The organism is Mycetocola tolaasinivorans (assembly GCF_003667565.1).
GTDB classification, from domain to species: Bacteria; Actinomycetota; Actinomycetes; order Actinomycetales; family Microbacteriaceae; genus Mycetocola; species Mycetocola tolaasinivorans.
Genome location: NZ_RCUX01000013.1, coordinates 1 through 56,521 on the forward strand (window position 1 = coordinate 1; position 56,521 = coordinate 56,521).

Consider the following 56,521-nt stretch of genomic DNA (forward strand, 5'->3'; position numbering starts at 1 on the left):
CATGCGGCTCGTGAGCGTTTCAATCATGGTGGCGTCAGCCTCACCCAGATGCCGGGCATCATTACCGTGCCGATGGCGAGCTTCGGCGATTAGCTTCCGCACGTCCGTCCGGTCATCCCACCCAGACACGACAGCACACGAACCCTCATGCCCCGCCAGGCCAGAACACGACCCACGACCACAAAACACGATGTCACTCACCAGGTGCCTCCTTCCAGTTGGTGCCGAGCGGCCACATCAGGGCCGTGCCCGTGCCGTCGGTGAAGTTGATCTCGGCGACCAGCATGTCTTTCGTGGTGTGCAGCATTCCCGACTTGACCACGCGCCCGTCAGGGGCGACCGCGCCCGCCTTGAGCGCGGACGGCGGCAGAATCGCGATAACCGTCTGCGCGCTACTCACTGGGAACCTCCTCGACTGCGTCGCTCTGCACCTTGGCGAACCATGCGTCATAGATCGCGAAGAACTCCTCGACGTCCAACTCCTCGCCCATGCTCGCAGCAACCGCAACCGCTCCGACCTGAGCAAGCGAACGCATGTCGCCCGCATCCAAATTGCCTCTCGGCGAGCGGGGTTTCTTGAACCGCTCGAGATACGTGGTGGTCCGCCATGGGACCGCCCAAAGGTGCGGCGCATCCTCGCTGCCGCTGCTGATCGTTTCGACCATCTCGGCATTGAGCGCGTTTGCATACTCGACGGCTTCGCGCATCGTGTCGAACTCCGCGATATCGTCGGGGCCCTCGGTATTCACGATGAACGGCTTCCAGTTCGTGCTCATGGTGTTGTGTCTCCTTCTCCAACTGCGGCGAGCGCGGTGGCGTTTGGTGTGGTGAGTGTGTGGGTGAGGCCGCGTATGGCGGCGAGGACGGTGGTGGGGGTGATGCCGGCGCGGGTGGTGGTGGCGAGCAGATCTTCTACTGCGACGGTGATGAGTTCGGTTTCGAACTCGGACGGTCCTGCGGTCGCCGGCGGTTCTTCGCGGGTGAGGATGCTGTGAAGTGTGCGAGCGAGCTCCACATACGTGGCACGCTCCCGATCCTTCGCATCCGCCCACCGCGACCCGTCCACCTCGTACAGATGCTGAGCAGCAGCCACCAGACGGTCATACAGCGTCCCGGGCACTATCGGTCACCCCCTCAGAGGCAGACAGGCGGCGCGGCCGAGACACCGGGCTACACGACGGGCACGGCATCGCCGACACCCCATACGGCGTCCGGCACCGTGCACACCCCCGAGGGGCCGGCTTATCCCGAGGCTGCGTCTCCGGAGCCCACGGCCCCGACGTAACACCCATGTTCGGACCCAGCACGCCGGCCATCAGAACGGAGCCCCATCAGCACCAGCCAGATACGACCCATCCTGCGCGCCGCCATTGAACGACGGTGCAGCACTCGCCCACGGCTCATCCGACACCGCACCCTGCGGAGAGCGAGCCCCGCCGCCGGAGGACTGTGCACGGCTGACCTGAGCCGTCGCATACCGCAGCGACGGACCAATCTCGTCAACCTCAAGTTCAATCGAGGTGCGCTTCTCACCGTCCTTCGTCTCAAAGGACCGCTGCTTGAGCCGACCAGTCGCAATCACCCGCGACCCCTTGGCCAGCGACGCCGCCACATGCTCAGCGAACTCGCGCCAGACAGACGCCCGCAGAAACAGGCCCTCGCCGTCCTTCCACTCATTCGACTGCCGGTCAAAATTCCGAGGCGTCGACGCGATAGTGAAGTTCGCCACGGCGTCGCCCTTCTGGGTGTACCGCAACTCCGGATCCGAAGTGAGATTCCCCACCACCGTGATAACCGTCTCCCCAGCCACTACTCGCCCACCCCCGACCACGACACCGAAACCTGAGCCGACGCCACAATCTCGGCGAGCGCCGCCAAATCCTCCACCGACACCGCATACCCCTCACGCATGAGCTGCTCCACAACCGCGGACGTTTCGATCTTCACAACCTTGCGCACAGCCGCGTGCGCAGCCTTCACAGTGATAGCCATTACAGGCCCCTCTCAGCCGCCACACGGGCAGCATCAATCTGATTTTGAGTAAAAAGAAAGCCGACCGGGACAGCCCGGACGGCACGAGTTTTAGCGTCGAGAATACGTTTCTCTTCGCCCTTGAAATTCACAGACCTCTCAGCCACCACAGCCACCGGATCCCGAGACTGCAGAAACAGCTCAAGCTCCCGATCCGCGGCCGTGGCCTCCCACGGCCCCACATACGGCCACGGGCAAACAGTCGGGCCGATCACGACGCCCTCGCCAAACGCGGCCCCTCAGGATGACGGCCACACTGGCACGCACCAAGCACGCGACGATGACACTCCGCACTGCCACACTCGCCCCTGACCCCGGCCACCGGGCTACACGTGAGCGCCCGATGATCCAGCAGCACAGCCACGGCAGGCGTCCCCTCGTGCATCATCGGCAGAGTCAGAGCAGGCACGACACCCACCGGCGCCCACACCGTTACCCGGATATCCTCGAGCGGCTTTTCGTCCCTCATGAGCAGATACGTAAACCGCTCATCCATGACTCACCCCCTCGTCCTCGAACCGAGGTGCGGAAGCGTTCTTGAGCTGCTTCTGGGTCCACACCTTGTGTCTCTGACGTGCAGTGCCGCAAGGTCCGCAAGGTTGGAAAGTCCCGAGCGTTTCTTCGTGATCCGGACAGAACATGGAAGGTCCCAGAGATTCGCGAGCGGCTCCGGAATGGTCCTCCTCTCCGGCCCACGCCTGCCCGCTCTCCTGCTCCCACTCTCGCTCCCACTCTCTCCCTCTCTCTTCCTCCACTACCGCGAGCGGCTCGCGAATCGCTCCGGAGCCATTCGCGAGGGAATCCTGAGCAGGAGGATCGGGGATCTTTGACGCGCTCGGCCGGTCCACCCTGGCCATTTCCGTCAGCGCAAGATACGTCCGCTTCCCGACCGCGTACAGCGTCAGGTAACCGATCTCGGCCAGCAGCAGAAGATGCTCGTCCACCAGGTCCTCGGTCATGTCGCGATCCAGCGCCCACAGATCCGCCTTCAAGAGAGCTGCCGTCGCCGAGGCGCGGCCGTGATCGTCCACGTACAGGTGCAGGCCGATTGCCGTCAACCTCACCTTCGGGTCCAGCGTCGCGAGATCCTCGTCCCGGAACAGGTCCGGTTTGATGTACCTCTGTCGATTCATGGCCATTTCGTGCAATCCCTCTAAAAATCAGGTCGAGCGCACGGCGCACCTGAGCAGCCGTCACGCGGAAACATTCGGTAAACCCCCGACCATGCGGGAGCACGCCGAGGCTGTCCTCGGCCGTCAGAAAAGCGCGCTCGAACTCGGCGCGCAGCTCGGCCAACGCGGCGCGCTCGTCGCCACCAGCGCGGCCACGCATCAGCACCAGCACCTCGCCACCAGTGCGCTGCAGCATCCGAAGCCGCGACATCTTCCACGCCCGGCCCACCTTGAGCACCCTGCGGCGCGGCCAGTACACCGCGTACAGCATCGCGTGAGTCGGAATCGTCGTCATCGCGGAAATCTCCTTCTAATCGTCGGGCGGCCGCAGCCGCGGTGATCTCGCGGTAATTGCCGAGATCGTCGTAAAGCACCCAGATCAGGTGCATGCCCACCTTCCGGCGGGCGGGCCACTCGGCCGGGTCTTGCCAGCGCGATACCGCATACCCATCGGCGAGCGCGTCGGCCGGGTTATTGGTCTTCCAGCCGTGGCAGCCGGTCGTGCCGGTGCCGCACAGCCCCTGCAGATTGCTGGGGCGTGTGTTCCCGGACTGTCGGTTTTGTCGGTGGTCCATGGTTACGCCGTAGATGCCGCACCGAACACAGCGGGGGTCACGGGCTGCGGCGAGCGCGTACGCGTTGGATTGCTGGGCTTTGGTGGGTTTGGGTGTTTTGGGGCCAATCACAGGCGGTCGAGCGCAGTGGCGATTTCGGCCGCGTAGAACCGTTTGAGGTCGTCGGAGATCTGCCGATCTTCCAGGGCCGTGGTCCAAACCTCGGTGAACAGTGGCCACCAGCAGTCATCGAGCGAGAGGCAGATCAAGCCGAGGGGGCCGGAGCCCATGAGCTCCACCTCACCCAGCATGATGACCGGCTGCACACGCCACCGATCCACCAAGTCAGCGACCGCAGCGAGATGAGCGCGCAGCACATCCTCATCCCACACCTTCCCGTCAGCCGCCTGCATGTAGATGTGCAGGCGAATCCGGTACGGGTCAACGTTGATATCGGAAAACTGCGGGAACCTCTCAGTGAGGATCGCCGCCGCCAGCAGCCGGTCAGGGATGCTCAGCGTCACACGCTGCGTCATGATCAGAAAACCTTTCGGTCAAGTGCAGACGCCACGACACCGCGAGGCCCGCAAAAACAAGAAGAATCGACAGGCCACCAACAGCCTGCTGAACGAAAAACGCGAGAAACGCCGCCACATACAGCGCGACAATCCACACCCTCACCGGGAAAGCCCCATCAGCAACAACAGCGCGAGAAGCACCACGTACCCCACCGCACCAGCAGCCAACGCGATATACGTGCCGCGCTCGCTCTTAGGTAACAGCGGCTCATGCGAATGCGGGACCTCCCGGGCGCGACGCGGCCGCGGGCTCATGCCGCAACCTCGCTCGCCTCAGGCCACAGTGCTTGCATCAACAGCGCCTCCGCATACGGATGCGAAGCCTCGCCCACCCGGATGTACACCTTCCGGGCCGAGCCGTTCTTTCGCCCTTCGATAGCGAGCGTGTCATTCCGGCGCCGGGCAAGCTTTTGCGCCGCGATCATCCGCCGCGCCGCAACCTGCGACACCTGAGCGCGCACACCCCGGGCCGCAGCATCCAGATCACCCTCTACCGGCGGATACTCACCACGGACCAACTCCGTCTCGAGCACCACCCGGCCACGCGAAGCCTCCGAGGGGGTAACAGCCAGCTGCAGCGTCCCCGGTGCCAGGTCAACGCCTGGCGTGTACGCGGCCACGATATCCGAGCGCCCCACGATGTGCTTGTGGACGGTGCGACGGAAGTAGTTGGCGTTCTGCAGCACCCACAGCACGGCCTCGCGCGGCACCACAAACCCCGCCGACGCCGCGGACACAGTCTCTGGGGTCAGGACCGTGACCGGCACACGCAGCCGATGGACCGCGAAAGGGTCGGCCGCGACCATCACAAGGTCATCGCCCTGCAACCGCCACAGCGCACCCCGCATCACCGGAGCCGCCTCGCTACTCTCAATCGCCGCCACCATCGCAGCCGCCGCCCACCGGGCAGCACCAGCCTCAATCGTGAAACGGACGATGCTATCCTTCTTGTGATTCATGAACCTGTCCTTTCAGGCGCGGGCACCTCGCTGTAACGAGGTGCCCGCTTTTACATTGAGAATTACCGCAGCAGCAGGTTGGGCTGCAGGAGCGCTTCGGCATACACATCACCGACGCCGTTGGAACGAAACGACAGCAGCACCACACCAGGCTTGGACGTAGCTTCGGATTTAGTGGACCGCAGGCGCGGCTCATCCGTGGGACTCTGCGCGAGCTTCCCCACGTCAGTCATGAACTTCGTTTTCAGCACGAACTCGCTGGGATAAAACTCGGCCTTGCGCGCATCCTCAATCAGACGCAAAACAGGCGGGAAGTTCCCCCGCACTGCCGCTTCGCTGCGCGAGAGCGAACCGCCAGGCTCCGGCGACATCACGGTGAAGCCAATGGTTCCCGCATCAGTGGGCGAGTCCGGCGAAGGCGACGTGAACGAAACCACAACGGGAGCCGTCGCGGATGGTGCCGGTGAGACGGGAGCACGATTCCGATACAAACGCTCAAAGGTCGTGGCGTTTTTCTGCAGCCAGATCATGAGCTCCCGGCTTGCGAGGAAAGAGACAGGCTCACCTACATAATCCACAGGGACCACTGCGGTATGCACGCGATACCGATCGGTCGCTACCAGGCGAAGCTCACCCGGCTCGAGCATCCACTGAACGGTGCAGATCACCGGAGTAATATCGTCGCTAGACGCCGCCGCGACGACACCGGCGACCATCTGCTTTATCCGAGGAGCGGACACGGTGATACTGATAGGCTTTTTCTTAGTCAAAGGAATACCTTTCTGGTTGAACGCCCCGTTGCAGCGGGGCGTTTTCTTTTACGCATACGCGCAGTGACAGCCGGGGACTCGAAACCCCGGGGCAGGGCAAAACCCCGCCGAACCAACTTCCTGCCCAACAGCTAGTGCGACGCCCGAAGCATCGCGAGGTTAGAAGACACCGCGCAAAAGTCCGGCGACGCACCCACAGCCTCGGGATACGACGGGATCTCGCGCGGATACCCCGGCGGCCCAACAAGCCCCGCCTTGAACACATCCGCGAACGCCGCGTTATATCGCGCCGCCACATTCCGATACGTCGCCGCATACGCCAACGCCGGAGACTCGACCAACGTCGGCGACCCGGCACCAGACGCTGCCGACTGCGCCAAGCACGCGTTGTCAGCAGTGACCGACAGCGACTGCCAATTCTCGATAATCACCGCGTACTGCTTCGACACGTTGTCCGGCCCCACGGTGTCCAGAGCCTTCTGCCCCCACCGGCCGCCGAACGCTAGAAGCGCCAACACCACCAGCACCGCAATGACCAGGCCCAGCAGCCACCAAACAGATCGACGGCTCACGCTACTTACCTGCGAGCTCGTCAAGGACCCGCTGCGCGCCCGCCTGATCGCCAGCCTTCAACAGCTCCTCGGCCCGCGCCGTAGCGGCACCGGCCGGGGCAACCTGCGCGACGCTCAGCGTCTGCCGCTGGAACTCCGTGAGCGCCGTTGTGCAGAACGTCGGAAGGTCCGTGAAATCGACGTACTGGCCCCCCGGCGTGAAACCATAACGGTACGGAGGCGGCGAGCCGTGATACATCCCGTCAACCGACTGGTTCTCCACCGCCGCCGGTGCATAATTCGACCCGAACTTCTCAATACGCGAGCCCGGGAAAAAGGACACCGACGAGGACGTAAGCTTGCCCGCGATGGGCACAGTAAAGATCGGAGCCGAATCGGACGCCGGATACACCGTGCACCAGATAATCGACGCCGGATCGTCGTAGACGTCTTCCTGCGCTCGGATGTAGTTCTGGTACTCGGCATCGCCGGTGACCTTCGGGGCCGTACGCCCGTTGAACTGCGTTTCGGAAACCGCGAGCTGCTTGCCACGGTCATCCTGGGAATCAAACGACGAACACCCCGCGAGGGCAAACAGCAGGATGAACGCCGCAGCCAACGCCACGGCAACCGCTGCCACACGCGTGGCAGCAAAGGTATATCTCTTCATATCTCTCCTTGTGAATAGGTGCGATGTGCACCCGCGACGTTTCGGGGTTCGATCCCGACAAAGCCCCGGGCAAACTTCTGCCCCTGAGGAACGCCTTCACCGCGCCAACCCGGTATCTCCGGGGACACGGCCGCCGCCAAGTCGTCGCATCACTTCGGTGCGACCGGTACGGCCTTTTCATCTGGCGTAGCGTCCAACGCAAATCGGCCAGGCATCCCCGCGCCTCTTCGGCCTGGGGGTATGGGACTCTGTTGAGTTACAAACGTGCTTTCGCGTCTCCGACCGCCGCCCGTACCCCGGGCAGCTTTGGAAGGCGGCCGCGCCGTTCGGGCGCGACAAATACCCCCTTCTCAGGGGTGGCTTTGAAATGGACCGGTTCAGCCGGTCAGGCTAGGCCGCACACAGAGGCGGCCAGGAAGCTAGGCTGCGGGCTTCCACTCAACGAGGAAGGCTTCCACGACGCGGGCGTTGTATCGGACCATCTTTCCGAACTTCACCGCTTGGGGGCCTTTTTCGAGGTTGCGCCAGTTGATCAAAGTTTGAACGGCGACGCCCAGTTTTTCGGCGACCTCTTTGGTGGTCAAAAACTCATCCATCATCCAGCCTTCCGGGACTGTACAACTGGCTGCAGCAGTTCCGATACGGTGGTCGAGAAGTGCTCGGCGATCAGCACCAGCTCATCGATCGACCAGGAGCTCAGCCCGTACAGCCGACGCTTGATGGTGGACTCCGAAATAAGCGTGGCCTCGGCGAGCGCGGCGATGCTTTCTCGGTTTACTGCGATGTGCGCTCGGATCGACTGTGATGCTGCGCTACTGGGGTTGGAGTAGTTCATGTGAACTAAAGTAGTTAGAACCAACTACTTAAGCAAGTCCATAGACAACAAAGTTCAAAAGTGGCATACTTTAGTTCATGACGAACTACGTTGTTAGTGACCTGACCCGCAAAATAGCCGCGATCCTACGCGGACACATGGCTCAGTACGGAATCACGCAGGCTGAACTCGGTGAGGCCATCGGAGTCTCCCAGTCGCAGCTGTCAAAGCTGGTCCGTGGGGTTCGCCCCATCGAGCTCGAGCAGTTCGTCGGCATGTGCGAATCGATGGGCCTGGACGCCGGCGCAATCCTGCAAGAGGCCGAAGCTTTCCTCGCCGACTACGACGTCGACCCAATCGCAAAGATCGTCTATGTCGAAGACGGAAAGCTCCTCCCGACACCGCACCACCTCAACGAGCGCAACCTCGCCCCCGTCGTCGCGCCACTCCGCACACGCGCCGGCAATGTCACACCCATACGGCAAGCTATCGACACCCCCGACCTCATGACCGTCGACCTCGACCACGAGGTAAAGGCCGCCAGCCAAGACGACGGAGGAAGCCCCGAGTACCCGAACGGATAGCATGTACGACCCCCACGCACACGCAACAGACATGGGGGTGAAGATCGTACACCGCCCCATCGGCAAAGAAACCGGACTCTGGGTCCCCCGATACAACGCAATCTTCCTCCGCCCAGGAATGACCGCACGCCACGAGCGATCGGTGCTCGCCCACGAGGTCGCACACGCCACGCTCAAGCATTCAGCCACCAGCCGCCGCGAAGAAGCCGCCGCCGACCAACTAGCGGCCTACAAGCTCATCGACCACGACCGCCTCGTATCCGCATTCAAGTGGAGCCGCCACATCCCCGAAGTTGCCCTAGAACTCTGGGTGACCGACCACATCCTTCGCACATATCTGAGGAGCCCGAAATGGCAAGACCACCCCTAGAGCTTGAGACGTGGGGCAAGATCACCCGGTTCATCCGGGGAGACGGAAGCAACGCCGCGCGCGCCTACTACCGAGACTCCGACGGAGTGACCCGGCTTGTTACCCGAACAGGGAGCACGCCAGCCGCGGCCGAGCGCAACCTCATCTCAGCACTCAAAGCCCGCCAGGCGCCAACAGTTGCACTCAGCGCCGAGTCAACGGTCCGCGAAGTAGGTGACACCTGGTTCGCCCTCGCAAAACTAAAAGGGTACGCCAGCGGAACACTGAATACGTATGAAGGATCCTTGAGGAATCGAATCTATCCAAAGATTGGGCAGATACGGCTACGAGAGATGAGCGTGCTCCGGGTTGATGCGTTTCTCGCAGTAATCACATCGGACTATGGCCTCGGATCAGCACGCACCGCGCGTAACGTCCTCAACCACATCCTGCAATTTGCCGTGAGGAAAGAAGCGATCCTCCGGAACCCGATGAACAACGCCGAGCCAATCGCGACCACAAAAACAAAGGTTGAAGCGCTAACCCCAAGCGACGTGGCCGCGATCCGAAAAATCATGCACGATCACGATAACGGCGTGGACTCACGCGGCCGAGCCCGGACAACCGATTTGGGCGACATAACCGACATCTTCGCAGGCACGGGACTTCGCACCGCGGAACTGTTCGCCCTGAGGAAAAACGACATCCTCGCCAACCAGTACCCACTCGTCGTAGACGTGAACGGGACGATCAGCATCAACGATAATCGCAAGGTGTTCCGGCAGCCGTTCCCGAAAACGGAAGAAAGCAAGCGACTCCTATCCGCACCAGATTTTGTGCGCGACATCATCTTGCGCCGGATCTCGGATAGCCCAGTGGAGTATCTCTTCCCCTCCGCAAATGGGACAATCCGCTGGCCCAACAACCTTCGACGGTCATGGCGGGCCGCGCTCAGCGGCACTCAATACTCCGAAGTCACGCCAAAGTCATTCCGTAAAGCCGTCGCCACCCTCGTGGTTCACGAGCTCGGCATAGAAACCGCCCAGGCTCAGCTAGGCCACAAGCTCGGCTCGGACGTCACCTACAAGCACTATGTCGAACGGCTCCCAGTGGGACCTGCTGCGGCGGCCGTGCTCGACGCGTTCTTCGGCAAAACCATGACTAAACCATGACTCAGACGAATTGAGTCACCAGCCATAAACGAAAAAAGGCCCGGGATCGTGATGATCCCGGGCCTTCGCGGTACCCCCAGTCGGACTCGAACCGACACTGGAGCGATTTTAAGTCGCCTGTCTCTGCCATTGGACTATGGGGGCGGATGCGTTCTTACAGTGTAGGACGCACGGACGAGTTCAGGGGGCTCGATCTCGACGACCGAACCCCCTGAATCACATCAACTACTTGGCTGCAGCCTCGACCTTTTCGGCCTTGGCCGGCTTTTCAGCCTTCGCGGGCTTCTCGGCCTTGGGTGCCTCGGCCTTCGGTGCCTCCGGAGCAGCCTCAACCGGCGGCTTCGGGCGAGAAGCGAACTCCTCGAACGCGCGACGCGGGGTCAGCGTGGCCGACAGGCCGACGATGTCGCGACCGAGCCACACGTTGTGCCACCAGCCCCAGATGACGCGCCACTTGCGCTCCCAGGTCGGCATGGCCAGACCGTGGTATCCGCGGTGAGCGCCCCAGGCGAGGAAGCCCTTCATCGAGAACTTGCCCGACTGGAACACGCCGATGCCGATGCCGAGACCGGCAACCGCACCCATGTTCTTGTGGTTGTAATCCTTGGGGTTTTCGCCACGCAGAACCGCAACGAGGTTCTTCGCGAGGAGGCGACCCTGACGCACGGCGTGCTGAGCGTTGGGCACGCACATGCCGCCCACGCCGCCACCGGAGAGATCCGGAACGGCGGTGACGTCACCGGCACCCCAGGCGCCCTCGACCACGTTGTCCGCGGTACCGAGGCGCAGGTCGGGACGGGTGACCAGACGGCCACGGGCCTCGATCTCGAGGTCGGTGTTGCGCACGATCTGCGGGGTCGCCATCACACCGGCGGTCCAGATGATGAGGTCCGACTCGAACTTCGTGCCGTCCGACAGCTCGACGTTTCCGTCAACGCAGGACGAGAACTGGGTCTCGAGGTAAACCTTGGCACCACGCTCGGCGAGGTTCTTCAGCACCCAGTGGCTGGTCTCGAGCGACACCTCGGGCATGATGCGCGGGGCGGCCTCAACCAGGTTGAAGTGCACGTCGTCGAAGGTCAGCTCGGTGTACTGCGACAGCAGGTCCGACGCGAAGCTGCGCAGCTCGGCGAAGACCTCGATACCGGCGAATCCACCACCGACGACGGTGACGGTCAGGAGGCGGTCGCGCTCCGGGCCGGCCGGCATCTGGGCAGCGCGGTCAAAGTTGGTGAGCATGCGGTCGCGGATGGCGACGGCTTCCTCGATGGTCTTCAGACCGATGGCCTCATCGGCCACACCCGGAATCGGGAAGGTGCGCGAAACGGCACCGGCGGTGATGACGATCTGGTCGTACTCGAAGTCATACGCCTCGCCGATGGGCGGCTGAATGGTCGCCTTCTTCTCGGCGTGGTTGATGTAGGTGACCTTCGCGGTAACGATGTGGGTCTTCTTCAGGTGACGACGGTGAGCGACAACCGCGTGGCGCGGGTCAATCGAACCGGACGCAACCTCGGGGAGGAACGGCTGGTAGGTCATGTAGGGCAGCGGGTCGACCATGGTGACCTCTGCTTCCCCGGCCCGAAGGTGCTTTTCCAGCTTCCACGCGGTATAAAAACCCGCGTAGCCGCCGCCGACGATCAGAATTTTAGGCACTGTGAGATTTCTCCTGTAGCGAGGGGTGTTTGCAAATCGAGGCGTTCCGACACGGGGAGCGTCCGAGGGGGCTTGCGGCAGCAGCACTGGCACCAAGCATGTCTACGATAGCACTGACTACTCGTTTACCCTGCGTTCACGCGGGAAACGGGCGAATGTGCATGCGTTCAGACACTATTGTGCGGGGCGCTACCGCGGGCCATGCGTGGCGGGGAATTCGAGTGAGAATCCCCCACCGCGCGTGGCGCTAGCTAGTTTGCGGCCGAGTAGTCCGGGCACTCGCACACGGTGGGCGACCAGGTCGCACGCTCCAGGGCGAGGTCGCCGATCGGGTTCACACCCGGGCCCGCGGCCAGCGCGTGACCGGCGAGGGCGTGCAGGCACTTGACGCGCACGGGCATACCGCCGGCGGAGATTCCGTGAACTTCCGGGATGTCCTCAATGCTGTAGCGGTCAGCCAGGAAGGCCTCGTGTGCGGCGGCGTAGCGCTCACGCAGCTCCTCATCCTCGGCCAGGAGGTCGTTGTACTCGTTCATCACGTGCTCAGCCTCGAGCTGCGAGATCGCGGCGGTCGCGGCCGGGTGACACAGGTAGTAGAACGTGGGGAACGGGGTGCCGTCGCTCAGGCGCGGGGAGGTCGACACCACGGTCGGGGCACCGCACACGCAGCGGGCCGCGATTCCCACCACATCACGTGCCGGACGGCCAAGCTGGGCCGAGACGATGGCGATGTCTTCGTCGGTTACCGGGTCAAAGGGCGGGGTGGTCATGCGTTGAATCTCCTACGGGCGGGGGCGATGGCGCGGCGGCTCCGCTACTTTTTTGGTTCGTTCCCCACGGCAACCTTACCCAGACCTGCGCCCAGGAACGAACCGAGGAGGTTCTGGGACCAATCGGTATCCCCCGTGGTGACCTTGTCACTCACCGGATCGGGCTCGGTTCCGGCCACCGCCGGGTCGAGATCGTTACGCACCACATAGATGTTTTCACCGGGGTTCACGTAGTACAGACGATCGCGTGCCTGGGTCTCGATATACGTTTTGTCATTCCAGCGTTCGCGCTCGGCCGTGAGGTTCGCGACGTTCGCGCGGTCATCGTGCACGAGCTTCTGGTAGAGCGCGATCTGCTGACGCTGCTCAACGTAGATCTTGAGGTTCGGCGCGATGATCAGCACGCCCAGCGCGATCACGCCGAGCATAATGGCGGCAAACCCGGACAACCGAAGCCGACGCATCCATCCCGCACGTGCGGCGCTGCCCGTCTCGCTCATCCTGCGTTCCCTTCGCTGGTGTGGGAGAGAAGAAACCCTCCCGGTAAACGGAACTCCCGGCCCCGCATCCACGAGTGGATCAGGACCGGGAGCACCGGTGGTACTGCTCTCAGCTTACGGTCGGATCATCCAGAATCCCGGATGACCCTCCCGAAGCCATGAAGCTCTCAGATTCGGCCGTGAGCGGCCGCCTGCTGAGGTGAGGCGATTAGACCTTCAGACGCGGGAAGGCGGTGGCACCAGCGTAAACGGCGGCCGACTCCAGCTCCTCCTCGATGCGCAGCAGCTGGTTGTACTTGGCAACGCGCTCCGAACGAGCCGGCGCACCGGTCTTGATCTGGCCCGAGTTGGTGGCCACGGCCAGGTCGGCAATGGTGGTGTCTTCGGTCTCGCCCGAACGGTGCGACAGAATGGCGGTGTAACCGGCACGCTGAGCCATCGACACGGCATCCAGGGTCTCGGTCAGGGTACCGATCTGGTTGACCTTCACCAGCAGCGAGTTGGCGTCGCCGCGCTCGATGCCCTTGGCAAGGCGCTTGGGGTTGGTCACGAACAGGTCGTCACCGACGATCTGCACCTTGTTGCCGAGCTCGGCGGTGAGGATCGAGTAGCCTTCCCAGTCGTCCTCGTCCAGCGGGTCCTCGATGGTGGCCATCGGGTAGTTCGCGACCAGGTCGGCGTAGTAGGCGGTCATTTCGGCGGCCGAACGTGCCTTGCCCTCGAACTGGTAGGCACCCTCGCGGTAGAACTCGCTCGAGGCGACGTCGAGACCCAGGCTGATCTCCTTACCGGGGGTGAAGCCGGCCTTCTCGATCGCGGCGATCAGGAAGTCGAGAGCAGCGCGGTTGCTGGCGAGGTCGGGGGCGAAGCCACCCTCGTCGCCGAGGCCGGTGGCCAGGCCACTCGACTTGAGCTCGCCCTTCAGGACGTGGTAGATCTCGGTGCCCCAGCGCAGTGCGTCGGAGAAGGTAGCGGCACCCTGGGGAACCAGGAAGAACTCCTGGATGTCGACCGAGGTGTCGGCGTGCGAGCCACCGTTGATGACGTTCATCAGCGGAACGGGCAGAACGTGGGCGTTCGGGCCGCCGAGGTAGCGGTACAGGGGCAGGCCCGAGGCGTCGGCTGCGGCACGTGCCACGGCGAGGCTCACTCCGAGGATGGAGTTGGCGCCCACGCGCTTCTTGTTCTCGGTGCCGTCCACGGCGATCAGAGCTGCGTCGATGACGCGCTGGTCGTCTGCGGGCAGGCCCTCGATGGCCGGGCCGAGCTCCTCGATGACGGCGTTGACGGCGTTCAGCACACCCTTGCCACCGTAGCGAGCCTTGTCGCCGTCGCGAAGCTCATAGGCCTCGAAGGCGCCGGTGGAGGCGCCGGACGGCACCGCTGCGCGGGCGAAGGAGCCGTCGTCCAGGCCAACCTCGACCTCGACGGTCGGGTTTCCGCGCGAGTCCAGAATCTCGCGAGCGTTCACGAATTCAACAAGTGCCACGATGTTTTCTCCTTGATCAGGGTGTGTACTGCTAGTTTTCAGTCTATCCGGCCGACTCGGCGGTGCCGAGCGGTTTAACGTCCAGATCGGATGCCCGGGTGGTCTCCGCCGTCACGGTCGCATAGGCGGTGTAGCCCGCCTCTGCTGCCCGCTCCAGGAGCGCCCGGAAGTTCTTTGCACGTTTGTCCAACCGCACGCGAGTACCGGCCGCGGCGACCTCGTTCTTGAGCGCCACGAGTGCCGCGGGCTCCACGTTCCGGTCATAGATCAGAACGAGGGACTCCTCGGCATCCTCGGCGTTCGCCTCGATGAGGTCCACGATACGCTCGAAGCCGATCGAGAACCCGACCGCGGGCACATCCTGTCCGAGGAAGCGGCCGATCATGCCGTCATAGCGGCCGCCACCACCCAGCGCATAGCCGAAATCGGTGTGCTCGATCTCGAAGATTGCGCCGGTGTAGTAGCCCATGCCGCGCACGAGGAACGGGTCAAAGACCAGTTCGCCCTCGACGGAGGCACCGATCTGCGCGAGCTCGGCGATCACCTCGGGGTCGACGCCCTCGGGCAGACGCGCGGCGATGGCCTCGGCGGAGAACTCCCCCGCCGCCTGCTCGGTCTCGAGGAACGCGGCCAGCGCATCGATCGCGGGGGCGGTCACGCCACGCTCACGCAGCTCGGCGATCACGCCGGTGGCGGCGATCTTGTCGAGCTTGTCGATGGTGATGAGCACGCCGGAGAACTCCTCGGGGGTAAACCCGAAGGCCTCGAGCATGCCGGTGATCAGTCGGCGATCGTTGATGCGCACGCGGGTGCCGGTCACGCCGAGCTCACGCAGCACCTCGGTGGTCGCGCCGATCAGCTCGATCTCGGCCAGGATGCCGGCCTCGCCGATGATGTCGATGTCGGACTGCACAAACTGGCGGTAGCGGCCCTTCTGGGGCCGCTCGGCACGCCACACCGGTGCGATCTGCACCGAGCGGAAGACACTCGGCAGCTCGGCGCGGTGGGTCGCGTAGTAGCGGGCCAGCGGCACGGTGAGGTCAAAGCGCAGGCCGAGGTCGGTCAGGCTCGCGAGGTCATCGTTCTCGGCGGCCGCGCGCAGCTCGTCAGCGCCGATGCCGCGCTTGAGCACGCTGAACGAGATCTTCTCGTTGTCGCCGCCCAGGCCCGAATGCAGGCGATCGTAGTTTTCCAGCACCGGGGTTTCGATCTCATCGAATCCAAAACGACGGTAGACCCGGCGGATCACGGCGAGCGCGTGCTCGCGACGTGCCTTCTCGGCGGGCAGGAAATCGCGCATGCCGCGCGGTGCACTAACTGTTGCCATGCTCCCATTTTGGCATGAGTAAGCATCGGAACGAGCCCCCGCGGCCGAGGGTCGCACGCCCGTTCACACGGTCCAGCGCGATTATCCCTCCGCGGCGCGCTCGGTGGCGTGGGTGCGCAGTGCCGACTCGGCGTCGAGCCCCAGCTCCTGCGCGCGCGCGGCGAGGGCAAAGAGGTGGGCACCGAGGCTTCGCTCATCGGCGAAAATCTCCTCCGGGAGCGGTGCGGCATCGGCGGCGACGGGGGTGCTACCCGAGCGTGCGAGCCGCGTGGCGACCTTCTGGGCGCGGGCGAGGGCCGGGAGCGTCGGGGCGATGCCGTCCAGAATCCCGGTGCGCTCGGCCTTTTCGGCGGCCTTTGCCGCGCCCCAGACGCGCAGCACCTCGTCCACGTTCGCGGCACCATCCGGGCCGAACACGTGCGGGTGGCGACGCACCATCTTTTCCCGGGCGTCCCGCACCACGTCGGCGAGGTCAAACCCCGCATTCGCATCACCCGCGGCAATCTCGGCGTGGAAGACGATCTGCAGCAGCACGTCGCCGAGCTCCTCGCGCACGTGGGCGGGGTCGCCCTCATCGAGCGCCTCGAGCAGCTCATGGGTTTCCTCGAGCAGGTAGCGGCGCAGACCCTCGTGGGTCATCGCCTCGGTCCAGACGCAGCGCAGGCGCGTCTGGTGCATGGCGGCGGCGTAGGCGGCGAGCTCCGCACCGGCCCGCGCATAGCTCTCGGCCTCCGGGAAGTCTGCGGCGGGGATCACCGCGAGCGCGGCAACGCGGTCGTTGGGGCTGTCGGGAGCGGACATCGGGGCCTCCGGGTGAGTGCGTGGGCGCGGAGTCATAGCCTATCGACCAAACGGCTGATATTCTGGGGGATGGAGTGCCGGGAAGTCTGGTCGGCCCGGAGATCCCGTGGGGATCACGGATCAGGTTCGGCGCACCCGCGCCCGTTTCGAACGGACAGTATGGCCCCCTCTCGACTCACCTCGGCGCTGCGTAGCGAACGCACCGGCGCACTCCTCCTGCTGGGCGCAGCCCTCGCCGGCCTCATCCTCGCCAACTCCCCGCTCGGTTCGGGCCTCATCGAACTGCAGCACACGAGCGTGGGAATCGGCAACCTTCAACTGAGCATCGGCCACTGGATCAGTGACGGCCTCCTGGCGATCTTCTTCCTCGTGGTCGCGATCGATCTGCGCCACGAGCTCACGGCCGGGCAGCTCAACTCCTGGCAGCGGGCGCTGCACCCGGCCATCGCCGCGGTGGGCGGCGTGATCGTGCCCGCGCTGGTGTACCTCCTCATTGCCGGCCCGGCCGGGCAGCCGGGAGGGTGGCCGATCCCCACCGCGACCGACATCGCGTTTGCGCTGGGCGTGCTGGCCATGTTTGGCCGCGGCCTCCCCCCGCGTATCCGGGTATTCCTGCTCGCCCTGGCCGTCCTGGACGATCTGATCGCCATCGTCATCATCGCGATCTTCTTCGGCGGCAGCACCGAGTTCCTGCCGCTGGCCGGCGCCGTCATCGTTCTTGCCATCGCCGTCGTCGTCGGCCGGGCCCTCACCCGGGCGACGAGCCGGGAAACGCGACTCATGCTCGGGGCCCTGCTCGTGGTCCTCGGCATCGCGACCTGGGTTTTGACCCAGCTCTCCGGCGTGCACGCGACCCTCGCCGGGGTGGCGTTTGGGCTGGTTCTCCCCGCGGGCGTCGGCCAGCCACTCGTGCACCGACTCGAACCGTGGAGCGCCGGCCTGGTGCTGCCCATCTTCGCGTTCTCGGCCACCCTCGTGGTGATTCCCGCGGTGCCGCTCGGCGAGCTGTCGGCACCGTTCTGGGGCATCCTGGCCGCACTGCCGCTCGGCAAGCTGCTCGGTATCACCCTCGGTGGGCTGCTGGGTGCCTGGCTCCTCAGCCGCGGCGGGGCGGCGCGTGAGGGCGGGATGCGCGTCTCCGAGATCATCGCGGTGGGTCTGCTCGGCGGCATCGGTTTCACGGTGTCCCTGCTGATGACCACGCTGGCGTTCGCCGACGATCAGGCGCTCTCGGATCAGGGCATCCTCGCCGTGCTGCTGGGCTCGGTCCTCTCGGTGATCGCCGCCGCGATCATGCTGACGGTGCTTCGTAACCGAACGCGCGCAGCCAGCACGAACTAGCATGTCCCTCAGGCGGCATCTCCTCACGACGAGTCCAGAAAGGGAGATTATGAACGACCTCACGGGCGAATCCCTGGATGGCGGCAACATGGATCCCGTCATTCGAATCGGCGATACCGTGCGTCGGGTGAGTGGCCCCTGGACACCCTCGGTCCACTCGCTGCTGCGCCACTACGCCGAGGCAGGGATCACCCAGGTTCCGCGTGCCTTCGGGCTAGACGGAGCCGGCCGCGAGATGCTGTCGTACATCCCGGGTGAGACCATGGTTGCGCTGTCTCCCGAAGAGCAGTGGTCCCCCACCCTGCTCGACCAGGCTGCGCGTCTACTCCGACGCCTTCATGACGCCAGCACACCGCTCATCGAGACGGATTCTCCGTGGCGGATGGAGAGTCACTATCCGGTGCAGGTGATCTGCCACAACGACTTTGCGCCATACAACCTCATCGCCTCTGAGGGACAGCTGGCTGGTGCCATCGACTTTGATATGGCCTCCCCCGGTCCGCGCCTCTGGGATCTCAGCTACCTGGCCTATCGGCTGGTCCCCTTCGCCGAAGATGCGGAGGGCTTTGATGAGGAGCGTGACGGCACCCCGGACAACCGGTTAGCAGCCCTGCTCGACGCATATCGTGGCGACGTCGACCCGGCCGAGGTGAGGCCGATGATCGCGCGACGGTTGGTGGCGCTGGCCGAATTCACCGAGCATCGGGCACAGGAAACGGGGCGAACGGACCTCCTGGACCATGCGTCCATGTATCGCCGGGATGCCGCACGAATGCGTACCGGCTAGGACGGGTGGCTCCGGAGACGTCCGGGCAACCGGGTGCTATCGAGTGAGCTCGAACCTCACCAGGATCGAGCGGTGCAGTTCGAAGGACTCGGTCTGCTCATAGCCGGCGCGTTCCAGCTCGGTAACGTAGGCGTCGCTCTTGGCCTGGTCGGTGGAGAATCGCTCACCCGCGCGCACGAGCCACACGGTCTCGGCACCGTCGAGGCGCTGAACGGTTTCGGCGGTGGAGTATGCCCTATCCCAGAGGCCGTCGGTGTCATCGAAGCGGGTCTTGAGGCCCACGTCCTTCAGACCGGCAAACGCCTCGGGGTAGAGGTACTTGGCCAGGCGCGGCTTCTTCGCATTGATCGCGGTCTGGTCAAAGATGATGGAGTCCCCGGGCCGCGCGTGCTCGGCCACGGTCTCGGAGAGTGTGTTCCAGTCCACGCCACCGTTACGCGGGTAGGGCGTGCGCTGGCCCAGGTAGGTGGGCAGCGAGCCCCACACCACGGCAATCACCAGGATCGGCACGAGCCAGCGGGCACGCAGCAAGCGGGTCAGCGCGACGAGGCCCACGGCCATCAGCAGCGCGATCGCCGGAGCGGTAAATGCCAGGTAGCGCGGCGAGTAGAGCGGGGTGACGGTGGTCCCCAGCGCGAGCAGCACCGAGGGTACCACGAGCCAGGGCAGCGCCACGGTCAGGACACCCGGCAGTGCCGCATCCTCCGGGCGATAGAGATCACGCAGCGCGCGTGCCCGTACTCCGCTGGATCGGCGCAGCAGCCAGGCGACCACCGCGAGCACCAGACCGATCACGATCAGCGCCCAGCCGATCAACGCGGGTAGCTGCTGCGAGAACCACGGGGTCTCAAACAGCGCCGACATCGTGAGGCCATCGCGGGAGTGTAGGAAGGCGACCTGCTCGCGTTCCAGGTACGCGTAGATCACCACGGGCACCGCGAGAATCGCACCCAGCGCGCTCCAGAGGGCCGCACGCAGCACAATCGAGAGTCCCGGACGCATCGCAATCACGATCACCGCGAACACCACCACGAACAGCACCGTGTAGATGAAGACCACGCTCGAGAGCGCAAACAGCACGGCAAACCCGAGCCACGGCAGCACCCGCGGTTCGCGCCGAGCAACCAGGCGCACGAGCACGAGCAGCAGCCAGATCACCAGCAGCATCGTGAACGCGTAGGCACGGGTTTCGGTGCCGTAGTAGGTCACCCGGGGAACGGTCGCAAACAGCAGCGCCGCCACGACGCCCACACCGCGGCCGGCGAGCAGCGTCGCGAGGCGGGCCAGCAGGATTGCCGCACCGCCCACCGCGAGCGCGGAGGGCAGCCGGACGGAGAACGGCGACGCGCCAAAGATATCGATCCAGAGGTGCAGGAACGCGTAGTACAGTCCGTGCACCGCATCCACCGTGCCGAGCATCGCCCAGAGCGAGCCCCAGTCACGCTGCGCGGACATGATGCTCGCCGCCTCATCGCCCCACAGCGAGGGGATCCAGGATCCGGTGACCGAAATCGCAACCGCGATCAGGCCCAGTAGTGCCAGTACCGGCCAGGGCAGGGTTCGCCAAACCGGCGCGGAAGAAGTCGGGGTGGTGAGGGTTTGATGCACCGACCCAGTAAACCACGTGGCACCCGAGAATCCGCCTAACAGCGCCCTGACCGGTGGAAAGCCTCGCGTGTCCCGGCCGATGACCGGAACACGCGAACCCACTACTCCTTCGTGGAACCCTCCACCGGGAAGAGGGCGTCAAGCAGGGTGTAGACCCACTCGATCAGCGCGGCGTCCTCGAGCGCCTCGCCGTCGATTCGCGGCTGCGGCACCACGAGGGCGTCGCCGCCAGCCAGCAGCTTCGCCTGCGGATACATGCGGCGTAGGCGCGCCTGCAGGGAGTCCGGCAGGTGCGCGGGCGCGATGCGCAGGTTCGGCCCCATCGTGATCACATCCGACAGCCCCGAGGCCTGGGCGCGACGGCGCAGCTTTGAAACCGCCACCAGGTTCTTCACCTCAAGGGGCGGGGTGCCATAGCGGTCCACGAGCTCCTCGACCACGAGGTCGATGCGGTCCTCATCGGTCATCTTTGCCGAGGAGGCCGCGCTCGAAAGCTTCTGGTAGGCCTCGAGGCGCAGGCGCTCGCTGTCCACGTAGTCTTCGGGAATGTGGGCGTCGATCGGCAGTTCGAGGCGCAGCTCGGTCGGGCCCGAGGTGTCTTCCCCGCGGAACGTGTTGACGGCCTCGCCGATCATCCGCAGGTAGAGGTCAAAACCCACACCGGCGATGTGCCCGGCCTGCTCGCCGCCGAGCAGGTTACCGGCACCACGGATTTCGAGGTCCTTCAGCGCAACCTGCATACCCGAACCCAGCTCGTTATTGGCCGCAATCGTGGAGAGGCGATCATGAGCGGTTTCGGACAGCGGCTTGGCTGGGTCATAGAGGAAGTACGCGTACGCGCGCTCGCGCCCACGCCCCACACGCCCGCGCAGCTGGTGCAGCTGACTCAGGCCGTACTTGTCCGCACGGTCGATGATGATGGTGTTGGCGTTCGAGATGTCCAGACCGGTCTCGATGATCGTGGTGCACACGAGCACGTCAAACTTGCGCTCCCAGAAGTCGACCACGACCTGCTCCAGCTGGTGCTCGCTCAGCTTTCCGTGGGCCACGGCGATGCGCGCCTCGGGCACCAGCTCGGCCAGCTGGGACGCCACCCGGCTGATGCTCGACACCCGGTTGTGCACGAAGAAGATCTGGCCCTCGCGCAGCAGCTCACGACGGATCGACGCGGCGATCTGCTTGTCGTTGTAGGGCCCCACGAAGCTCAGCACCGGCTGGCGCTCCTCGGGCGGGGTCGCGAGGGTCGACATTTCGCGGATGCCGGTCACGGCCATCTCAAGCGTGCGGGGAATCGGGGTCGCGCTCATCGCCAGGATGTCGACGTTGGTCTTGAGCTTTTTCAGTTTGTCCTTGTGTTCGACGCCGAAGCGCTGCTCCTCATCGATGATCACGAGACCGAGATCCTTGAAGAGCACGTTGTCGGTGAGCAGGCGGTGGGTACCGATCACGATGTCCACCGTGCCGGACTCGAGCCCCGCGATGACCTCCTTGGCCTCCTTCGCGGTCTGGAACCGGCTCAGGGCACGCAGGTGCACCGGGAAGCCGGCGTAGCGCTCGGCGAAGGTCTCGAAGTGCTGCTTCACGAGCAGGGTGGTGGGCACGAGCACGGCCACCTGCTTGCCATCCTGGATGGCCTTGAATGCCGCACGCACGGCCACCTCGGTCTTGCCGAAGCCCACGTCGCCCGAGAGCAGGCGATCCATCGGGATTGACTTCTCCATGTCGGTCTTGACCTCGCTGATGGTGGTCAGCTGATCCGGGGTTTCGGGGTACGGGAAGGCCTCCTCCAACTCGCGCTGCCAGGGGGTATCCGGGCCAAAGGAGTGGCCAACACTCGCCATGCGCGCCGAGTAGAGCTTCACCAGCTCGACCGCGATATCGCGCACGGCCTTGCGCGCCTTCGACTTGGCCTGCGCCCAGTCCGAGCCGCCCATCTTCGATAGCTGCGGTGCCTCGCCGCCCACGTAGCGAGAAAGCAGGTCGAGCTGATCGATGGGCACCAGGAGCTTGTCTCCGGGGAATCCGCGCTTGCTCGGCGCATACTCCAACACCAGGTATTCGCGCAGCGATTTGATCGGGTTACGCCCGCCGGTGGATACCGTGCGCTGGCTCATCTCAACAAACCGGCCGATGCCGTGGGTCTGGTGCACCACGTGGTCGCCGGGGTTCAGCTGGAGTGGATCAACCACGTTACGGCGACGCGAGGCCAGCTTCTTCACCGCGCGGGAGTCGTAGCCCACCGCGCGACCGTAGAACTCGGCCTCGCTGATCAGGCCGAGCGAGATCTCGTCGAGTTCAAAGCCGTGGTCGAGGCTCGCCTGCACCAGGAAGGCCACGCCACTCTCAAACTCGGCGGGCAGCTCGGTCACGATGCGGGCGGCCAGGCCGGCATCGCTCAGGACGTCGCGGGCACGCTCCAGCATGCCCTGCCCGCCGGCGGTAATAATCAGCGACCAACCCGCGCGCAGGCGCTCGCCCACGTGCGCAATCGCACCCTCGACGTTACCGCTGAAGCTCGGCACGGCCTCGGCCGCAACCCGCACCTCGAGCATCGCGTCGATGTCGATATCGCCATCGGCCGGGCCCTGCTGGAACGAACTGAACGTCCACCACGGGTGATCCGTGTTGGGCTCCCCGGGGCGGGAGTACTTCAGCGAGTCGCGCAGCGCACCGAGGGTGATGAACTCGCCGCCACCGAGGTCGATCGGTGCGCCGGCACCCGCGGTCGCGGCGCTCCAGGCGGCGGCCAAGAACTCGCGGTTTGTTTCGGCGAGGCTGATCGCGCGGGTGGTGACGCGCTCGGGCGAGGACACCGCGATGGCGGTGCCCGCGGGCAGATAGTGGCCGACGTTGACCAGCCGTTCGAGCAGCGCCGGTGCCAGGGACTCCATGCCCTCGACCGGGATGCCCTCGGCGATCTTTTCCAGCATGTTGGAGATGCCGGGGAACTCGTCGCGCATCTCGCGAGCGCGCTGACGCACCGGCGCGGTCAGCAGCAGCTCGCGCGCGGGTGCCAGCTCGATCTGCGGGAGGTCTTCGTCCTGGGAGCGCTGATCGGCCACCGAGAAGCGACGGATCTGCTCGACCTCGTCGCCGAAGAAATCGACCCGGAACGGGTGATCGGCGGTGGGTGGGAAAACATCGAGGATGCCGCCGCGCAGCGCGAACTCGCCGCGGCGCGCGACCAGGTCGACCCGGGTGTACGCGGATTCCACCAGCTCACCGGCGAGCTTCTGCAGGTCGTGCCCGCGAGCACCGGCGGCCAGGGTGATCGGCTCGGTATCGGCAAGGTTTTCGGCCAGCGGCTGTAGCGCGGCGCGCACGGAGGCAACCACCACGAGTGTGCGTTCGCCGTCCCAGGTGCGCAGGGCACGCAGGGCCGCCAGGCGGCGGCCCACGATCTCGGTGGAGGGGCTCAGGCGCTCGTGCGGCAGGGTCTCCCAGGCCGGGAAGTCAACGATGTCTCCGCCTGGCAGCAGCGCGCGCAGGCTCGCGATGAGGGACTCGGAGTCGCGGCCGGTCGCGGTGATCGCGAGCACCACCGGGGGCGCTCCGGCCTCACGGCGACGCTCAACGAGACCCGCGATGAGCGGGGCGGTCAGCCCCTCGGTGACCGAGAAGTCGGCATCACGCGGGGCGTAGTCGAGGGCGGCGTTAAAGGAGGGAGCGCCAGAAAGCGCGGAAATCAGACCCGAAAGCATCACCGAGTAAGTCTAATCGGCCCCGGTGACATCGACGTCATACGGCCTCTGCCAGGAGCGAACGCAAAACCGCCCGGACGAGATACCATCCGTTTTATTACGAAAATGCGACAACATAACGATCAGTTTGCGACATACCCTTTCCCTCCCGACCCGATTCGAAGAATCATGGGAGATGCCGAACTCAATCAGTGCTGATCGGACTGGCGTCCCCCACTACGAAAGGCATCACCCGTGACACTCTCCGCAACCCTCGAAAATGCGACGGATCTCCCCGACGCAATCACAGGCTTCATCTCCGCCGCGATCCAGCCGGATCCCGCTGAGATCAACAACTTCCTCACTCCGTCGGCACAGATCATCGACCACGACGAAATCTTCAGCGGCGAGGAGGCCCACATTCGCTGGGCACGCCGCTTCACCGAGCGCCGGGTGAGCGCCCAGCACTTCGGAATCGAGCGTGATGCCCACGGCGTCACCCTGCTCTACCGCGTGCACACCGGGGATGACAGCGGCCCCGGCGTGCGCCGCTACACCTTCGCCCTCACCGCCAACGGAAAGCTCATCGAGAGCCTCACCGTCGCCGAATAGAGCCCACATCGCCGCGAGCCCCGATCCCCTCCACGGGGCGGGGCTCGCGGCGTGTGTACGCCGTGGATTAGGAGGACGCTAGCTCCGGGTGTGGAACCTGAGCTGCGCCGCGGTCAGGCCATCCGTGGCCACGAGTTCGGCGGCATCGGCGGCATCACCGATCAGAATCGGCAGGGTTTCACGCTCGGTCGAGCTAAAGGGTGCCAGGACAAAGTCTGCCGGATCCTGGCGCCCGTCGGGGCGGCCAATGCCGGTACGCACCCGCACGAACTCCGGGGTGCCGAGGGCCGCCGCGATGTCGCGTAGGCCATTGTGACCGCCGTGCCCGCCACCGATCTTCAGCTTGATGGTGTCAAACGGGATGTCCATTTCATCGTGCACCACGATGATCCGCTCGGGCGGAATGGAGTAGAACGACGCCAGCGCCGCGGTCTGCTTACCCGACACGTTCATGAAGGAGGTGAGCGTGGCCACGATCAGCTTGGGGCCGCCCGGGTGCAGGAAACCCTCGGCTACCAGCGCCGCACTGCGGTGGCGCTTGAGCTGCTGCCCGAGGCGGCGGGAAAGCTCGGCGATCACCATCTGCCCGATGTTGTGCCGGGTGCGTTCGTAGCGCGGCCCGGGGTTACCGAGGCCGATGACCAACCAGGTGTTTGCTGCAGCCATATCTTGTGTCTTTGCTCCCGAGAAAAAGTGCCACCAGCGGCCGGAGCGCGCCGAATCTGTCATGTCCCCAGGGTATCGAATAAAACCCGACCGCACGCACGGGGCAACAAAACACCCCCTCCGTCCGGAAACCCGGAGGGAGGGGGTGTCGAAGCGTGCGCGAGAATTACTCGGCAGCTGCCTCGGTCTCTTCCTCGGCTGCGGCCTGAGCTGCGGCAACGTGGATGATCAGGGTGTCTGCCTCGTCAGCGAGCTCTGCACCCTCGGGCAGGACAACGTCCTTAGCGAAGACGTGCTGGCCCTCGGTGGCACCGGCGATCGAGACAACGACGTTTGCGGGGATGTTGGTTGCGGCAACCAGCAGACGCAGGGTGTTGGTCTCAACGTTTGCCAGGGTGCCCGGAGCCGAGTCGCCCTCAACGTGAACGGGGATCTCAACCTCGACCTTTTCACCCTTCACAACGACGGCGAGGTCGATGTGCTCGATGATGCGCAGAACCGGGTCCTTCTGAACCTCGCGAACCAGGACGAGCTCCTCAGCACCGTCGATGTTCAGGTTGATCAGAGCGTTCGAGTGACGAACGATCAGGCCGGTGGCGTGGGTCGGCAGCGAAACGTGCTTGGGCTCGGTTCCGTGGCCGTAGATGACGGCGGGGATCTTGCCGGCGGCGCGCAGCTTGCGAGCGGCACCCTTACCGAAAGAGGTACGCAGTTCGGCGTCCAGGTTTACGCTGTTGTCAGCCATAATTACTCCTTGATTTGGCGGGCCTCGGGGACCCGGATGATTTCAACTCGAACGCATATCAGCGTGAGGAAAAGCCGAGGCCTTGCCCACCGCGTCGATAACGGCTCATCTCGAAAGAAGGCCCTCGCCGAAGTTCAGCGCTCAGTCTATCCGAGAGTGCGCGCGGGCGCTAATCGGGGTGAGTCCCCGGCGAAACGCGACTCGCGCTCACCCGAGGGTGAGCGCGAGTCGCGGTGTTCAGAGTGCCGACCGCAGGTCCGGTGCCAGGATCGCCAGCAACGCGTCGACGGTGAGGTCGTCCGGGTTCACCCCGCCTCCGAGCGGTGCCCACTCTGCAGCCGGGGTGTCCGGCCGCTGCAGGTAGGCGATCCAGTCCTCCACGACAGGCCCCGCGGTGGTTCCGACATCAAGCCCGGCAGCGAGCCGCGCCCGCACCACGTCGAAGATCCGCGGTGGGAGCTTGTGCGCACCGCCGAGTGCGATCTGCGCGAGGTGATGCCGGATCCGCGGATTCGCGAAGCGCTCCCGCAGCGCGGCGCGGGCGGCCTCGATCTCCTCGGCATCCTGCGGCAGCACCGCGGCGGCCTCGGACCACAGGGTTTCCAGGCGTTCGGCGAGTACCGGATCGGCAAAGGCCGCATCCACCGTCTCATGTCCGCGGGCGAGCCCGGCGTACGCGAGCAGCGAGTGACCCGCGTTCAACAGCCAGAGCTTCCGGCGCTCGTGCGGTTCAATCTCGTCGACGATCCGCGCTCCGGCGTGTTCCCAGCTCGGGCGACCGGCCGGGAACTCACCGGCGATGATCCACTCGGTAAACGGCTCGGTCACGATCACTGCGGCATCCCGCACCCCGGTTTCCGTCGCAGCCTCGTCACGATCGGCGTCGGTGGTGGCCGGGGTGATGCGGTCAACCATGGAGGAGACAAACGAGACGTTGGCCTCGATCCAGGCCGCCAGCTCGGGATCAACCCGGGCGGCGAGCGCCCCCACCACGGCGCGGGTGACCGCCCCGTTATCGGCGAGGTTGTCGCAGCTCAGCACCGCCAGCGGGCCGGAACCTGCGGTGCGGCGGGCGCGCAGCCCGTCCACGATGCGACCGGGTGCACTCACGCACCCCTCCCCGGTGCCCGCACGCAGCCGCTGAAGATCCGCGGCAACGTCGGCATCCGCGAGGTTCAGCTCACCATCGGCACCGCGGCGATAGCCCGCCTCGGTGATGGTCAGACTGAGAATCGCGGTGTCGGGATCGGCGAGGCGCGCCCGCCAGCGCTCGGTGTCGTTTCCGTCTCTCGCCGCGGCGATCGACTCGATCCGCTCGAAGGTGTCCCCCTCGGCGGCGCGCACCACGAGGGTGTACACGCCGTCCTGCGCGGCAAGCGTCTCCGCCTGCGCAGGCGAACGACCGGTGAAGGCCTCGATCCCCCAGTCACCGGGCTCGGCGCGCTGCACGAGCTCGGTGTACCAGGCCTGGTGTGCGCGGTGAAAGGCACCGAGCCCGAGGTGGGCGATGCGGATCCGCGGGTGCGGCCGGGTTCGGGTGGGTACCCGAACCTCGGCCGCGGCGGGGTTAGACACCCTGTGCCGATTCGACGAGCGAGCGCACGTAGGCGAGGTTCTCGGCGGTGCGCTGTTCGAGCGGCACCTCGGTCGAGAAGTCCTCCAGCGTGATCCAGCCGTCGTAGCCGAAGGCCACCAGGTCTCGCACGTAGGCCGCAAGATCCGCCTGGCCAGCGCGCAGCGTGGTCCACTCGTGACGCCACACGTGGGTGCCATCGATCTCGACGCGATCGATGACCCACTGGGCGTTCTTGATGTGCACGTGCGCGAGGTACTCGCCCAGCAGCTGGAAGCCGGCCAGGTGGTTCTCGAAGCCCTCGTTGATGAGGTTACCCACATCGTGGATCACGCCCACGGCTGCGGGGTTCAGCCCCTCGACCAGGCGGCGCGCGGCCGAGGCGGACGGTGTGATGGTTTCGTGGTGCAGCTCCACGAGTGCCTTCACACCGTACTTCTCAGCCAGGGTCACGATGTGCTCAAGATCAGCCCGTGCCTGGGCGAACAGCTCGACGTAGTTCTGGCCGTCCACGCGGGGCATGGTGATGCGCACCTGGGTGGCACCCACCGCGGCGGTGGCAGCGAGCATGCGCTCGGCGTCGGAGTGGTTGCCGACCAGCGCGTAACCACCAATACCGGAAAAGGCCAGCCCGTTTGAGGTGGTGATCTCGCGGATCTCGTCGAGGTGGTCCTCGAGCCCGGTCAGCGGCCAGGTGGCGCGGTTACCGGCCCAGAATCCGGGAGGTGTGGCTTCGGCCTGATCGGTGACCCGCCACTCGATGCCGTCCCAGCCCTGGGCAGCCAGGATCGAGGCGGCCTCGGCCGGAGTCCAGTCGGGGGTGGATGCGGTGAATACCGAGTACTTCATGATGCGCGTCCCGTCGTCAGGGTGAGGTCGTCGTATTTTCCGTCGAGCACGTCGGCGAACAGCACCGCGGTGCCGAGGGTTGCCGATGCGTACATCGCGTGCACGAGTGCGAGCGAGTGGGTTGCGTCCCGTGCGGTGATGCCGGGTGCTCGTCGATCGCTCAGCGCGGCGGCGATGTCGTCGTACTGGCGGGTGTGGGCGGCGAGGAAGTCGCCATCCTCGCGCGGGGCAGAGGAGAGCTGACCGGCGTCGATCACGTCGGCCGCCTGGTTCGCGGTTCCCACGGCGCTCAGGCCGGTACCCGGAATGAGATCGGCACCGCCGGCCGCGTGGAAGTACTCCAGGCGGTCGTTATCGATGACGGCGGAGCCGCGGGAGCCGAGCACCTGCAGCCGGGTGTTGAGGCCCGGGTAGGCGGCGGTGGTGCAGTGGATCACGCCGAGTGCGCCGGATTCGAAGCGCACGGTGGCCACCGCGATGTCTTCAACCTCGATGCGCTCGTGGGCGAGCAGCGCGGTCTGGGCGTAAATCTCGACCGGGGTACCCAGGGTCCAGCGCAGGAGGTCCACGGTGTGCACCCCCTGGTTCATGACCGCGCCACCCCCGTCAAGCTCCCAGGTACCCCGCCAGTTTCCGCTGTCGTAGTAGTCCTGTCCGCGCCACCAGGCAACGGTGGCCGATCCCGAGGTCAGCCGGCCGAAGTGGCCCTCGTCGATGGCCTTCTTCACCACGACGCTCGCCGGGTCAAAGCGGTGCTGGCTGATCACGGTGACGGTCAGGCCGCGCTCGGCTGCCTCATCGGCGAGGTCCGCGATGCGGCGAGCGCGCACCAGGTCCACGTCGATCGGCTTCTCGATGACCACGTGCACGCCCGCTTCGAGCGCCTCGCGGGCCGCATCCACGTGCAGTCCGCTCGGGGTGGTGATGACCACGATATCGATATCCCCCGCGGCCAGCGCCTCGGTCAGCGTCCCGAACGTGCGCGGACGCTCCACCGGATACTCGGTGGGAAGGAGATCGGCGAGGGCGTCGAGCGCCTCGGGGAAAACATCCACGAGGGCGCTCACGCTGAAGGCCTCGTGGGCCGCCAGGACGCGAGCATGGTGGGTGCCGATCACTCCGCAGCCGATGATGGCGGCGCGGGTGGGTGTTGCGGTGGTCATACGAGTGTTACTCCCAGTTCATCGGTGAGGCCTCGGAAGGCACGGGCCGCGCGCCCGAAGGCTGCGGCACCGGAGAATCCGCCGGTGGCGAATGCGTCGGACAGGTGGGGTTCGAGCGAGGCGAAGCCGGAGAATCCGTCGGCGGCAAGCGCGCCGAGGGTTTCGCGCAGCTGGCCATCGCCCTCGCCCGCGGCAACCACCGAGTGGTCGCTCGCGAGGGCATCCTTTACCTGCAGGTATTCCAGGTAGGGGCGCAGGGCTTCGAAACCGTCGTCGAAGGGCACCGCTCCCACCTGTACATAGTTGGCGTTGTCCCAGGCCACGCGCAGTGCCGGGGAGTTCACCGAGGTGATCAGGTCGAGCACCCGGGCGGGGGTGTCGCCGTAGATGTCCTTCTCGTTCTCGTGCAGCAGCACGATGCCGGCGTCCTGCGCGATCTCGGCAAAGCGAGACAGGCGCTCAATGACGGGTTCACGAATGGAGTCGACGTCCACACCCTCGCCGTAGTAGAACGAGAAGATTCGGATATAGCGGCTGTTCAGTACCTTCGCGGCGTTGATCGCCCGGTCGAGGCGTGCGAGTTCGGCGTCGAAGTCCGAGGTGATGTCCACCTTGCCCAGCGGCGAAGCGATGGCCGAAACCCCCATCTCCTGCTCGGCGAGCAGCGCACGCAGCTCCTCCAGCTGAGCGTCGTCGAGGTCCACAATGTTGACGCCCCAGGCACTGCGTACCTCGATGTGCTGCGCGCCGAGCGCCTGCAGCACGGCAATCTGAATGCGGGGATCCTCGTGGATCTCGTCCCCGAACCCGGACAGGGTCCAGGTGGGGGTGGATGATGCGGTCATTACTTAACTCCTCCTGCGGTGAGGCCACCAACAAGGTAGCGCTGGAAAATAAGGTAGAGAACTACAACGGGCACCGCGCAGACGAGCGCCGCGGCCATCATCTGGCCGTAAACCGGGACGGCACCGCCCTCCTGGGTGGCCCCAAAGATCTGCAGCGCGACGGCGACCGTGCGCGACTCCGGGCGTGTCATCACCGAGGCAAAGAGCACGTCGTTCCAGCCCAGCAGGAAGGCGAAGATGCCGGAGACGACGATGCCGGGCCAGCTCAGCGGCACGATGATTCGGGTGAGGATCTTGAAGGGCGATGCGCCATCGAGGCGGGCGGCCTCCTCGAGCTCACGCGGCAGGCCGCGCAGGTAGGTCACCATGACCCAGGTCGAGAACGGCAGCGCGAAGGTGAGGTAGGTGAGGAACAGGCCCCAGCGGGTACCGATGATCTGCACACCCAGCGTGCTTGCCGCGGTGGAGAAGAGCACAAACACCGGGAGCAGCAGCAGGGTGCCGGGGATCGACTGCAGGGCCAGCAGACCGCGCAGCACCAGCAGGCGACCGCGGAAGGCGTAGCGCACGAGCACGTAGGCGGTAGACACCGAGAGCGCCGCGCAGACCAGGGCGACGCCGCCGGCCACGAGCACGCTGTTCACGAGCCCGGTGCCGAGATCCACCGTGGTCCAGATTTTTGAGTAGTTCTCAAACGTCAGCTCGGTGGGCCAGAAGGCACCGCGGGCCACCGCGAGGTCCGAGTTGATCGAGGCAAAGAAAATGTACAGCACCGGAACCATCGCGAACACCAGCAGCGCGGTGAGAATCACGATGAGCAGGGGCTTGGGCAGCAGGCGGTGAATCTGGGCCTGCCGCGCGCCCTCCTTGGCGCTGGCGCGGTGCGGCTTCACGCCCAGCGGGGCGATCGTGCTACTTGCGGACACGGGACCCACCATCCTCTCCGGTGTCGAGCTTCACTGCTCGCAGGTAGATAAAGAGCGGAATCGCGATCAGGATCAGCGAGACCACGGCCATCGCGGCCGACAGCCCGAACCGGAAGTTCTGGAAGCCGGTGATGTAGGTGAGCACGGGCAGGACGTTGACATCCGCCGGTGCGGGGATTCCAAAGAGCACAAACGGGAGGGTGAAGTTGTTGACCGAGTGCAGGAAGGAGATGATCAGCGCGAGGGTGATCGGGCCCTTGAGGTAGGGCAGAATCACGTAGCGCAGCTTGGTCCACCAGCCGGCACCATCGAGTGCGGACGCCTCGTGCACCTCGGCATCAACCGACTGCAGACCCGAGAGCACCAGCAGGTAGATGAAGGGCCAGGACGCCCAGATCTGCACAAATACCAGTGCCCAGTAGGACTGCGGGCCGTTGAGCCACAGGCCGCCATCGATGCCGAAGTTCGCGAGCATCGCGTTGCCCACACCGTCTGGCTGAAGCATGGTGCGCCACACGGTACCAACCACGAAGGTCGGGAGAACGTAGGGCACCAGGAAGAGCGAGCGCACGAGCCCACGCCCGCGGAAGCGGTTCTGGGTCGCGAGGGCCGCAGCCACACCGATCGGGAGGCAGACCAGGGTGACCAGGACCGAGTAGCCAACGCTGATACCGATCGACTGAATCAGCGACGACTTCGTGAGGGCCTCGACGTAGTTGGAGATGCCGATAAACGGCGCGCTGACCCACTGGCGCAGGGTGTACTGGTCGAGATCCATCAGGGAGATCACCAGGCCCAGCACCAGAGGAACCAGGATGACGATCACCATCAGGATGCCGCCGGGGGCGAGCATCCAGAGCGGACGATCACGCTCACCGGTCTTCCGGGCGCCACGCGGGCGGCCGTTCAGCCGCGAGGGTGAGGAGGGGGCGGGATGCCCGTCCCGGCGCGCGGTGGAGCGCGCCGGGGTGGCATCGGCACTCGCGGCGGACGCCGCCGCGAGTGCATCGGCGCGGGTGCGCGCCTCGGGGGTGGTAACCATGATGAATCTCTTCCGGTGAATTACTTCGCGCGATCCAGAGCGGACTGAGCCTTTTCCTGCTCGGTCTTCAGGGCGGAGACGATCTGATCGGTGGTGACCGATCCGGAGTTCAGCGACGGGATGGCCTGCACGACGACGTTGGTCATGCCCAGCTGGACGTCACCCCAGGCACCGCTGAACGGCGTTCCCACCGACAGCTTCGAGGCGGCGACGATCGGGGCAAGCTTCTCGTTGTCCTTTTCCAGGGCCGCGGCGGCGTCGGCGTTGGTCGGCATCTCACCGAAGGTCTCGTAGTACACCTTCTGTGCTTCCGCGGTGGTGAGCATCTCGATCAGGGCGAAGGAGAGGTCCTTGTTCTTGGAGTAGTCGGCCACGACGAAGTTTGATCCACTGAGGATCGATGCGGCTTCCTTACCACCGGCCGGGCGGGTGGTGTCCCCCGGCGGGATGGTCGGCATCACGGCGTAGGCATACTTGCCAGCGACCGCGGAGGCGTCGAGGGTATTGATCGAGGTGGCGGTCACCATCGGCATGAACGCGGCCTTGCCGTCGGCGAAGGAGGCGAGGGCCTGGCTGGCCTTCCACCCGATCGATGCCGGGTTCACCACCTTGTCCTTGGTCAGCCAGCCGAAGTAGGTCTCATAGGCCTTGATGGTTACCGGATCGTCCAGGCGCACCTTCTTGCCATCGATGATCGGGTTGCCGGCCTGGGTCGACATGGCCCAGATGAACTTCCACGGGTCGAAGTTGTCGCCGTAGGCAATGCTCAGACCGTACACATCATCGTGGGTGAGCTTCTTTGCCTGCTCGAGGAGGCCATCCCAGGTGTCGGCGGGCTTGTCGATGCCGGCGGCGGCCAGCATCTCGGTGTTGTATGCCATCACGAACGGACGGCTGCGGGCGGGGATTCCCACCTCGTTGTCCTTGTCCGGACCGGAGATACCCAGGCTGGCCTCGGTGAAGCGGTCGCGACCACCCACCTTCTTCCAGTCGTCTTCGCTGAGCTTCACGAAGGCACCGGTGGCGTAGGCGGTGGGGGTGAAGGTGGTTCCGAGCGAGTAGATGTCGGGCCCCTGACCCGAGACCACCGAGGTCTGGATCTTGGTCAGCTCATCGTTTGCGGTGGCGAAGGTTTCAAACTTCACCTGGGCACCGGTCTTGGCCTTGAACTGCTCGCTGACATCCGCGAACCACTTCTGCTGCTCCTCCGGATACAGCGTGTTTGCATCGGTCAGGACGTTGAGGGTCTTGCCCGCGCCGTCCAGCGGCTTGGCACTATCCCCGGGTGCGGCCTCACTGGAGCAGCCGGCGAGCGTCAGTGCTCCGGCGGCCAGCAGTGCCGTGGTGAGTACGAGTTTTCTTTTCATCATCCGAGCTCCTCCTTGAGTTGGGTGAAACCAGGGGGCGGAAACCCCGGTGTCCCGACTCTAGACAGAACGACAAACTTTCAGCAACCGTTTGCCAAAAATTGCCAAGTGTGGTTTTCTCTCGTTATGAGTACCGAACCGGTGTCGTCGTCGACCAGGCCCGCAACGATCCACGATGTTGCCCGCGAAAGCGGATTCGCCGCGTCGACCGTTTCGCGCGCCCTCTCCAATCCAGGTCGTGTAAATGTCCAGACCAGAGAGAAGATTCTGGCGATTGCCCGGGCGCTAAACTACACTCCAAACTCCCAGGCCCGGGCCCTCACCTCGGGCCAGACGCGCTCCATCGCCGTGCTGGTTTCGGACATCACGAACCCGTTCTACTTTGGCCTCATTCGTGGCACACAGCAGCAACTCAAGGCGGCAAACTACCTGCAGATGCTCGTGGATACCGCCGAGTCGAGCGACTCCGAGGCCGCCACGATCGACTCGCTCCGACGCTCGGCCGACGGCGCGATCCTCACCGCCTCGCGGCTCTCTGATCAGCAGCTCGTCTCGCTCTCCGAGCGAATGCCCCTGGTCGCGATCAACCGCCATGTACCGGGCATTCCCGCGGTCATCATCGATACCCCATTCGGGATCGATCAGGCCCTGGACCACCTGGCATCGCTCGGCCACCGCCGCATCACCTACGTCTCGGGCCCGGATATGTCATGGTCCAATGAGCGCCGCTGGCAGCGTCTGGAAAAGACCGCGCAGAAGCTCGGCGTACAGCCCGTTCGCACCCGGGAATACGCGCCCAGCCTGGCCTCGGGTGCCGCCGCCGCGGAGGCCATGATCAACAGTGAATCCACCGCCTGCGTGGTGTTCAACGATCTGATCGCGATCGGTATGCTCGAGCGATTCCGCGAGCGCGGCGTTCGGGTACCCGAGGACATCAGCGTGGTCGGATGCGATGACATTTTTGGCGCAAGCTTCTGTAACCCCCCACTCACGACCCTCACCGCTCCGATCGAGCGAGCCGGCCGGATGGCGGTCTCAATGCTGCTCTCGCGGCTCGAGGCCGGCCCGGATTCGCCCCCGCCACCGCCCATGCTGCTGCCAACCCACCTGACCGTACGAAAGTCCACCGGCCCGGCGAGGCAGCGCTAGCCCTAGCCGCACTACAGCGTCAGGGCGCACCCGCGCTCCCCAGAATTTGCACCACCGCGTTCACCCCAGCCAATGAAGACAGGGAGATATCCGTGACCCAGCTCACACCGAACCCCGACCGCCTGTTCCCCGCAGACCCCGCCGAGCGAGACATCGCCAGGCGGCTCTATGCCGAAGTGGCCACCGCCCCGATCCTGTCCCCCCACGGGCACGTGGATGCCAACCTGCTGCTGGAAAACGAGGCCTTTCGCGATCCCGCCGAACTGCTGATCACCCCGGACCACTACGTGACGCGGCTGCTGCACGCCCACGGTGTTCCACTCGGCGAGCTCGGCCTCGCCGACCGCGGGGTGCCCTCCTCGGCGAGCGGTGCCGACATCTGGCGGCACTTCAGCAGCCACTGGAGCGACTTCGCCGGTACCCCGGTGCGCTACTGGTTTGAAACCGAGCTGCACGACGTGTTTGGCATTACCGAGGTGCCCTCCGTCGAGAGCTCGGATCGTATCTACGCCCAGATCGCCGAGCGTCTGGCACGCCCCGAGTGGCGCCCGCGCGCGCTGTTTGAGCGGTTCAACATCGAGGTGCTCGCCACCACGGATGACCCCGCCGACAGCCTGGACGCCCATCGCGCCCTGGCCGCCGATCCGACCTTCGCCGGTCGCGTCCTGCCTACGTTCCGGGCGGACCGCTACATGGATCCGGGGGCGGCAGGATGGCGTGATGCCCTCACCGCGCTGGCGGACGCAGCGGACATCGATACGGGCACCTACGCCGGGCTGATCGCGGCCCTCAAGAACCGCCGCGAGTACTTCATCGCTCACGGGGCCACCGCGACGGACACCGGGGTACTCGAGCCCACAGCCGAGCCGCTCACCACGGCGGAGGCCGAGCGTATCCACGCGGCCGCCCTGGCCGGAACCGCCAGCGAAGCCGACACCCTCGCCTATCGCCGCAACATGCTCTACCGCTACGCCGAGATGGCGGCGGAGGACGGGCTCGTAATGCAGCTGCACCCCGGCGTCATCCGCGGGCACCACGCACCAACGCTCGAGCGTTTCGGTCCGGATACCGGGCACGATCTGCCGGATCAGGCCTCCTTCACCCGCCCGCTGCGCCGCATCCTGCAGGACTTCGGAACCAACGAGACCTTCCGCCTGGTGCTGTTCACCGTGGATGAGACCGTATTCTCACGCGAAATCGGCCCGCTGGCCGGGTTCTACCCCTCGGTCTTCGCCGGTGCCCCCTGGTGGTTCATCGACACCCCTGCGGCCATCGCCCGCTACCGGTCCGCCGTGACCGACAGCGCCGGATTCGCCAAGACCTCCGGCTTTATCGATGACACCCGAGCGTTCTGCTCGATCCCGGCCCGGCACGATATGTCACGTCGAGCCGATGCGGCGTTCCTCGCCGGGCTGGTGACCACCCACCAGCTGGGTGAGGACGAGGCTGCGGTCATTATCCGCGACCTTACCGACCGCATTCCGCGCTCGGTGTTCCGGCTCTAGCCGCGGCCCGTGCTGGCCGATTTAGCCCCGCAATCCTGCGCATCGGATTCCGCGCAGGGCGGACAACGTCGTGCGGGGCCCCGGTATTCCGGGGCCCCGCACGCCCGCTCACAGCACTGAACAAAGGTGCATCGGCAAAACCGTTTGCGGGCATGTGAGGTTTGCTAAGTTGATCAGAACCCATGCTGTGTGGCGTGCAATTGCGCGTCTACGTCCGGCATGTCCAGCGCATCCCCTTTCCATACATCCCCGAATTGGAGTAACCATGACGGAAGCAGCACAGGCAAACATTGGCGTGATCGGAATGGCGGTCATGGGCAGCAACCTCGCCCGTAACCTGGCGAGCCGCGAGGGCAACACCGTTGCGATTTTCAACCGCTCCCCCGAGCGCACCCGCGGCGTCGTTGCCGCACACCCCGAGGCGGGCTTTGTCGCCAGCGAGACCATCGATGAGTTCGTGGCCTCGCTGCAGAAGCCGCGCACCGCGATCATCATGGTGCAGGCTGGCGCCGGCACCGACGCGGTCATCGACCAGCTGACCGAGCGTTTCGAGCCCGGCGACATCATCGTGGACGGCGGCAACGCGCTGTTCACCGACACCATTCGCCGCGAGAAGGCCGTGAGCCCGACCGGCATCCACTTTGTGGGTGCGGGTATCTCCGGTGGCGAGGAGGGCGCGCTTAAGGGCCCGTCGATCATGCCCGGCGGCACCGCCGAGTCGTACAAGACCCTCGGCCCGATCCTGTCGTCGATCGCCGCGGTTTCCGAGGGCGAGCCCTGCGTGACCCACATCGGCACCGATGGCGCCGGTCACTTCGTGAAGATGATCCACAACGGTATCGAGTATGCGGACATGCAGCTCATCGCCGAGGCCTACGACCTGCTGCGTTACAACGCGGGCCTGACCCCGGCCGAGATCGCCGACGTGTTCACCGAGTGGAACAAGGGTCAGCTCGAGAGCTACCTGATCGAGATCACCGCAGAGGTTCTGCGCCAGGTTGATGCCACGACCGGCAAGCCGCTGGTAGACGTCATTCTGGACCAGGCGGGCTCGAAGGGCACCGGAGTCTGGACCGTGCAGAACGCACTGGCCCTGGGCGTGCCGGTTTCCGGTATTGCCGAGGCAGTCTTCGCTCGTTCGCTGTCTTCGCACCCGGAGCAGCGTGAGGCCGCAGCCGGCCTGCCGGGCCCCGCAAACACCGTGGCCGTGGCCGACCGTGACGCCTTCGTCGAGGACGTTCGCCAGGCACTGTACGCCTCGAAGATCGTGGCCTACTCGCAGGGCTTCGACGCCATCCGTGCCGGCGCGGCCGAGTACAACTGGAACATCGACCTGGGTGCCGTCTCGCGCATCTGGCGCGGTGGCTGCATCATCCGTGCCCAGTTCCTGAACCGCATCGCGGATGCGTACGCTGCCGAGCCGAACCTGGCCGCGCTGCTGACCGCACCGTACTTCGCGGAGGCCTTCACCGAGGGTCAGGAAGCCTGGCGTCGCGTGGTCATCTCGGCCACCCAGTCTGGTCTCCCCGCTCCGGCGTTCTCGTCTTCGCTGGCCTACTACGATGGTCTGCGCGCCAAGCGCCTGCCGGCCGCCGTGGTTCAGGGACAGCGTGACTTCTTCGGTGCACACACCTACAAGCGCGTCGACGCCGAGGGCACCTTCCACACGCTGTGGTCGGGCGACCGTACCGAGATCAGCGCCACCGACTCGCACTAGTTGCCGGTAGCCGCAGCCCTCACCGGGCTCGGCTCGCAGCATCCATCGCGGCCTCGCCCCTCGGGCGGGGCCGCGTTGTTTTATCGCCGGAGCTGCCGCGGGTGAATTCCGTGGCGCGCACGCAAACCACGCCAGCGTAGTCGGAGCACATCAGACCAGATTGCCTTCACAATCATCTCCACCTGCCGATCGATCTGCTCTCGGTACTCGCGTGCCGTTTGGTGATCTGCCCAGTATGGTGCTCGATCAGGCTGATGTGCCACCGTGAGCTCACTGCGCGGTTCAGACATGATTTCCCTCCTCGGGTTCGGATTCAGACGGAACTAGTTGTTGGCGTTGAGCGGCCCCGACCCCGCTGCAACACGTGCAAACTGAAGCGATTCCGCGTATGGCAATAAGGCTACGTGGGATTCTTGCGCGTGATCTTGCCCGCATACTCCGGATATGCGTAATACGCCGACGACTCGATGTGGGACGCGCAATGGGACGATCATTTCCGTGTTACTTCGGTGACGCGAGCGCACCCGCCCCTCGGCATTTTCTCGCGTGATCTCGGCGATCCACCCCAGGGGAGACAGTCCTCGAGTGTGCGGTGGAAGCGGACCAACCCGAGTTGCTCCAGCAGTCGCCGCACTCGTCAAGAATTGATCATCGGAACTGAGGACATATATGACAATGCCGATGCGCGGGTTCGCGAGAAACCTGTTTTGCCAGAGTCTGAGCACCGTGTCGCGCGTATACGCGCGTGCCAGCCGTTCACGGGGGCCACGAGAGAGCATGGCCGTCTCCGGTGCGAGGCCGAGGGCACTTCGGACGAGGGTGAGGCTGTCGTCATGCTCCACGATAATCGTGCGACGTGCGCCTGATTCGAAATAGGCGGGGAACCCTCGGACCAGGAACGGACGGGTACCGAGTGATATCAGAATGGCCCCGGGTTCTATTCTGGGCAGGACACCGAGCACGGCGAGGAGATCTTCGAGACTTGTGGAGAATTTGTGACACTCTCACGGGCGCGCAAAACGTAGACGAGTGTTTGGGACACCCCTCACAGCCCACTGAACCGCTAACGCCGCGCGGGGCCCACCGGTTCGAAGTACTCGGGGTGGCTGCGCTCGAGGCCGTCAAGGTCGATCAGGACGAAGCGCAGGTGCGCGCGCAGCTCGGCCGCCGCGCCGGGAATGGATCCGGTTTCGAGCGCATCGACGATGCGCTCGTGGTCGCGAATGTACTCGCTCACCGAGCGAAAGCCGGTGAGGCCGTGGTAGCGCACGCGGTCTAGGTGGCCCTTTGCTCCGGCAACGGTGGCCCAGGCCGTCTCGTGCCCGGGGATGCCGAGCAGGGCGCGATGGAAGGCCTCATCGAGCGGGTAAAAGTCTTCGGGGTCGGTGACTGCGCGCTGGCGCTCCACGATGTCGCGCAGCACGGCGATCTGTGCGGCATCCACCCGATCACGGCAGGCCTCGAGGGAGGCGAGTTCGATCGCCTCACGGATGAACTGGGCCTGGCGAACCACCGCAGAGTCGATCCGTGCCACGTAGGTACCGCTCTGCGGACGCACCTCCACGAGTCCCTCCTGGGCGACGAGGAGCAGGGCCTCCCGTACCGGTTGCCGGCTCACTCCGAGATCGGCGGCGAGGTCAGCCTCGCTCAGCCCGGTTCCCGGCGCGTAGGTGCCCTGGATGACCCGGTCACGGATCTCCGCGTACGCGATCGAGCGAGCCGAGGCGCGGGGTGCCGAAGCGGCGGTAGCGGTCATGAATTCCATCCTAGGCCGGAGGGCCCGGGACGCCGTGCGGCATCCCGAGCCCTCGGGGTCAAACGTATTCGATTAGCGGGTGCACCCGGCGCAAACCCGCACCCACCAATCGAAGTCTGGGCCGCCCGGCGTTTCCACCGGGCGGGCACAACCGGTGTGATTTACCAGTCGTGAACGGTGCCGTCGGCGAGGCGGTTGTAGGGCAGGTAGGCCTGCTCGTACGGGTACTTGCCCGCCTCGTCCTGGTTGAGCTCGACGCCCAGACCCGGCTTGTTGCCCGGGTGCAGGTAGCCGTTCTCCCAGGTGAAGGACTGCTCGAAGACCTGGTCGGTCTTCGCTCCGTGCTTCATGTACTCCTGGATACCGAAGTTGTGGATCGACAGGCCCAGGTGCATGGCCGCGGCCATACCCACCGGGGAGATGTCGGTCGGTCCGTGCATACCGGACTTGATCTGGTACTGCGCGGCATAGTCGAGGATCTTCTTGAGGTGCGAGATACCACCGGTGTGGGTCACGGCCGAGCGCACGTAGTCGATGAGCTGCTCGCGAATGATCTGCTGGTAGTCCCACTGGGTGTTGAAGATTTCGCCGATGGCCAGCGGGGTGGTGGTGTGCTGGCGCACCAGGCGCAGTGCCTCCTGGTTTTCGGCCGGGGTGCAGTCCTCGAGCCAGAACAGGTCGTAGGGCTCGAGGCTCTTGCCGAGCTTCGCGGCCTGGATCGGGGTCATCCGGTGGTGACCGTCGTGCAGCAGGGGCAGCTCGGGGCCGAACTCGTTCCGAACGGCCTCAAAGACGGTGGGCACGTGGCGCAGGTACGCGCGGGTGTCCCAGTCCTCCTCGGCCGGGTAGGCACCGCGCTGGGCTGGCTCGTGGTCGTAGCGCACGCCGGTGTTGGCGTCGAAGGTGTCGTTGGAGGCGATGCCGTAGATCGACTTCAGCCCGGGCACACCGGTCTGGACGCGGATCGCGCGGTAGCCCTGCTCCTGGTGCGAGCGGATGCTGTCGAACAGCTCCGGCATCGACTTACCCGAGGCGTGGCCGTACGCCAGCAGGCCGTTACGCGAGGCACCACCAAGCAGCTGGTACAGCGGCATTCCGGCAGCCTTGGCCTTGATGTCCCAGAGGGCCATGTCGACCGAGGCAATGGCAGCCATGGTGACCGGGCCACGGCGCCAGTAGGCACCGCGATACAGGAACTGCCACATGTCTTCGATGCGGTGCGCGTCGGCACCGATCAGCAGCGGGACAACGTGCTCCTGCAGGTAGGCAACCACGGCGAGCTCGCGACCATTCAGGGTCGCGTCGCCCAGGCCGGTGAGTCCGTCTTCGGTGGTGATCTTCAGCGTGACGAAGTTCCGGTCCGGACTCGTGACGATAATGTCGGCACTGGCGATACGCATGCGCGGTCAACTCCCTTGGTGAGGCGGTGAGCGGCACCTCCGCTCACAAGAAAACTACCATACTAGTTTGACGAAAGCCAACGTTGCCAAAACTAAAGGCGCACGTTTTCCGGAGAAAACATGCGCCTCTTGTGAATTTTGGTATGGCAGACCCCTAGAGAATGCCCAGCTCGCTGAGCTTTGCTTCGAGGTCACGATCGCTCGGCTCAACCTGGTGCGCGCCATCGGGGAACACGATCACGGGGATCTGGGTGCGGCCGGAGATGGCGTGCGCGCGCTCGGCACCGGTCTCATCGGCCACGAGGTCTACGTATTCGAACTCCACGCCGTTCTTTTCCAGGAACGCCTTGGAGCGCACGCAGTCGCGGCACCAGTCGGCGCCATACATCGTCACGGCGGGGGTCTGTGCGGTGGTTTCGGAGGTCATGAAATCAGGATACGCCCGCCGGGCGACACCCGCTACCGGTCGACCGCGACGGGGCTACCCACCCTGGCCAACAGCTCGCGCGCCGCTCCGGTCACCTGCAACACAAGATCCGCGCGACGATGCCGGTCGCGCCCGAAGCGATCACCCGCGGTCTGCGGAACATCCTGCGTACCCTCACTCCCGCCGAGCACCAGGCGATTCATCTGCGGCATCGTCCACCAGGCCGCGGCCAGCATGATGATGCTGAGCAGAAGCTGCGCGGTATGCCCGCGGGATACGCCGGGCAGAGCGTGGCCCAGGGTGTCCACTTTCGCCACGCAGTTTTCAAGGCGGGTCTGCCCACCGAGACGAGCGTCGGACCGCTCGAGCCCCTCCCAGGCGAGGAGGCGCGGCAGGTGGGGGCTCTCGTGGAAGCGATCGAAGAATGCCCCCGCATACTCCCCCACCGCCTCGGCGCCGACTCCGGATACGTGCACCTGCCCCACGAATGTCTGGAGTTCACGCGAGAGTACGGTCTCAAAGAGCGCCTCCTTGTTCCCAAAGTAGGTGTAGATGCGCTCCTTATTCACGCCCGCCGCGCGCGCGATCGCGTCGATGCGCGTACCGGCCAACCCGGACTCACTGAAGCACACGGTGGCGGCGTCCAACAGGAGTTTTTGAGTGCGTTCCGTATCCCAGGCCATGGGTCCATCCTAGCAACTCCAACCAAACGGTTGCAGAATTCGTGCGCGGGTACTACTCTCAAAATTGCAACCGAACAGTTGGAGATTATTCAGTGACTCAGCATCAGCCCTCTACCCACACCCGCGCGCTCATCACCTGGCTCGCGATCTTCCCCCTCGTGACCCTCGGGTCGTTTGCGCTCGAACCGCTGTCCGCGGGCTGGCCGCTCCCCCTGCGCACGCTGGTCCTGACCGCCGTCGTGGTGCCGCTGGCCGTGTACCTCGTTGTTCCGAACCTGATGCGTGCCCGCGGGGGCATCATCGCTCGGCGCGCGGCCCTGGCTCCGGCCACCGTGGCCGCTCCCCTGCCCGACCCCGCAGAGTAGCGCCACACCGGTAGCGCCCACACCGCACAGTGCCCGCGAGGGCGGTCCTGCCTCAACGCACAACGCCTCCCGTTCCAGAGAACGGGAGGCGTTGTGCGTTGACGCTATGACGCTATGACGCTATGACGCTATGACCTAGGCGGCACCGTCGAACATCGAGGTGACCGAGCCATCCTCGAAGACCTCGTGGATCGCGCGGGCGAGCAGCGGCGCGATCGGCAGAATGGTGAGGGTGTCGAAGCGCTTGTGCTCGGGGATCGGCAGGGTGTCGGTGACAACAACCTCGTCGACACAGGCCGACTGCAGGATCTCGCTGGCGGGATCCGAGAAAACGGCGTGGGTTGCGGCCACGATCACGCGGGTTGCACCGTTGTCCTTGAGGGCCTGGGCCGCCTTGACGATGGTGCCGCCGGTGTCGATCATGTCGTCGACCAGGAGGCAGACGCGACCATTGACGTTACCGACGATCTCGTGCACGGTGACCTGGTTGGCAACCAGCGGGTCACGACGCTTGTGGATGATGGCCAGCGGGGCATCCAGCTGGTCGCTCCACATGTCGGCCACGCGAACGCGGCCCATATCCGGGGAGACCACGGTGAGCTCGGACCGGTCGAGCGAGGCACGGAAGTGCTCAAGCAGAACCGGCATCGCGAACAGGTGGTCGACGGGGCCGTCGAAGAAGCCCTGGATCTGCGAGGCGTGCAGGTCGACCGACATGATGCGGTTGGCACCGGCGGTCTTGAAGAGGTCGGCGACGAGGCGGGCGGAGATCGGCTCGCGTCCGCGGCCCTTCTTATCCTGACGTGCGTAGGGGTAGAACGGGGCGACCACGGTGATCCGCTTGGCGGAGGCACGCTTGAGGGCGTCGACCATGATCAGCTGCTCCATCAGCCACTCGTTGATGGGAGCGGTGTGAGACTGGATGACAAACGCATCACAACCACGCACGCTCTCGTCGAACCGTGCGTAGATCTCACCGTTGGCGAAGGTTCGAGCGTCGGTCGGGACGAGCTCGGACCCGAGCGCTTCGGCTACTGCCTCTGCGAGCTCGGGGTGCGAGCGACCCGCGACCAGAACAAGACGCTTCTGACCATTCGTTTTAATGCCGGACACCACTCCTGCTTCCTGCCGGTCTCGACCGACGTTTCGCGTTATTCAGTTATCTGCTGTGGGGGAATTGGCGGTCTCTGCCGCCAGTGCCGCCGCGCTTCCGGGACGCTTGGACTCGGTCCAGCCCTCGAGGTTGCGCTGCGGTGAAACGTTGATGGCGAGGCTCCCGGCCGGAACGTTTTTCCGAACCACGGTGCCCGCGCCCGAGTACGCGCCGTCTCCAATTGTAACCGGAGCGACGACCACACTGTGCGATCCGATCCGAACGTGGGAGCCCACGGTCGAGGATGCCTTGTTTACGCCGTCATAATTGGCGAAGATTGTGCCCGCACCAATGTTGGTTTCGTCACCGATGGTGGCGTCACCCACGTAGGACAGGTGGGGCACCTTTGAACCCGCACCGATGACGGCGTTCTTGGTCTCGACGAAACCGCCGATCTTGCCGTTTGCACCCAGGATGGTGCCGGGGCGCAGGAACGTGAACGGGCCCACCGTGGCACCCGCACCGATGACGCTGTGGCTGGCTTCGGTGCGCTTCACCTCGGCACCCGCGCCCACCTCCACGGCGAACAGCGTGGTGTCCGGACCGATCACGGCGTCACTCTCGATCACGCTCGGGCCGAGGATCTGGGTGCCGGGCTTCAGGGTGACATCCGGTGCCAGGGTGGCCTGGACATCGATCCAGGTGGTGCGGGGGTCTTGAACGGTGACGCCGGCGCGCTGCCAGCGCTCGATGGTGACGGTGTTGAGGCGGGCGGCGGCGGCGGCCAGCTGGACGCGGTCGTTGATGCCCTCGACCTCCCAGGCATCGCTCACCGGAAGGGCCGCCACGGCCGCGCCGGCGGTCCGCAGCAGGCCGAGAACGTCGGTGACGTACTTCTCGCCCTGGGCGTTGTCGGTGGTGAGGGCCGCAAGCTGCTCGCGCAGCGCGGCGAATCCGAAGAGGTAGATGCCGGCGTTGATCTCGCGCGCGGCGAGCTCCGCCTCGGTGGCGTCCTTGTGCTCAACGATGCGATCGAGTTCGCCATCGGCACCGCGGATGATGCGGCCGTAGCCGGTGGCGTCGTCAAGGATCGCGGAAAGAATGGTGGCGGAGGCGCCGGTCTCGCGGTGACGGGCGATGAGGTCGCCGAGGGTTTCGGCGGTGAGCAGCGGCACGTCGCCGTTCAGCACGAGGACATCCCCCGAGAAGCCCGCGGGCAGCGCCGCTACCGCGAGTTCAACCGCGCGTCCGGTGCCGGGAACGTCGTCCTGATCGACGATGAGTACGTCGGGGAGCTGCTCGGAGATCGAGGCGGCCACGAGGTCGCGTTCGTGGCGAACCACGGCGAGCACGTGCGCGGCTTCGAGACGACGAGCGGCTTCGACCACGTGCCCCACCACGGTGCGCCCACCCAGCGGGTGCAGCACCTTCGGGGTGCGGGACTTCATGCGGGTGCCCTGGCCAGCGGCAAGGACGATAACGGCGAGCTGCGAATCGGTCACTCGATTCCTTTCCTAGCGGGTTACTGCACGTTAAACACTACGCTCCGCCTCCAGGATTCGAACCTGGACCGGACAGCTCCAAAGGCTGCCGTGCTGCCGTTACACCAAGGCGGATCACGTCGAGGACGTGTGCTGTTCCAGTCTGCCAGATTCGCGAGGCCCTGACGGACGACAACGCGGTGCGCGGGGAACTTCTCCGCCGAAATGGTTCGGTGAGATCTTCACCTGACCGCGGGATCCGCGTGTTTCTGCGGTGATCGGCGCACCTCCGGAAGCCGTCACACGCCGACGCGGAGGGTGTGGATTTCCCGTCAATCCTGCAAAACTGTCTCGAAGTCGAGATAATAGGGAGATGCCCGCACATCCGGATGAAGTCGATCTGATCGTGCGCTCGTGGGAACGCGAGCGCCCCGATCTCGATTTTGCACCCCTGCGGGTCCTCTCCCGAGTGGATCGGCTGAGCCACCAGCTCGATGTCGCCCGGCGCGCGGCCTTCGCCGAACCGGGCCTCGAGCCCTGGGAGTTTGATGTCCTCGCCTCGCTACGCCGCGCGGGTTCCCCGTTTACGCTGAGCCCGAAGACCCTGCTGACGCAGAACCTGGTGTCGAGCGGCACCATGACCAACCGCATCGATCGGCTGGTTGCGCGCGGTCTGGTGCGCCGCGAAACCGATCCGAACGATGGCCGCGGCATCCTCGTGGTCATGACCGCCGCGGGCCGCGACGCGGTGGACGCCGCGATCTCCGCCCTGCTGGCCGCCGAGTCGCAGCTGCTCTCCGCCCTCAGCGAGCGGGAGCAGGAGGCACTGTCGGTGCTGCTGCGCCGCCTGGGTGTCGACTCCTAGCCAGCGCCCCCGAACCCGCGTGCCCTAGTCTGGCGTGCGCTCCCCGACCGCGCCCATGCGGCATACGCAAACGCCCACCCGATTCCCGAGGGAACCAGGTGGGCGTCTTCGCGTTCGCTCTAGCGGCGCAGAACCTTGCGGGCCAGCCAGTTGCCGAGGAACTGGATGATCTGTACCAGGATGATCACCGCGACCAGCGCGGCAATGGTGACCGGGTCGTTGAAGGCGCGGTAGCCGTATTCGAGCGCGAACGTTCCGAGACCACCACCGGCGATCGTTCCGGCCAGTGCGGACATGTCCACGATGGCCACGAGTACGAAGGTGTAGCCGAGGATCAGGGGCCCGAGGGCCTCGCTGAGGATCACGGTAAAGATGACACGCAGGCGGGAGGCACCCACCGAGCGGGCGGCCTCGATGACGCCGGGCGACACCGTCAGAAGGTTCTGCTCGACGATACGGCTGATGCCGAACATCGCGGCCATCGACATCGTGAAGACCATCGCGGTATTGCCGTTTCCGGTGCCGATGACGATGCGGGTTAGCGGCTGTAGCGCCACGAGGAAGATCAGGAACGGGATCGGCCGGAAGATGTTCACGATGATGTTCAGGATCGCGAAGATGACGCGGTTTTCCAGGATGTTGCCCGGCCGGGTTACATACAGAACGAGGCCGAGGATCAGACCGAAGAAACCACCGATCAGCAGCGCGAAGCTGACGATGTAGAGGGTTTCCCAGGTAGCGGTGAGCAGGTTGGGCAGGTACTTGATGACGTCATCCATCAGCGGGCCTCCACGATCTCGGTCAGCGCGGAAATCTCGGCGAAGGCGGACTCGATGGCCGCGTCGGCACCGGTTACGGCGATGGTCAGGTGGCCAAAGGTGCGGCCCTGAATGTCGTTGATACCGCCGTAGATCAGCTCGAATGAGAGCCCGGCGCGGGTGAGGATTTCAAACACGCGAGACTGGCCGGTGTCGCCGTCGAGGATCGAGACGGTGAAGATTCGGCCGGGGTGACGCTGCCGCAGTACGGCGAGCTCGTCGCCGGCGGGAATGCCGCGCACCACGGTGGAGACGAAGCGGCGTGTGGCTGCGTGCTGCGGGTTCGAGAACACCGAGTAGACCTCGCCGTCCTCGATGACCCGGCCGTTTTCCATGACGGCCACGCGGGTGGCGATCTGCTGGATGACGTCCATCTCGTGGGTGATCACGATGATGGTGATGCCGAGTTCCTGGTTGACCTTCTTAAGCAGGCCCAGTACCTCGTGCGTGGTCTCCGGGTCGAGCGCGCTCGTGGCCTCGTCGGCGAGCAGGATGCGCGGTGAGGTCGCGAGAGCGCGCGCAATACCCACGCGCTGTTTCTGGCCACCGGAGAGCTGGTCGGGGAACGACCTTGCCTTCTCGGTGAGGCCGACAAACGCGAGCAGTTCGTTTACCCGACGGATGCGTTCGGCCCGCGGTACGCCGGCCACCTTGAGCGGGTAGGCAATGTTTGCGCGCACGGACTTCGAGTTGAAGAGGTTGAACTGCTGGAAGATCATGCCCACGCCCAGGCGGAGCTTGCGCAGCTGGCCCTCGCGCATGGTCGTGACCTCGGCGCCATCCACCAGGATGCTGCCCGAGGTGGCGGATTCGAGGGCGTTGATCAGGCGTACCAGTGTGGATTTTCCCGCACCGGAGTATCCGATGATGCCGTAAATCTCGCCCGCCTGAATATCCAGGGAGACGCCGTCGATCGCGGCAATCTGCTTTTTGCGATTGCTCGGATCCGGATATGTCTTGGTGACGTCGGTCAGGCTGACCAGTGCCATGCGTGTACTCCTCGCTACTGCGATTGCGGCGTAGCCGCTGCTTAGGTGTGTTCCCCCTACGGGCGGGGCCTCGGCGAAACTACCATGCCGGAGACGCCCGCGGGCGACGATCAGAGACTGTGTCTCTCATCGCCGCCCGGGGTGCGGTAGAACCGTCTGACTACTTCGAAGCCTTGACGGTCTTCTCAACGTCGGCGAGGGTCTTCTCGAGGTCCGCTGCGGGGATCTTTGCGAAGACGGCGGTGCCGCCACTGACCTTCTGGACACCGTCCAGCACGGCCTGCGAGTTCTGGTAGATGTCAACGAGCTTCTTGTAGGTCTCGTTGTCCTTGTCCTTGGCGCGAACCGCGAACACATTGACGTAGGCCTGCGACTTGGGGTCGTCGGCGCTGTCCTTGGCGATGGCGGAGTTGATGTCGATGCCTGCCTTGGAGGCGAAGTCGTTGTTGATCACGGCACCGGCCACGGCCGGGTCGTCCAGCTGCTGGGGCGCCAGCGAACCGTCAACGGTGATGACCTTGACCTTCGAGCCATCCTCGATGTCGTCGGCCTTGGAGACGATCGAGCCGCCGTCCTTCAGCTTGACGAGACCGGCACCCTGCAGGGTGAGCAGGGCACGTGCCTGGTTGGAGTCATCGTTGGGGATCGCGATGGTCGCGCCCTCGGGGATGTCCTTGACGTCCTTGAACTTCTTCGAGTAGAGGGGCAGCGGGTAGATCGCGGTCGAACCGATCGGGGTCAGGTCTTCGCCCTTACCCACGTTGTACTGCGCCAGGTAGATGAGGTGCTGGAACTGGTTGATGTCAACGTCGCCGTTGGTCAGTGCCGGGTTTACCTGCGGGTACTCGGTGAAGTTCTTGATCTCGATGTTGATGCCGGCCTTCTTGGCCTCTTCGGTGTAGGTGGCCCAGTAGGGGTCACTCGCTCCGACAACACCGATCTTGATTACCTTGTCGGCGTCCGCGGACTTGCCAGCCTCGGGGGTAGCTGACGAGGAGCAACCAGCCAGCAGTGCAATCGCGGCCATTCCTGCGACAACTCCGGCGATTTTGTGCTTGATAGACATCTGGGCTTCCTTTCTCCGCGAGCACTTCTCACGATGTTTCAACCGTAGAGAAGCCCTGACGATAGCGGAAAACGGCCCGTAACAAACCGATACACGTTCCGTTTTATTCCCGGAATCTCGGGGATTTTTGCGACCCCTTGTAGCGACATCTGCGGCGTGGCGGATTTCGGCCTGGCGGGACCGGTTCGCCCGTTTAGGAGCAAAATCGCCCGTGACGCGCGCATCTCCCCCGCGTAGGGTGGGGGAAGGAACGTTCACGACACACGGGAGGAATCACATGCCAAGCATTGCCGAAACCATCGTCGAAACGATCAAGGATGCGGGGGTCAGGCGCGTCTACGGCCTCCCCGGGGACTCCCTCAACGGGTTCACCGATGCCCTGCGCAAGGACGGCACCATCGCCTGGCAGCACGTGCGTAACGAGGAGGCCGCGGCCTTCGCGGCGGCGGCCGAGGCTGGGCTAACCGGTCAGATCACCGTGTGCGCGGGTAGTTGCGGGCCCGGTAACACGCACCTTATTAACGGCCTCTTTGATGCCAACCGAAGCCGGGTACCGGTCCTCGCGATCGCGGCGCAGATTCCAAGTGCCGAGATCGGAAGCGGATACTTCCAGGAGACCCACCCGCAGGAACTCTTCCGCGAGGCCTCGGTCTACACCGAGCTGGTGAGCGTGGCCGAGCAGGTGCCGTTTGTAATCGAGCGCGCGATGCGCATGGCGATCGAGCTGCGCGGGGTCGCGGTGGTAGTCATCCCGGGCGATATTCTCCTGCAGAGCAGCCCGAATGTTCGCCGCTCGGCCCCGATTGTGCACGCCCCGCGGATCACCCGCCCCGCCGACGACCTGCTCGCGCAGGCGGCGGAGATTCTCAACGGTTGCGAGGACGTCACGATCCTCGCCGGTGCCGGCACCGAGGGTGCCCACGATGAGGTCATTGCCCTGGCCGGACACCTCAAGGCCCCCATCGTGCACGCGCTCCGCGGCAAGGAGTTTATCGAATACGACAATCCCTACGACGTGGGCATGACCGGCCTGCTCGGATTCTCCTCGGGCTATCGCGCGATGGAAAATGCCGAGGTGCTGCTCATGCTCGGCACTGGTTTCCCCTATCGCCAGTTCTACCCATCGAAGGCGAAGATCATCCAGGTTGATATTCGCGGTGAAAACCTCGGGCAGCACACCCCGATCGATCTGGGCCTCGTCGGCTCGGTCAAAGACACCGCCGCGGCCCTGCTGCCGCTGCTGCGCGAGCGCACCGATTCCAAACACCTCGATACCTCGCTCAAGCACTATCAGAAGGCACGCAAGGGTCTTGATGACCTCGCCACCAACGATAAAAACCGCACGCCAATCCACCCGCAGTATGTGGCGCGGCTCATCAGCGAGCTCGCAACCGACGATGCGGTGTTCATCCCCGATGTGGGCTCCCCCGTGGTGTGGGCCTCTCGCTACCTGAAAATGAACGGCAAGCGCCGCCTGATCGGCTCCTTCACCCACGGCACGATGGCAAACGCCGTGCCGCACGCCATCGGTGCGCAGTCAGCCTTCCCGGAACGCCAGGTGGTGGCGCTCTCCGGCGATGGCGGGCTCGCGATGCTGCTGGGCGAGCTGATCACGCTGCGCCAGCTGAAGCTGCCGGTCAAGGTCGTGGTGTTCAACAACTCCTCCCTCAACTTCGTGGAGCTGGAGATGAAGGCTGCGGGCTTCGTGACCTACGGCACCGGCCTCGATAACCCGAACTTCGCCGAGGTCGCCACCGCACTCGGCCTGCACGGTCAGCGTGTGGAAAACCCCGATGACCTCGAGGGCGCGCTGCGCACGGCGTTTGATCACGATGGCCCGGCGCTGGTCGAGGTGATGACCGCCCGCCAGGAGCTCTCGATTCCGCCCACCGTCACCGCCGCCCAGGCCAAGGGATTCACCCTCTACGCGCTGCGCACGATCCTCTCCGGTAACGGCGAGGAACTGCTCGACCTGGCCGAAACCAACCTGTTCCGCAGGCTGTTCAACTAGCGTGCGAGACATCCGTGGGCACCCGGTTTGTCCGGGCTGCCCACGGATTTTTCATCGTGCAGGAAACAGCTCCGCCGCCAGCACATCCCAGCCACCGAGGCTGCGTGCGTGCTTGCCCGCCTCGACGATCAGGCCGTGATACTCGCGGTACTCGGGCACGCTGAAGCCCGCGGCCGAGGCCGTCGCGGACAGCGCGCGGCGGGCCGCGGGATAGCTGCCGGGTACCGGGTAGCCCACGGCCGTGAGCATGCGGCGGGCGTAGGTGTCCCAGATGAAGGCCGGGCGGTCAAAGGCGTAGAGTCCGATCACGTCGGCGGTCTCGGGGCCGATTCCCGGCAGCGCGAGCAGTTCCTCGCGGAGCTCGGCATCTGTCCGAGCACGCACTCCTCCGTTCAGGGCGTCCGTCTCGACCACCCAGCGTGCGAGTGCCGCCGCCGAACGCGACTTCGCGGTCATGAAGCCACTCGATCGAATGACCTCGGCCAGTTGCTCGGCGGGGATTTCCGCAAGCGCAGCGGGCGACAGTAGCTCGCCCTCGCGCAGCGCCTCGATCGACCGCTCCACGTTTCGCCAGGCGGTGTTCTGCACCAGGATCGCGCCGACCATCATCTCGAACGGTGTTTCGGCCGGCCACCACCCGTCGGCGTCAAAACGCCCACGCAGCGTCTCAAAAATGAGGCGCTGCGTGGGCGGAATGACCGGGGTCACGACCCCAGGAGATCCGTCAGCTCGAGCCAGCGCTCCTCCAGGGTGGAGATGTCGGCGGCGAGCTTCTGGGTTTCCTCGGTGATCTTGCCGAGGCCCGCATAGTCGCTCTGGTCGTGCTCGGCGAGGCGGGCATGGGCGGCATCGATCGAGGCGGTCGCCTTCTGGATGCGGCGCTCGATGGAGGCCAGCTCCTTCTGCGCGCGGTGCAGTTCGCCGCCGCTGAGGCCGGGCTTCGCCGGTGCCGAGCTGGCCTGCGAGGTCAGCTCCTCGGGCTTGCTCGCCGACGCGGGCGTCGCGTTACGGATGCGCAGGTACTCGTCCACTCCGCCGGGGAGGTGGCGCAGGTCGCCGTCCAGCACCGCATACTGCTGATCGGTGACGCGCTCCAGCAGGTAGCGGTCGTGCGAGACCACGAGCAGGGTTCCCGGCCAGGTGTCCAGCAGGTCTTCCATGGCCGCAAGCATGTCCGTGTCGAGGTCGTTGGTGGGCTCATCGAGGATCAGCACGTTCGGCTCGTCCAGCAGAATGAGCAGCAGCTGCAGGCGGCGCTTCTGGCCACCGGAGAGATCCTTCACCGGGGTCTGTAGCTGAGCGGAGGCGAAGCCCATCTGCTCAAGCAGCTGACCCGGGGTCATCTCCTTATCGCCGGCCTTATAGCTCGTGCGGTAGCGACCGATCACGGCCGAAACGCGCTCGTTCTGGATGTCCTCCAGTTCGGCAAGCTGCTGGGTCAGGGCGGCGATCTTCACGGTCTTGCCGCGCTTCACCACACCGGAGGTGGGCTCCACCTCGCCGGTGACGAGGCCCAGCAGGGTCGACTTTCCGGCACCGTTGACACCGAGGATACCGGTGCGCTCGCCCGGGGCGATGCGCCACTCGACGCTCTTCAGGATGGTGCGGTCACCGTACTTCACGCCGGCATCCAGGAGGTCAACAACGTCCTTGCCCAGGCGCGAGGTGGCCATCTGACTCATCGCCACGGTGTTACGCACCGGGGGCACATCGGCGATCAGGGCGTTGGCTGCCTCGATGCGGAACTTCGGCTTGGCCGTGCGTGCGGGAGCACCGCGGCGCAGCCAGGCGAGCTCCTTCTTCATCAGGTTCTGGCGCTTGCCCTCGATGGTCGCGGCCATGCGGTCGCGCTCCACCCGCTGCAGCACGTAGGCCGCGTAACCACCCTCGAAGGGCTCGATGATGCCATCGTGCACCTCCCAGGTGTCGGTCGAAACCTCGTCCAGGAACCAGCGGTCGTGGGTCACGACCAGCAGGCCGCCCTGACCGGGCATCCAGCGGCTCTTGAGGTGACCGGCGAGCCAGGCCACGCCCTCGACGTCGAGGTGGTTGGTGGGCTCGTCAAGGAACAGGACGTCCCAGTCGCCCACCAGCAGGGCGGCGAGGGCCACCCGGCGGCGCTGACCACCGGAGAGGGTGCCGATCTCGGCGGTCCAGGGGAGGTCCGACAGCAGGCCGGTGATGACGTCGCGGATCTTCGGATCGCCCGCCCAGATGTACTCCTCGGTATTGCCCACGATGGCCTGAGCCACGGTGAGGTTGTCGTCGAGGATATCGCGCTGATCGAGGTAACCGATGGTCACGCCGCGGCGACGCGTGACGCGCCCCGAGTCGGGCTCCATCCGGCCGGCAAGCAGCTGCAGCAGCGTGGACTTGCCATCACCGTTGCGACCGACGATACCGATCCGGTCGCCCTCATTGACCCCGACAGTGATCTTCTCAAAGATGACGCGGGTGGGAAATTCTAGGTGGAGCGATTCCGCCCCCAACAGGTGAGCCACCCCTCCAGCCTAGTGGCGAACGGCAAACCGACAGCGCGTGCACAGAGAATCCACGATTTCCCGGGGTAGGCTGGATCCTCCACGCAACCCTTGGAGACCCGTGACAGAGCCTGTATCCACCCGCGCAGCCGCACGCCATGCCTCCGGCATTTCCCCGGCAAAACGCCTGCGTCGCCGCATCGCCCTCGGTGTGGTGGGCACCCTTCTTCTCCTGACCGCCGGCGCGGGGGCCTTTGCCGTTTACGTCTACCAAGACCTGAATAACGGCATTCACCGCTCCCCCATTTCGATGCCGAGCGGCAACCCCGACTTCGGGGTGAAGCAGAACACCGGCGAAACCAACATCCTCATCATGGGTATGGACAGCCGAGTGGATCAGAACGGCAAGCCGTTCCCCGCCGAGATCTACAACGCGATCCACGCGGGCGATCAGGGCGACGGAGGCTACAACGCCAACGTGATGATGCTCATTCACATTCCGGGTAACGGCGGCCGTGCGCAGGGCATCTCGATCCCCCGCGACGACTACGCCGAGCTGGCGGGGCACCCCAACGGCGTGAAGATGTCGAAGATCAAGGAGGCCTACGGCCTCGCCCTCGACGAAAAGCTGCGCGAGCTCGTGCGTGGCGGCATGAGCCGCGACGACGCCTACCAGCAGGCCCGCACCGCCGGCCGCCAGGCACAGATCAACACCGTCTCGCAGTTCCTCGGCGGTGTGCGCATCGACCACTTCGTCGAGATCACCATGGCCGCCTTCTACCAGGTAGCCGACGCCGTACAGCCCATCACCGTGTGCCTCAACCAGGCCACCCAGGACAAATACTCGGGCGCGGACTTCCCCGCCGGCATGCAGGAAATCTCCGCCGAGCAGGCCATGGCGTTTGTTCGTCAGCGCCGCGACACCGGTCACACCGGTGTCGAGCTGACCGACTTCGACCGCACCCGCCGCCAGCAGGCGTTCATGGTGTCCCTCGCCTATAAGCTCAAGCAGGCGAACACCTTCACCAACCCGGCCACCATTACGAGCCTGATCGACACCGCGAAGCAGTACATCGCGGTGGACGATGGCCTCGACTTCCTGAGCTTCGCCCAGCAGGCCAGCTCGCTCGCCGGCGGCAACATCACCTTCACGACCCTGCCGATCACCGAGTTTGCGACCCGTGACGGCAAGGACGTCAACCTCGTTGACCTCAACCAGATCCACTCGATCGTGGCGGGCCTGCTCAGCGGCAAGACCGAGGCTCCCGCGGGCACCACCCCCGAGGCTCCGGCAACCGGGCAGACCGAGGCCGGCGGGGCCCAGACCCCGGAGGCTCCCGCCACCGGCGAGGCACCGACCACCCCGGAGAACTCCACCTCGGAAACCCCGGCGGACAACACCTACCACGATTGGAAGGAACCGCTCCAGGCCGGCGCGATTCCCTGCGTCAACTAGCCACAGGCGCGCGCTCTAGCGCTCGCACTACGGCGAAGGCCCCCGGGATTTCCCTGGGGCCCTCGTCGTTTTCCGACACCGCGCCTCGCTCCGGCTAGTCTTCCGCAACCACCTCAACCTTGAAGCCGGCCGCGTTTTCCAGCCAGCCCGCATAGTGATCCGGCCCACCCGCGTGCGGGTACCGATCCTGATACAGCGGCGTCCACCCGTGCGCAGGAGCATCGGCGATCAGGGCGTCCACCTGGGCCCGCGTGCCGGCATCAAAGGCCAGGTGGTTGATCCCGGCCCGACGACGGTCATGGAGGGGCGAGGAGAGGTTTGGTGAGGTCGTGAGGCTCAGATACGCGCCACCCGCACCCCAGGACTCCCCGCTCTCCCAGGCGGCATCGCGGGTGAATCCGAGTCGGGTGAGCAACCAGCCCCACCCGGCACGCTCATACTTCGCCGTTTCGTCGGCGAGCCATACCTCTACGTGATGAAAACCGGTCATGACCACATGGTGGCACAGGTGAGTCGGGCGTCCCTAGTCGGTCAGCAGCCGGGCGCCGGAAGCCGGGCCGGTCGCGCGCACGGTACGAATCCCGTTGGCGCTCAGCGACACCTGAATCTCCAGTGCCGCATCGGCATCCTCGGCAAGGAATGCAACGGTCGGGCCCGAACCGGACACGATACCGGCGAGGGCGCCGGAGCGCTCCCCCAGCTCGATCACATCGGCGAGACCCGGCTGCATCTGCAGCGCGGCCACCTGCATGTCGTTGTGCAGGGCGTTGGCGAGCATTACAGTATCGCCCGCCCGCAGCGCCTGCAGCACGTCGTTATCGACGCTCGGTACGTCGCGCGCCGGCGAAATATCCAGCGCGTGCTTCTCGCGGTGCTCATCCAGCTTCGCGTAGACCGCGGGGGTCGAGAGCCCCTGATCGGCGAGGGCAAACACCCAGGTGAACTGTCCGGTTGCGAGAGCGGGGCTCAGGCGTTCCCCGCGACCGGTACCCAGCGCGGTACCCCCCACCAGGGCGAAGGGCACATCGGCGCCCAGCTTGGCGGCGAGCTTCACGAGCTCCTCGCGGCCGAGACCCGTGCCCCAGAGGGCGTCGCAGGCCACGAGCGTGGCCGCGGCATCCGCCGAGCCCCCGCCCATACCGCCCGCGACGGGAACGTTCTTCTCGATGCGCAGGTGCACCCCGCCGCGATATCCGGTCTTGCGCGCGAGCAGGCGGGCGGCCTTGATCGCGAGGTTTGAGCCATCGGTGGGCACCGAGTCGGTGTTGATCTTTCCGCCAAAGGTCACCGCGAAGTCGCTGGCGTGGGA

General features: G+C 65.3%; 56 protein-coding genes and 2 tRNA genes (1 of these 58 cut by a window edge). 13 read left to right on the forward strand and 45 right to left on the reverse strand.

Features of this window, described 5'->3' with window-relative positions; translation table 11 throughout:
* Positions 1-193 precede the first annotated feature (193 nt).
* From D9V32_RS14045 to D9V32_RS14115, 13 genes are all read right to left on the reverse strand, one after another.
* A complete protein-coding gene (locus D9V32_RS14045; RefSeq protein ID WP_121649549.1) occupies positions 194-400 on the reverse strand; it encodes a hypothetical protein in 207 nt (68 codons plus the stop codon).
* Positions 393-776 (reverse strand): hypothetical protein, encoded by a 384-nt coding sequence (locus D9V32_RS14050; protein WP_121649550.1) that lies wholly within the window; start codon positions 774-776, stop codon positions 393-395. Before D9V32_RS14050 ends, D9V32_RS14045 begins: the two co-directional genes overlap by 8 nt.
* Complete coding sequence (locus tag D9V32_RS14055) at positions 773-1,120, reverse strand: hypothetical protein (protein ID WP_121649551.1); 348 nt, start codon at positions 1,118-1,120, stop codon at positions 773-775. Before D9V32_RS14055 ends, D9V32_RS14050 begins: the two co-directional genes overlap by 4 nt.
* A 195-nt stretch (positions 1,121-1,315) precedes the next feature.
* Positions 1,316-1,810 carry a single-stranded DNA-binding protein gene (locus D9V32_RS14060; RefSeq protein ID WP_121649552.1) on the reverse strand — a complete coding sequence of 165 codons (495 nt, stop codon included), beginning with the start codon at positions 1,808-1,810 and terminating at the stop codon, positions 1,316-1,318.
* The gene (locus tag D9V32_RS14065) at positions 1,810-1,992 is read right to left on the reverse strand and encodes a hypothetical protein (RefSeq protein WP_121649553.1); all 183 of its coding nucleotides are present in this window, start codon (positions 1,990-1,992) and stop codon (positions 1,810-1,812) included. The genes D9V32_RS14060 and D9V32_RS14065 overlap by 1 nt, the downstream gene beginning before the upstream one ends.
* Before the next feature lie 527 nt (positions 1,993-2,519).
* Positions 2,520-3,170, reverse strand: coding sequence for a hypothetical protein (locus D9V32_RS14080; protein ID WP_121649556.1), 651 nt, complete (start codon positions 3,168-3,170; stop codon positions 2,520-2,522).
* A 715-nt stretch (positions 3,171-3,885) separates the two neighbouring features.
* Positions 3,886-4,293, reverse strand: a complete 408-nt coding sequence (locus D9V32_RS14085; protein WP_121649557.1) for a hypothetical protein — start codon at positions 4,291-4,293, stop codon at positions 3,886-3,888.
* Positions 4,294-4,586: 293 nt separating this feature from the next.
* Positions 4,587-5,294, reverse strand: a complete 708-nt coding sequence (locus D9V32_RS14090; RefSeq protein ID WP_121649558.1) for a hypothetical protein — start codon at positions 5,292-5,294, stop codon at positions 4,587-4,589.
* A gap of 62 nt (positions 5,295-5,356) precedes the next feature.
* Entirely contained in the window at positions 5,357-6,064 is a 708-nt protein-coding gene (locus D9V32_RS14095) for a hypothetical protein (RefSeq protein ID WP_245982342.1), read from the reverse strand.
* Positions 6,065-6,195: 131 nt separating this feature from the next.
* Complete coding sequence (locus D9V32_RS14100) at positions 6,196-6,636, reverse strand: hypothetical protein (protein WP_121649560.1); 441 nt, start codon at positions 6,634-6,636, stop codon at positions 6,196-6,198.
* A gap of 1 nt (position 6,637) precedes the next feature.
* Positions 6,638-7,285, reverse strand: a complete 648-nt coding sequence (locus D9V32_RS14105; protein ID WP_121649561.1) for a hypothetical protein — start codon at positions 7,283-7,285, stop codon at positions 6,638-6,640.
* A gap of 419 nt (positions 7,286-7,704) precedes the next feature.
* Positions 7,705-7,884 carry a helix-turn-helix transcriptional regulator gene (locus D9V32_RS14110; RefSeq protein ID WP_220700718.1) on the reverse strand — a complete coding sequence of 60 codons (180 nt, stop codon included), beginning with the start codon at positions 7,882-7,884 and terminating at the stop codon, positions 7,705-7,707.
* A complete protein-coding gene (locus D9V32_RS14115; protein ID WP_121649562.1) occupies positions 7,881-8,120 on the reverse strand; it encodes a helix-turn-helix domain-containing protein in 240 nt (79 codons plus the stop codon). The genes D9V32_RS14110 and D9V32_RS14115 overlap by 4 nt, the downstream gene beginning before the upstream one ends.
* A gap of 77 nt (positions 8,121-8,197) precedes the next feature.
* On the opposite strand from D9V32_RS14115, the gene D9V32_RS14120 reads away from it, so the two are divergent.
* The 3 genes from D9V32_RS14120 to D9V32_RS14130 are packed head-to-tail and all read left to right on the forward strand — an operon-like array spanning position 8,198 to position 10,204.
* Positions 8,198-8,683 carry a helix-turn-helix domain-containing protein gene (locus D9V32_RS14120; protein WP_121649563.1) on the forward strand — a complete coding sequence of 162 codons (486 nt, stop codon included), beginning with the start codon at positions 8,198-8,200 and terminating at the stop codon, positions 8,681-8,683.
* Position 8,684: 1 nt separating this feature from the next.
* The gene (locus tag D9V32_RS14125) at positions 8,685-9,053 is read left to right on the forward strand and encodes an ImmA/IrrE family metallo-endopeptidase (protein WP_121649564.1); all 369 of its coding nucleotides are present in this window, start codon (positions 8,685-8,687) and stop codon (positions 9,051-9,053) included.
* A complete protein-coding gene (locus D9V32_RS14130; RefSeq protein WP_121649565.1) occupies positions 9,035-10,204 on the forward strand; it encodes a tyrosine-type recombinase/integrase in 1,170 nt (389 codons plus the stop codon). Before D9V32_RS14125 ends, D9V32_RS14130 begins: the two co-directional genes overlap by 19 nt.
* A gap of 71 nt (positions 10,205-10,275) precedes the next feature.
* Here the strand turns inward: D9V32_RS14130 and D9V32_RS14135 are convergent.
* From D9V32_RS14135 to D9V32_RS14165, 7 genes are all read right to left on the reverse strand, one after another.
* A tRNA-Leu gene (locus D9V32_RS14135) sits at positions 10,276-10,348 on the reverse strand.
* Between the two features lie 81 nt (positions 10,349-10,429).
* Positions 10,430-11,860, reverse strand: coding sequence for an NAD(P)/FAD-dependent oxidoreductase (locus tag D9V32_RS14140; protein WP_121649566.1), 1,431 nt, complete (start codon positions 11,858-11,860; stop codon positions 10,430-10,432).
* Between the two features lie 251 nt (positions 11,861-12,111).
* Positions 12,112-12,630, reverse strand: a complete 519-nt coding sequence (locus tag D9V32_RS14145) for a DUF501 domain-containing protein (protein ID WP_121649567.1) — start codon at positions 12,628-12,630, stop codon at positions 12,112-12,114.
* Between the two features lie 44 nt (positions 12,631-12,674).
* Positions 12,675-13,130 (reverse strand): FtsB family cell division protein, encoded by a 456-nt coding sequence (locus D9V32_RS14150; RefSeq protein ID WP_121649568.1) that lies wholly within the window; start codon positions 13,128-13,130, stop codon positions 12,675-12,677.
* Between the two features lie 208 nt (positions 13,131-13,338).
* Positions 13,339-14,619, reverse strand: a complete 1,281-nt coding sequence (gene eno, locus D9V32_RS14155; RefSeq protein WP_121649569.1) for a phosphopyruvate hydratase — start codon at positions 14,617-14,619, stop codon at positions 13,339-13,341.
* Between the two features lie 43 nt (positions 14,620-14,662).
* Entirely contained in the window at positions 14,663-15,946 is a 1,284-nt protein-coding gene (gene hisS / locus D9V32_RS14160; protein WP_121649570.1) for a histidine--tRNA ligase, read from the reverse strand.
* An 81-nt stretch (positions 15,947-16,027) separates the two neighbouring features.
* Positions 16,028-16,747 carry a MazG nucleotide pyrophosphohydrolase domain-containing protein gene (locus D9V32_RS14165; protein WP_183086333.1) on the reverse strand — a complete coding sequence of 240 codons (720 nt, stop codon included), beginning with the start codon at positions 16,745-16,747 and terminating at the stop codon, positions 16,028-16,030.
* Between the two features lie 159 nt (positions 16,748-16,906).
* Here D9V32_RS14165 and D9V32_RS14170 point away from each other — a divergent pair, with 159 nt between their 5' ends.
* Together D9V32_RS14170 and D9V32_RS14175 are read left to right on the forward strand one after the other, a co-directional pair.
* Positions 16,907-18,088: a Na+/H+ antiporter NhaA gene (locus tag D9V32_RS14170; protein WP_121649572.1), complete on the forward strand. Its 1,182-nt coding sequence runs from the start codon at positions 16,907-16,909 to the stop codon at positions 18,086-18,088.
* Positions 18,089-18,137: 49 nt separating this feature from the next.
* Entirely contained in the window at positions 18,138-18,875 is a 738-nt protein-coding gene (locus D9V32_RS14175) for a phosphotransferase (RefSeq protein WP_121649573.1), read from the forward strand.
* A gap of 36 nt (positions 18,876-18,911) precedes the next feature.
* Here the strand turns inward: D9V32_RS14175 and D9V32_RS14180 are convergent, their stop codons facing one another.
* Positions 18,912-20,483, reverse strand: coding sequence for a glycosyltransferase family 39 protein (locus D9V32_RS14180; protein ID WP_121649574.1), 1,572 nt, complete (start codon positions 20,481-20,483; stop codon positions 18,912-18,914).
* A gap of 101 nt (positions 20,484-20,584) precedes the next feature.
* Positions 20,585-24,187, reverse strand: a complete 3,603-nt coding sequence (mfd, locus tag D9V32_RS14185) for a transcription-repair coupling factor (RefSeq protein ID WP_121649575.1) — start codon at positions 24,185-24,187, stop codon at positions 20,585-20,587.
* Between the two features lie 231 nt (positions 24,188-24,418).
* On the opposite strand from mfd, the gene D9V32_RS14190 reads away from it, so the two are divergent.
* Positions 24,419-24,775, forward strand: coding sequence for a hypothetical protein (locus tag D9V32_RS14190; protein WP_121649576.1), 357 nt, complete (start codon positions 24,419-24,421; stop codon positions 24,773-24,775).
* 78 nt (positions 24,776-24,853) lie between these two features.
* Here D9V32_RS14190 and pth read toward each other — a convergent pair whose 3' ends face one another.
* The 9 genes from pth to D9V32_RS14235 all read right to left on the reverse strand — a co-directional run bounded on the left by pth (position 24,854) and on the right by D9V32_RS14235 (position 33,954).
* Complete coding sequence (gene pth / locus D9V32_RS14195) at positions 24,854-25,441, reverse strand: aminoacyl-tRNA hydrolase (RefSeq protein ID WP_121649577.1); 588 nt, start codon at positions 25,439-25,441, stop codon at positions 24,854-24,856.
* A 166-nt stretch (positions 25,442-25,607) separates the two neighbouring features.
* Positions 25,608-26,186, reverse strand: coding sequence for a 50S ribosomal protein L25/general stress protein Ctc (locus D9V32_RS14200; protein WP_121649578.1), 579 nt, complete (start codon positions 26,184-26,186; stop codon positions 25,608-25,610).
* 237 nt (positions 26,187-26,423) lie between these two features.
* Positions 26,424-27,761 (reverse strand): mannitol dehydrogenase family protein, encoded by a 1,338-nt coding sequence (locus D9V32_RS14205; protein ID WP_121649579.1) that lies wholly within the window; start codon positions 27,759-27,761, stop codon positions 26,424-26,426.
* Positions 27,754-28,608 carry a sugar phosphate isomerase/epimerase family protein gene (locus tag D9V32_RS14210; RefSeq protein ID WP_121649580.1) on the reverse strand — a complete coding sequence of 285 codons (855 nt, stop codon included), beginning with the start codon at positions 28,606-28,608 and terminating at the stop codon, positions 27,754-27,756. Before D9V32_RS14210 ends, D9V32_RS14205 begins: the two co-directional genes overlap by 8 nt.
* On the reverse strand, positions 28,605-29,771 hold the full coding sequence (locus D9V32_RS14215) for a Gfo/Idh/MocA family protein (RefSeq protein WP_121649581.1): 1,167 nt from the start codon (positions 29,769-29,771) through the stop codon (positions 28,605-28,607). The genes D9V32_RS14210 and D9V32_RS14215 overlap by 4 nt, the downstream gene beginning before the upstream one ends.
* Positions 29,768-30,616 (reverse strand): sugar phosphate isomerase/epimerase family protein, encoded by an 849-nt coding sequence (locus D9V32_RS14220; protein WP_121649582.1) that lies wholly within the window; start codon positions 30,614-30,616, stop codon positions 29,768-29,770. The genes D9V32_RS14215 and D9V32_RS14220 overlap by 4 nt, the downstream gene beginning before the upstream one ends.
* A complete protein-coding gene (locus tag D9V32_RS14225; protein WP_245982343.1) occupies positions 30,616-31,542 on the reverse strand; it encodes a carbohydrate ABC transporter permease in 927 nt (308 codons plus the stop codon). The genes D9V32_RS14220 and D9V32_RS14225 overlap by 1 nt, the downstream gene beginning before the upstream one ends.
* Positions 31,529-32,584 (reverse strand): carbohydrate ABC transporter permease, encoded by a 1,056-nt coding sequence (locus D9V32_RS14230; protein WP_121649584.1) that lies wholly within the window; start codon positions 32,582-32,584, stop codon positions 31,529-31,531. Before D9V32_RS14230 ends, D9V32_RS14225 begins: the two co-directional genes overlap by 14 nt.
* 20 nt (positions 32,585-32,604) lie before the next feature.
* Positions 32,605-33,954 carry a sugar ABC transporter substrate-binding protein gene (locus D9V32_RS14235; protein WP_121649585.1) on the reverse strand — a complete coding sequence of 450 codons (1,350 nt, stop codon included), beginning with the start codon at positions 33,952-33,954 and terminating at the stop codon, positions 32,605-32,607.
* A gap of 123 nt (positions 33,955-34,077) precedes the next feature.
* Between D9V32_RS14235 and D9V32_RS14240 the strand changes: the two genes are divergently transcribed.
* From D9V32_RS14240 to gndA, 3 genes are all read left to right on the forward strand, one after another.
* Complete coding sequence (locus D9V32_RS14240; RefSeq protein WP_121649586.1) at positions 34,078-35,100, forward strand: LacI family DNA-binding transcriptional regulator; 1,023 nt, start codon at positions 34,078-34,080, stop codon at positions 35,098-35,100.
* 92 nt (positions 35,101-35,192) lie between these two features.
* Positions 35,193-36,605, forward strand: a complete 1,413-nt coding sequence (uxaC, locus tag D9V32_RS14245) for a glucuronate isomerase (RefSeq protein WP_121649587.1) — start codon at positions 35,193-35,195, stop codon at positions 36,603-36,605.
* A 265-nt stretch (positions 36,606-36,870) separates the two neighbouring features.
* Entirely contained in the window at positions 36,871-38,322 is a 1,452-nt protein-coding gene (gene gndA, locus D9V32_RS14250) for an NADP-dependent phosphogluconate dehydrogenase (protein WP_121649588.1), read from the forward strand.
* A 1,063-nt stretch (positions 38,323-39,385) separates the two neighbouring features.
* Here gndA and D9V32_RS14255 read toward each other — a convergent pair.
* From D9V32_RS14255 to D9V32_RS14270, 4 genes are all read right to left on the reverse strand, one after another.
* Positions 39,386-40,078: a GntR family transcriptional regulator gene (locus tag D9V32_RS14255; protein ID WP_183086334.1), complete on the reverse strand. Its 693-nt coding sequence runs from the start codon at positions 40,076-40,078 to the stop codon at positions 39,386-39,388.
* Between the two features lie 161 nt (positions 40,079-40,239).
* Entirely contained in the window at positions 40,240-41,478 is a 1,239-nt protein-coding gene (gene manD, locus D9V32_RS14260; protein WP_121649590.1) for a D-mannonate dehydratase ManD, read from the reverse strand.
* A 154-nt stretch (positions 41,479-41,632) separates the two neighbouring features.
* Positions 41,633-41,905, reverse strand: a complete 273-nt coding sequence (locus D9V32_RS14265; RefSeq protein WP_121649591.1) for a glutaredoxin family protein — start codon at positions 41,903-41,905, stop codon at positions 41,633-41,635.
* 32 nt (positions 41,906-41,937) lie between these two features.
* Complete coding sequence (locus D9V32_RS14270; protein WP_121649592.1) at positions 41,938-42,588, reverse strand: TetR/AcrR family transcriptional regulator; 651 nt, start codon at positions 42,586-42,588, stop codon at positions 41,938-41,940.
* Between the two features lie 92 nt (positions 42,589-42,680).
* On the opposite strand from D9V32_RS14270, the gene D9V32_RS14275 reads away from it, so the two are divergent.
* Positions 42,681-42,953 (forward strand): putative antibiotic biosynthesis monooxygenase, encoded by a 273-nt coding sequence (locus tag D9V32_RS14275; protein WP_121649593.1) that lies wholly within the window; start codon positions 42,681-42,683, stop codon positions 42,951-42,953.
* Between the two features lie 135 nt (positions 42,954-43,088).
* Here D9V32_RS14275 and D9V32_RS14280 read toward each other — a convergent pair whose 3' ends face one another.
* The 3 genes from D9V32_RS14280 to D9V32_RS14290 form a co-directional block, all read right to left on the reverse strand.
* Complete coding sequence (locus D9V32_RS14280) at positions 43,089-44,066, reverse strand: ribose-phosphate diphosphokinase (RefSeq protein WP_121649623.1); 978 nt, start codon at positions 44,064-44,066, stop codon at positions 43,089-43,091.
* Between the two features lie 42 nt (positions 44,067-44,108).
* Positions 44,109-45,548, reverse strand: coding sequence for a bifunctional UDP-N-acetylglucosamine diphosphorylase/glucosamine-1-phosphate N-acetyltransferase GlmU (glmU, locus tag D9V32_RS14285; protein ID WP_121649594.1), 1,440 nt, complete (start codon positions 45,546-45,548; stop codon positions 44,109-44,111).
* 42 nt (positions 45,549-45,590) lie between these two features.
* Positions 45,591-45,662 (reverse strand) — tRNA-Gln (locus D9V32_RS14290).
* Positions 45,663-45,900: 238 nt separating this feature from the next.
* On the opposite strand from D9V32_RS14290, the gene D9V32_RS14295 reads away from it, so the two are divergent.
* A complete protein-coding gene (locus D9V32_RS14295) occupies positions 45,901-46,392 on the forward strand; it encodes a MarR family winged helix-turn-helix transcriptional regulator (RefSeq protein WP_121649595.1) in 492 nt (163 codons plus the stop codon).
* 119 nt (positions 46,393-46,511) lie between these two features.
* Here the strand turns inward: D9V32_RS14295 and D9V32_RS14300 are convergent, their stop codons facing one another.
* The 3 genes from D9V32_RS14300 to D9V32_RS14310 form a co-directional block, all read right to left on the reverse strand.
* Entirely contained in the window at positions 46,512-47,171 is a 660-nt protein-coding gene (locus tag D9V32_RS14300) for a methionine ABC transporter permease (RefSeq protein WP_121649596.1), read from the reverse strand.
* Entirely contained in the window at positions 47,171-48,199 is a 1,029-nt protein-coding gene (locus tag D9V32_RS14305) for a methionine ABC transporter ATP-binding protein (protein WP_121649597.1), read from the reverse strand. The genes D9V32_RS14300 and D9V32_RS14305 overlap by 1 nt, the downstream gene beginning before the upstream one ends.
* Positions 48,200-48,359: 160 nt before the next feature.
* Entirely contained in the window at positions 48,360-49,265 is a 906-nt protein-coding gene (locus tag D9V32_RS14310; RefSeq protein WP_121649598.1) for a MetQ/NlpA family ABC transporter substrate-binding protein, read from the reverse strand.
* Positions 49,266-49,542: 277 nt separating this feature from the next.
* Here D9V32_RS14310 and poxB point away from each other — a divergent pair, with 277 nt between their 5' ends.
* Complete coding sequence (poxB, locus tag D9V32_RS14315) at positions 49,543-51,276, forward strand: ubiquinone-dependent pyruvate dehydrogenase (RefSeq protein ID WP_121649599.1); 1,734 nt, start codon at positions 49,543-49,545, stop codon at positions 51,274-51,276.
* Positions 51,277-51,327: 51 nt separating this feature from the next.
* Here poxB and D9V32_RS14320 read toward each other — a convergent pair whose 3' ends face one another.
* Both D9V32_RS14320 and D9V32_RS14325 read right to left on the reverse strand, forming a co-directional pair.
* Positions 51,328-51,984 (reverse strand): endonuclease III domain-containing protein, encoded by a 657-nt coding sequence (locus D9V32_RS14320; RefSeq protein ID WP_220700719.1) that lies wholly within the window; start codon positions 51,982-51,984, stop codon positions 51,328-51,330.
* Positions 51,981-53,777: an ABC-F family ATP-binding cassette domain-containing protein gene (locus D9V32_RS14325; protein WP_121649600.1), complete on the reverse strand. Its 1,797-nt coding sequence runs from the start codon at positions 53,775-53,777 to the stop codon at positions 51,981-51,983. Before D9V32_RS14325 ends, D9V32_RS14320 begins: the two co-directional genes overlap by 4 nt.
* Positions 53,778-53,877: 100 nt before the next feature.
* Here D9V32_RS14325 and D9V32_RS14330 point away from each other — a divergent pair, with 100 nt between their 5' ends.
* On the forward strand, positions 53,878-55,212 hold the full coding sequence (locus D9V32_RS14330) for an LCP family protein (RefSeq protein WP_245982344.1): 1,335 nt from the start codon (positions 53,878-53,880) through the stop codon (positions 55,210-55,212).
* 94 nt (positions 55,213-55,306) lie between these two features.
* Here the strand turns inward: D9V32_RS14330 and D9V32_RS14335 are convergent, their stop codons facing one another.
* Positions 55,307-55,702, reverse strand: coding sequence for a VOC family protein (locus D9V32_RS14335; RefSeq protein WP_121649601.1), 396 nt, complete (start codon positions 55,700-55,702; stop codon positions 55,307-55,309).
* A gap of 33 nt (positions 55,703-55,735) precedes the next feature.
* Positions 55,736-56,521, reverse strand: the 3' portion of a protein-coding gene (locus tag D9V32_RS14340) for a 4-(cytidine 5'-diphospho)-2-C-methyl-D-erythritol kinase (RefSeq protein WP_121649602.1). It continues 150 nt past the right edge of the window; the window shows 786 of its 936 coding nt (coding positions 151-936); its start codon lies off the right edge, out of view — the gene reads right to left on this strand; the stop codon is at positions 55,736-55,738.

Excerpts from the sequence above, each read along its gene's own strand:
- D9V32_RS14050 (WP_121649550.1), bottom strand. The coding sequence starts at position 776 with ATGAGCACGAACTGGAAGCCGTTCATCGTGAATACCGAGGGCCCCGAC.
- D9V32_RS14065 (WP_121649553.1), bottom strand. The coding sequence starts at position 1,992 with ATGGCTATCACTGTGAAGGCTGCGCACGCGGCTGTGCGCAAGGTTGTG.
- D9V32_RS14080 (WP_121649556.1), bottom strand. The coding sequence starts at position 3,170 with ATGGCCATGAATCGACAGAGGTACATCAAACCGGACCTGTTCCGGGAC.
- D9V32_RS14085 (WP_121649557.1), bottom strand. The coding sequence starts at position 4,293 with ATGACGCAGCGTGTGACGCTGAGCATCCCTGACCGGCTGCTGGCGGCG.
- D9V32_RS14090 (WP_121649558.1), bottom strand. The coding sequence starts at position 5,294 with ATGAATCACAAGAAGGATAGCATCGTCCGTTTCACGATTGAGGCTGGT.
- D9V32_RS14105 (WP_121649561.1), bottom strand. The coding sequence starts at position 7,285 with ATGAAGAGATATACCTTTGCTGCCACGCGTGTGGCAGCGGTTGCCGTG.
- D9V32_RS14110 (WP_220700718.1), bottom strand. The coding sequence starts at position 7,884 with ATGATGGATGAGTTTTTGACCACCAAAGAGGTCGCCGAAAAACTGGGC.
- D9V32_RS14115 (WP_121649562.1), bottom strand. The coding sequence starts at position 8,120 with ATGAACTACTCCAACCCCAGTAGCGCAGCATCACAGTCGATCCGAGCG.
- D9V32_RS14120 (WP_121649563.1), top strand. The coding sequence starts at position 8,198 with ATGACGAACTACGTTGTTAGTGACCTGACCCGCAAAATAGCCGCGATC.
- D9V32_RS14125 (WP_121649564.1), top strand. The coding sequence starts at position 8,685 with ATGTACGACCCCCACGCACACGCAACAGACATGGGGGTGAAGATCGTA.
- D9V32_RS14130 (WP_121649565.1), top strand. The coding sequence starts at position 9,035 with ATGGCAAGACCACCCCTAGAGCTTGAGACGTGGGGCAAGATCACCCGG.
- D9V32_RS14145 (WP_121649567.1), bottom strand. The coding sequence starts at position 12,630 with ATGACCACCCCGCCCTTTGACCCGGTAACCGACGAAGACATCGCCATC.
- D9V32_RS14150 (WP_121649568.1), bottom strand. The coding sequence starts at position 13,130 with ATGAGCGAGACGGGCAGCGCCGCACGTGCGGGATGGATGCGTCGGCTT.
- hisS (WP_121649570.1), bottom strand. The coding sequence starts at position 15,946 with ATGGCAACAGTTAGTGCACCGCGCGGCATGCGCGATTTCCTGCCCGCC.
- D9V32_RS14165 (WP_183086333.1), bottom strand. The coding sequence starts at position 16,747 with ATGTCCGCTCCCGACAGCCCCAACGACCGCGTTGCCGCGCTCGCGGTG.
- D9V32_RS14170 (WP_121649572.1), top strand. The coding sequence starts at position 16,907 with ATGGCCCCCTCTCGACTCACCTCGGCGCTGCGTAGCGAACGCACCGGC.
- D9V32_RS14175 (WP_121649573.1), top strand. The coding sequence starts at position 18,138 with ATGAACGACCTCACGGGCGAATCCCTGGATGGCGGCAACATGGATCCC.
- pth (WP_121649577.1), bottom strand. The coding sequence starts at position 25,441 with ATGGCTGCAGCAAACACCTGGTTGGTCATCGGCCTCGGTAACCCCGGG.
- D9V32_RS14200 (WP_121649578.1), bottom strand. The coding sequence starts at position 26,186 with ATGGCTGACAACAGCGTAAACCTGGACGCCGAACTGCGTACCTCTTTC.
- D9V32_RS14210 (WP_121649580.1), bottom strand. The coding sequence starts at position 28,608 with ATGAAGTACTCGGTATTCACCGCATCCACCCCCGACTGGACTCCGGCC.
- D9V32_RS14215 (WP_121649581.1), bottom strand. The coding sequence starts at position 29,771 with ATGACCACCGCAACACCCACCCGCGCCGCCATCATCGGCTGCGGAGTG.
- D9V32_RS14220 (WP_121649582.1), bottom strand. The coding sequence starts at position 30,616 with ATGACCGCATCATCCACCCCCACCTGGACCCTGTCCGGGTTCGGGGAC.
- D9V32_RS14230 (WP_121649584.1), bottom strand. The coding sequence starts at position 32,584 with ATGGTTACCACCCCCGAGGCGCGCACCCGCGCCGATGCACTCGCGGCG.
- D9V32_RS14235 (WP_121649585.1), bottom strand. The coding sequence starts at position 33,954 with ATGATGAAAAGAAAACTCGTACTCACCACGGCACTGCTGGCCGCCGGA.
- D9V32_RS14240 (WP_121649586.1), top strand. The coding sequence starts at position 34,078 with ATGAGTACCGAACCGGTGTCGTCGTCGACCAGGCCCGCAACGATCCAC.
- gndA (WP_121649588.1), top strand. The coding sequence starts at position 36,871 with ATGACGGAAGCAGCACAGGCAAACATTGGCGTGATCGGAATGGCGGTC.
- D9V32_RS14255 (WP_183086334.1), bottom strand. The coding sequence starts at position 40,078 with ATGACCGCTACCGCCGCTTCGGCACCCCGCGCCTCGGCTCGCTCGATC.
- manD (WP_121649590.1), bottom strand. The coding sequence starts at position 41,478 with ATGCGTATCGCCAGTGCCGACATTATCGTCACGAGTCCGGACCGGAAC.
- D9V32_RS14265 (WP_121649591.1), bottom strand. The coding sequence starts at position 41,905 with ATGACCTCCGAAACCACCGCACAGACCCCCGCCGTGACGATGTATGGC.
- D9V32_RS14270 (WP_121649592.1), bottom strand. The coding sequence starts at position 42,588 with ATGGCCTGGGATACGGAACGCACTCAAAAACTCCTGTTGGACGCCGCC.
- D9V32_RS14295 (WP_121649595.1), top strand. The coding sequence starts at position 45,901 with ATGCCCGCACATCCGGATGAAGTCGATCTGATCGTGCGCTCGTGGGAA.
- D9V32_RS14300 (WP_121649596.1), bottom strand. The coding sequence starts at position 47,171 with ATGGATGACGTCATCAAGTACCTGCCCAACCTGCTCACCGCTACCTGG.
- D9V32_RS14305 (WP_121649597.1), bottom strand. The coding sequence starts at position 48,199 with ATGGCACTGGTCAGCCTGACCGACGTCACCAAGACATATCCGGATCCG.
- D9V32_RS14310 (WP_121649598.1), bottom strand. The coding sequence starts at position 49,265 with ATGTCTATCAAGCACAAAATCGCCGGAGTTGTCGCAGGAATGGCCGCG.
- poxB (WP_121649599.1), top strand. The coding sequence starts at position 49,543 with ATGCCAAGCATTGCCGAAACCATCGTCGAAACGATCAAGGATGCGGGG.
- D9V32_RS14335 (WP_121649601.1), bottom strand. The coding sequence starts at position 55,702 with ATGACCGGTTTTCATCACGTAGAGGTATGGCTCGCCGACGAAACGGCG.